Source organism: Streptomyces sp. 1114.5 (assembly GCF_003635085.1).
Lineage (GTDB): Bacteria > Actinomycetota > Actinomycetes > Streptomycetales > Streptomycetaceae > Kitasatospora.
In genome coordinates this window covers 4,048,655-4,104,784 of the sequence record NZ_RBXE01000001.1, presented here as the reverse complement: position 1 = coordinate 4,104,784, position 56,130 = coordinate 4,048,655, and the positions used below count along the sequence as shown (strand labels likewise).

The 56,130-nt window shown below is 74.0% G+C and carries 54 protein-coding genes, 1 pseudogene and 2 riboswitches (2 of these 57 only partly in view); of the genes and pseudogenes, 25 read left to right on the top strand and 30 right to left on the bottom strand.

Features of this window, described 5'->3' with window-relative positions; all coding sequences use genetic code 11:
- Positions 1-367 carry the final stretch of a uracil-DNA glycosylase gene (locus tag BX285_RS18415; protein WP_121175729.1) on the top strand. 422 nt of this gene lie to the left of the window's left edge, so only the last 367 of its 789 coding nucleotides appear in the window; the start codon falls outside the window, past its left edge; the stop codon is at positions 365-367.
- A gap of 64 nt (positions 368-431) precedes the next feature.
- Here BX285_RS18415 and BX285_RS18410 read toward each other — a convergent pair whose 3' ends face one another.
- A complete protein-coding gene (locus BX285_RS18410; RefSeq protein WP_121175727.1) occupies positions 432-1,310 on the bottom strand; it encodes a CHAD domain-containing protein in 879 nt (292 codons plus the stop codon).
- A 149-nt stretch (positions 1,311-1,459) separates the two neighbouring features.
- On the opposite strand from BX285_RS18410, the gene BX285_RS18405 reads away from it, so the two are divergent.
- The 3 genes from BX285_RS18405 (at position 1,460) to BX285_RS18395 (ending at position 3,861) form a co-directional block, all read left to right on the top strand.
- On the top strand, positions 1,460-2,134 hold the full coding sequence (locus BX285_RS18405) for a hypothetical protein (RefSeq protein ID WP_097238975.1): 675 nt from the start codon (positions 1,460-1,462) through the stop codon (positions 2,132-2,134).
- A 176-nt stretch (positions 2,135-2,310) separates the two neighbouring features.
- Complete coding sequence (locus tag BX285_RS18400) at positions 2,311-3,126, top strand: thioredoxin domain-containing protein (protein WP_097238974.1); 816 nt, start codon at positions 2,311-2,313, stop codon at positions 3,124-3,126.
- Between the two features lie 84 nt (positions 3,127-3,210).
- Entirely contained in the window at positions 3,211-3,861 is a 651-nt protein-coding gene (locus BX285_RS18395; protein ID WP_097238973.1) for a vitamin K epoxide reductase family protein, read from the top strand.
- 19 nt (positions 3,862-3,880) lie between these two features.
- On the opposite strand, the gene BX285_RS18390 is transcribed toward BX285_RS18395, so the two are convergent.
- The 4 genes from BX285_RS18390 to BX285_RS18375 form a co-directional block, all read right to left on the bottom strand.
- Positions 3,881-4,381, bottom strand: coding sequence for an NUDIX hydrolase (locus tag BX285_RS18390; protein WP_121175726.1), 501 nt, complete (start codon positions 4,379-4,381; stop codon positions 3,881-3,883).
- 103 nt (positions 4,382-4,484) lie between these two features.
- Positions 4,485-5,558, bottom strand: a complete 1,074-nt coding sequence (locus tag BX285_RS18385) for a serine hydrolase (RefSeq protein ID WP_121175724.1) — start codon at positions 5,556-5,558, stop codon at positions 4,485-4,487.
- A gap of 58 nt (positions 5,559-5,616) precedes the next feature.
- The gene (locus tag BX285_RS18380; RefSeq protein WP_097238970.1) at positions 5,617-6,168 is read right to left on the bottom strand and encodes a GNAT family N-acetyltransferase; all 552 of its coding nucleotides are present in this window, start codon (positions 6,166-6,168) and stop codon (positions 5,617-5,619) included.
- A gap of 24 nt (positions 6,169-6,192) precedes the next feature.
- The gene (locus BX285_RS18375; RefSeq protein ID WP_121175722.1) at positions 6,193-6,609 is read right to left on the bottom strand and encodes an ankyrin repeat domain-containing protein; all 417 of its coding nucleotides are present in this window, start codon (positions 6,607-6,609) and stop codon (positions 6,193-6,195) included.
- A gap of 393 nt (positions 6,610-7,002) precedes the next feature.
- On the opposite strand from BX285_RS18375, the gene BX285_RS18370 reads away from it, so the two are divergent.
- The 3 genes from BX285_RS18370 to BX285_RS18360 all read left to right on the top strand — a co-directional run bounded on the left by BX285_RS18370 (position 7,003) and on the right by BX285_RS18360 (position 9,595).
- Positions 7,003-7,197 (top strand): hypothetical protein, encoded by a 195-nt coding sequence (locus BX285_RS18370; RefSeq protein ID WP_097238968.1) that lies wholly within the window; start codon positions 7,003-7,005, stop codon positions 7,195-7,197.
- 121 nt (positions 7,198-7,318) lie between these two features.
- On the top strand, positions 7,319-8,935 hold the full coding sequence (locus tag BX285_RS18365) for a hypothetical protein (protein ID WP_121175720.1): 1,617 nt from the start codon (positions 7,319-7,321) through the stop codon (positions 8,933-8,935).
- A 285-nt stretch (positions 8,936-9,220) separates the two neighbouring features.
- Positions 9,221-9,595: an RNA polymerase-binding protein RbpA gene (locus BX285_RS18360; RefSeq protein WP_030058371.1), complete on the top strand. Its 375-nt coding sequence runs from the start codon at positions 9,221-9,223 to the stop codon at positions 9,593-9,595.
- A gap of 89 nt (positions 9,596-9,684) precedes the next feature.
- Here BX285_RS18360 and fxsA read toward each other — a convergent pair whose 3' ends face one another.
- From fxsA to BX285_RS18335, 5 genes are all read right to left on the bottom strand, one after another.
- Positions 9,685-10,263: an FxsA family membrane protein gene (fxsA, locus tag BX285_RS18355; RefSeq protein WP_257032891.1), complete on the bottom strand. Its 579-nt coding sequence runs from the start codon at positions 10,261-10,263 to the stop codon at positions 9,685-9,687.
- 55 nt (positions 10,264-10,318) lie between these two features.
- Positions 10,319-11,965: an apolipoprotein N-acyltransferase gene (gene lnt / locus BX285_RS18350; RefSeq protein WP_121175718.1), complete on the bottom strand. Its 1,647-nt coding sequence runs from the start codon at positions 11,963-11,965 to the stop codon at positions 10,319-10,321.
- 106 nt (positions 11,966-12,071) lie between these two features.
- Positions 12,072-12,530, bottom strand: a complete 459-nt coding sequence (locus BX285_RS18345) for an N-acetyltransferase (RefSeq protein WP_121175716.1) — start codon at positions 12,528-12,530, stop codon at positions 12,072-12,074.
- A 94-nt stretch (positions 12,531-12,624) separates the two neighbouring features.
- On the bottom strand, positions 12,625-14,232 hold the full coding sequence (locus tag BX285_RS18340; RefSeq protein WP_097238964.1) for an amidohydrolase: 1,608 nt from the start codon (positions 14,230-14,232) through the stop codon (positions 12,625-12,627).
- Between the two features lie 61 nt (positions 14,233-14,293).
- On the bottom strand, positions 14,294-14,734 hold the full coding sequence (locus BX285_RS18335; RefSeq protein WP_097238963.1) for an Lrp/AsnC family transcriptional regulator: 441 nt from the start codon (positions 14,732-14,734) through the stop codon (positions 14,294-14,296).
- A gap of 241 nt (positions 14,735-14,975) precedes the next feature.
- Here BX285_RS18335 and BX285_RS37380 point away from each other — a divergent pair, with 241 nt between their 5' ends.
- Positions 14,976-15,470: a hypothetical protein gene (locus BX285_RS37380; RefSeq protein ID WP_179852947.1), complete on the top strand. Its 495-nt coding sequence runs from the start codon at positions 14,976-14,978 to the stop codon at positions 15,468-15,470.
- A 187-nt stretch (positions 15,471-15,657) separates the two neighbouring features.
- On the opposite strand, the gene BX285_RS18320 is transcribed toward BX285_RS37380, so the two are convergent.
- A complete protein-coding gene (locus BX285_RS18320; RefSeq protein ID WP_097240396.1) occupies positions 15,658-16,821 on the bottom strand; it encodes an acyl-CoA dehydrogenase family protein in 1,164 nt (387 codons plus the stop codon).
- A 285-nt stretch (positions 16,822-17,106) separates the two neighbouring features.
- Here BX285_RS18320 and BX285_RS18315 point away from each other — a divergent pair, with 285 nt between their 5' ends.
- Entirely contained in the window at positions 17,107-17,709 is a 603-nt protein-coding gene (locus BX285_RS18315; protein ID WP_257033145.1) for a uridine kinase, read from the top strand.
- 467 nt (positions 17,710-18,176) lie between these two features.
- A complete protein-coding gene (locus tag BX285_RS18310) occupies positions 18,177-20,246 on the top strand; it encodes an AAA family ATPase (RefSeq protein WP_097240395.1) in 2,070 nt (689 codons plus the stop codon).
- Between the two features lie 53 nt (positions 20,247-20,299).
- On the opposite strand, the gene BX285_RS18305 is transcribed toward BX285_RS18310, so the two are convergent.
- The 10 genes from BX285_RS18305 to BX285_RS18260 all read right to left on the bottom strand — a co-directional run bounded on the left by BX285_RS18305 (position 20,300) and on the right by BX285_RS18260 (position 29,108).
- Positions 20,300-21,298, bottom strand: coding sequence for an NAD-dependent epimerase/dehydratase family protein (locus tag BX285_RS18305; RefSeq protein ID WP_097238961.1), 999 nt, complete (start codon positions 21,296-21,298; stop codon positions 20,300-20,302).
- 146 nt (positions 21,299-21,444) lie between these two features.
- Positions 21,445-22,491, bottom strand: a complete 1,047-nt coding sequence (locus tag BX285_RS18300) for a hemolysin family protein (RefSeq protein WP_097238960.1) — start codon at positions 22,489-22,491, stop codon at positions 21,445-21,447.
- Positions 22,488-23,831 (bottom strand): hemolysin family protein, encoded by a 1,344-nt coding sequence (locus BX285_RS18295; protein ID WP_121175714.1) that lies wholly within the window; start codon positions 23,829-23,831, stop codon positions 22,488-22,490. The genes BX285_RS18300 and BX285_RS18295 overlap by 4 nt, the downstream gene beginning before the upstream one ends.
- 304 nt (positions 23,832-24,135) lie before the next feature.
- A complete protein-coding gene (locus BX285_RS18290) occupies positions 24,136-24,576 on the bottom strand; it encodes a PH domain-containing protein (protein WP_097238958.1) in 441 nt (146 codons plus the stop codon).
- Between the two features lie 117 nt (positions 24,577-24,693).
- Positions 24,694-25,542, bottom strand: a complete 849-nt coding sequence (hisG, locus tag BX285_RS18285) for an ATP phosphoribosyltransferase (protein WP_097238957.1) — start codon at positions 25,540-25,542, stop codon at positions 24,694-24,696.
- A gap of 52 nt (positions 25,543-25,594) precedes the next feature.
- Complete coding sequence (locus tag BX285_RS18280; protein WP_097238956.1) at positions 25,595-25,867, bottom strand: phosphoribosyl-ATP diphosphatase; 273 nt, start codon at positions 25,865-25,867, stop codon at positions 25,595-25,597.
- Between the two features lie 112 nt (positions 25,868-25,979).
- Positions 25,980-26,453: a 6,7-dimethyl-8-ribityllumazine synthase gene (gene ribH, locus BX285_RS18275; protein WP_097238955.1), complete on the bottom strand. Its 474-nt coding sequence runs from the start codon at positions 26,451-26,453 to the stop codon at positions 25,980-25,982.
- A 32-nt stretch (positions 26,454-26,485) separates the two neighbouring features.
- Positions 26,486-27,757 (bottom strand): bifunctional 3,4-dihydroxy-2-butanone-4-phosphate synthase/GTP cyclohydrolase II, encoded by a 1,272-nt coding sequence (locus BX285_RS18270; RefSeq protein WP_097238954.1) that lies wholly within the window; start codon positions 27,755-27,757, stop codon positions 26,486-26,488.
- Positions 27,754-28,401, bottom strand: coding sequence for a nicotinamide mononucleotide transporter family protein (locus tag BX285_RS18265; RefSeq protein WP_259470571.1), 648 nt, complete (start codon positions 28,399-28,401; stop codon positions 27,754-27,756). The genes BX285_RS18270 and BX285_RS18265 overlap by 4 nt, the downstream gene beginning before the upstream one ends.
- The gene (locus BX285_RS18260; RefSeq protein WP_121175712.1) at positions 28,398-29,108 is read right to left on the bottom strand and encodes a riboflavin synthase; all 711 of its coding nucleotides are present in this window, start codon (positions 29,106-29,108) and stop codon (positions 28,398-28,400) included. The genes BX285_RS18265 and BX285_RS18260 overlap by 4 nt, the downstream gene beginning before the upstream one ends.
- Before the next feature lie 218 nt (positions 29,109-29,326).
- Positions 29,327-29,454, bottom strand: a riboswitch (FMN riboswitch).
- Between the two features lie 277 nt (positions 29,455-29,731).
- On the opposite strand from BX285_RS18260, the gene BX285_RS18255 reads away from it, so the two are divergent.
- Positions 29,732-29,980 carry an SCO4226 family nickel-binding protein gene (locus BX285_RS18255; protein ID WP_097238952.1) on the top strand — a complete coding sequence of 83 codons (249 nt, stop codon included), beginning with the start codon at positions 29,732-29,734 and terminating at the stop codon, positions 29,978-29,980.
- Between the two features lie 146 nt (positions 29,981-30,126).
- Here BX285_RS18255 and BX285_RS18250 read toward each other — a convergent pair whose 3' ends face one another.
- Positions 30,127-30,441 carry an antibiotic biosynthesis monooxygenase gene (locus BX285_RS18250; RefSeq protein ID WP_179852946.1) on the bottom strand — a complete coding sequence of 105 codons (315 nt, stop codon included), beginning with the start codon at positions 30,439-30,441 and terminating at the stop codon, positions 30,127-30,129.
- Between the two features lie 178 nt (positions 30,442-30,619).
- On the opposite strand from BX285_RS18250, the gene BX285_RS18245 reads away from it, so the two are divergent.
- On the top strand, positions 30,620-31,315 hold the full coding sequence (locus BX285_RS18245; RefSeq protein ID WP_097238950.1) for an MSMEG_1061 family FMN-dependent PPOX-type flavoprotein: 696 nt from the start codon (positions 30,620-30,622) through the stop codon (positions 31,313-31,315).
- Positions 31,316-31,412: 97 nt separating this feature from the next.
- Here the strand turns inward: BX285_RS18245 and BX285_RS39500 are convergent.
- A pseudogene (locus BX285_RS39500) lies at positions 31,413-31,562 on the bottom strand (YegP family protein); the annotation flags it as partial.
- A 207-nt stretch (positions 31,563-31,769) separates the two neighbouring features.
- Here BX285_RS39500 and BX285_RS18235 point away from each other — a divergent pair.
- The 5 genes from BX285_RS18235 (at position 31,770) to BX285_RS18220 (ending at position 38,083) form a co-directional block, all read left to right on the top strand.
- On the top strand, positions 31,770-32,183 hold the full coding sequence (locus tag BX285_RS18235) for an HIT family protein (protein WP_097238949.1): 414 nt from the start codon (positions 31,770-31,772) through the stop codon (positions 32,181-32,183).
- Between the two features lie 150 nt (positions 32,184-32,333).
- The gene (locus tag BX285_RS18230) at positions 32,334-33,440 is read left to right on the top strand and encodes a serine hydrolase (protein WP_179852945.1); all 1,107 of its coding nucleotides are present in this window, start codon (positions 32,334-32,336) and stop codon (positions 33,438-33,440) included.
- Positions 33,441-33,463: 23 nt separating this feature from the next.
- Complete coding sequence (locus BX285_RS37375; protein WP_179852944.1) at positions 33,464-33,631, top strand: hypothetical protein; 168 nt, start codon at positions 33,464-33,466, stop codon at positions 33,629-33,631.
- Between the two features lie 208 nt (positions 33,632-33,839).
- Positions 33,840-37,565 (top strand): SpoIIE family protein phosphatase, encoded by a 3,726-nt coding sequence (locus BX285_RS18225; protein WP_183107096.1) that lies wholly within the window; start codon positions 33,840-33,842, stop codon positions 37,563-37,565.
- Between the two features lie 113 nt (positions 37,566-37,678).
- Positions 37,679-38,083 carry a nuclear transport factor 2 family protein gene (locus BX285_RS18220; RefSeq protein ID WP_121175708.1) on the top strand — a complete coding sequence of 135 codons (405 nt, stop codon included), beginning with the start codon at positions 37,679-37,681 and terminating at the stop codon, positions 38,081-38,083.
- A gap of 56 nt (positions 38,084-38,139) precedes the next feature.
- Here BX285_RS18220 and BX285_RS18215 read toward each other — a convergent pair whose 3' ends face one another.
- From BX285_RS18215 to BX285_RS18205, 3 genes are all read right to left on the bottom strand, one after another.
- Positions 38,140-39,219, bottom strand: coding sequence for an S-adenosylmethionine:tRNA ribosyltransferase-isomerase (locus tag BX285_RS18215; protein ID WP_121175706.1), 1,080 nt, complete (start codon positions 39,217-39,219; stop codon positions 38,140-38,142).
- Positions 39,216-40,070 (bottom strand): SDR family oxidoreductase, encoded by an 855-nt coding sequence (locus tag BX285_RS18210; protein WP_121175705.1) that lies wholly within the window; start codon positions 40,068-40,070, stop codon positions 39,216-39,218. The genes BX285_RS18215 and BX285_RS18210 overlap by 4 nt, the downstream gene beginning before the upstream one ends.
- Before the next feature lie 90 nt (positions 40,071-40,160).
- Positions 40,161-41,123, bottom strand: a complete 963-nt coding sequence (locus tag BX285_RS18205; protein WP_097238943.1) for a pseudouridine synthase — start codon at positions 41,121-41,123, stop codon at positions 40,161-40,163.
- Between the two features lie 207 nt (positions 41,124-41,330).
- Here BX285_RS18205 and BX285_RS18200 point away from each other — a divergent pair, with 207 nt between their 5' ends.
- The 3 genes from BX285_RS18200 to BX285_RS18190 all read left to right on the top strand — a co-directional run bounded on the left by BX285_RS18200 (position 41,331) and on the right by BX285_RS18190 (position 44,109).
- On the top strand, positions 41,331-42,419 hold the full coding sequence (locus tag BX285_RS18200; protein ID WP_259470570.1) for a PP2C family protein-serine/threonine phosphatase: 1,089 nt from the start codon (positions 41,331-41,333) through the stop codon (positions 42,417-42,419).
- Positions 42,420-42,570: 151 nt separating this feature from the next.
- Positions 42,571-42,963 carry a DUF3224 domain-containing protein gene (locus BX285_RS18195; RefSeq protein ID WP_097238942.1) on the top strand — a complete coding sequence of 131 codons (393 nt, stop codon included), beginning with the start codon at positions 42,571-42,573 and terminating at the stop codon, positions 42,961-42,963.
- 102 nt (positions 42,964-43,065) lie between these two features.
- Entirely contained in the window at positions 43,066-44,109 is a 1,044-nt protein-coding gene (locus BX285_RS18190; protein ID WP_310794220.1) for a DUF5995 family protein, read from the top strand.
- Here BX285_RS18190 and BX285_RS18185 read toward each other — a convergent pair.
- A complete protein-coding gene (locus tag BX285_RS18185; RefSeq protein WP_097238941.1) occupies positions 44,070-45,509 on the bottom strand; it encodes a GuaB1 family IMP dehydrogenase-related protein in 1,440 nt (479 codons plus the stop codon). The genes BX285_RS18190 and BX285_RS18185 overlap by 40 nt on opposite strands.
- A gap of 324 nt (positions 45,510-45,833) precedes the next feature.
- Between BX285_RS18185 and BX285_RS18180 the strand changes: the two genes are divergently transcribed.
- The 3 genes from BX285_RS18180 to BX285_RS37370 all read left to right on the top strand — a co-directional run bounded on the left by BX285_RS18180 (position 45,834) and on the right by BX285_RS37370 (position 48,998).
- Entirely contained in the window at positions 45,834-47,321 is a 1,488-nt protein-coding gene (locus BX285_RS18180; protein ID WP_257033144.1) for an SDR family NAD(P)-dependent oxidoreductase, read from the top strand.
- Between the two features lie 21 nt (positions 47,322-47,342).
- Complete coding sequence (locus tag BX285_RS18175; RefSeq protein ID WP_121175704.1) at positions 47,343-47,804, top strand: NUDIX hydrolase; 462 nt, start codon at positions 47,343-47,345, stop codon at positions 47,802-47,804.
- Between the two features lie 534 nt (positions 47,805-48,338).
- A complete protein-coding gene (locus BX285_RS37370) occupies positions 48,339-48,998 on the top strand; it encodes a hypothetical protein (RefSeq protein ID WP_121175703.1) in 660 nt (219 codons plus the stop codon).
- Between the two features lie 65 nt (positions 48,999-49,063).
- Here BX285_RS37370 and BX285_RS18165 read toward each other — a convergent pair whose 3' ends face one another.
- The 3 genes from BX285_RS18165 to BX285_RS18155 form a co-directional block, all read right to left on the bottom strand.
- Positions 49,064-49,747 (bottom strand): YoaK family protein, encoded by a 684-nt coding sequence (locus BX285_RS18165; protein WP_097238937.1) that lies wholly within the window; start codon positions 49,745-49,747, stop codon positions 49,064-49,066.
- 105 nt (positions 49,748-49,852) lie between these two features.
- A complete protein-coding gene (locus BX285_RS18160) occupies positions 49,853-50,587 on the bottom strand; it encodes an MgtC/SapB family protein (RefSeq protein ID WP_121175702.1) in 735 nt (244 codons plus the stop codon).
- A gap of 54 nt (positions 50,588-50,641) precedes the next feature.
- Positions 50,642-52,288, bottom strand: a complete 1,647-nt coding sequence (locus tag BX285_RS18155; RefSeq protein WP_121175701.1) for an NRAMP family divalent metal transporter — start codon at positions 52,286-52,288, stop codon at positions 50,642-50,644.
- 440 nt (positions 52,289-52,728) lie between these two features.
- A riboswitch (M-box (ykoK) riboswitch) is annotated at positions 52,729-52,904 on the bottom strand.
- 182 nt (positions 52,905-53,086) lie between these two features.
- On the opposite strand from BX285_RS18155, the gene BX285_RS18150 reads away from it, so the two are divergent.
- Positions 53,087-53,857, top strand: coding sequence for an ABC transporter ATP-binding protein (locus BX285_RS18150; RefSeq protein ID WP_257032889.1), 771 nt, complete (start codon positions 53,087-53,089; stop codon positions 53,855-53,857).
- Positions 53,854-56,130 carry the 5' portion of an FtsX-like permease family protein gene (locus BX285_RS18145; protein WP_121175700.1) on the top strand. Its footprint extends 465 nt past the window's final position, so 2,277 of the gene's 2,742 nt are visible here — the first part of the coding sequence; it begins with the start codon at positions 53,854-53,856; the stop codon falls past the right edge of the window. Before BX285_RS18150 ends, BX285_RS18145 begins: the two co-directional genes overlap by 4 nt.

Sequence of the window (56,130 nt, the reverse complement as noted above, 5' to 3'; positions counted from 1 at the left end):
GGTCCGCTGCGCCCCGCCCGACAACAAGCCCAGCACCGCCGAACGCGACACCTGCCGGCCCTGGATCACCCGCGAACTCCAGCTGCTGCGCCCCACCGTACGGACCGTCGTCGCCCTCGGCGGCTTCGCCTGGCAGGCGCTGCTCCCGGTGCTCGCGGACGCCGGCTGGCAGGTCCCCCGCCCCCGGCCCGCCTTCGGCCACGCCGCCCGGGTCGACCTCCCCGCCCGGGACGGCGGCCCCGCCCTGCGGCTGTACGGCTGCTACCACGTCAGCCCGCGCAACACGAACACCGGCCGGCTGACCACCGACATGCTCCGCGGCCTGCTGCGCGAGGCGGCGCACTCGGCGGGGCTCACCACCCTGTAGTCGGCCCGCGCGGCCTGCCCCCACCCGCCGGCGGCACCCTTGACGGAAGCCCCTTCGACGGCCGCTACCCGAACCGCGTCAGCTTCCGCTTCCCGGCCCGCTTCCACACCCCCGGCAGCCGCTCGCGCGCCGCCTCCGCCGCGGCCAGCTGGCGGCCGTAGAGGACGCCGTAGCCGAAGGCCTCGCCGGAGGCCGACGCGTGGGCGGCCAGGGTGGCGGCGGCGACCACGGCGTCCTGGTGTTCGCCCAGCACCTCCTGGACGGCCTTCATCCGCTCCGCGTAGCGCTCGGCCCGGGCGCCGACCGCCGGGGCGGCGGTCTCGCCGGCGTAGCGGGCCCGCTTCGCCGCCTTGCGGGCCTCGTGCAGGGCACGGTCGCGCTCCTCGGGCCCCGCCGCGAGGGCCGTGCGGACCCGCTCGGCGGTACGGTCCTGCTCCCGGGCGGCGACCCGGGACAGCTCGGCGACGGCGGGGCGGGCGGCCCGGTGGCGCAGCGGCGGATCGGCGAGCAGGGCGGCCAGGGCGTCGCCGAGGGCGCGGCGGCGCGGGCTGTCCAGGGCGGCCACCACCTCCGGCCAGACCTCGCGGTACGCGGCTTCGCCCCACCGCTCCAGCGCCGCGGCGACCCGTTCCGGATCGCACTCGGCGGGCAGCTCGCGGGCCTGGGCGGCCAGCCGGGCGGCCAGCACCTCGCGGTCGCGGGCGCCGCCGAGGGCGCCGGCCAGCCAGCGCAGGTCCGCGACCAGCCCGTCCGTCGCGCCCCGGGTGAACAGCCGCCGGAAGGTCCGCAGCGCGCTGCGCAGCCGCCGGCAGGCGACCCGCATCCGGTGCACCGCGTCCGGCTCGTCCGCCCGGACGGCGTCGTCCAACCCGGCCAGCACCTTCGCCTGCGCCTCGATGCGGGCCAGCAGCACCTGCCCCACCGTGGTCTCGGGTTTCGCCATGTGCGGTCATCCCCTCGTCGGGGTCACTCACCGGGAACGCTTCCAGGCTAAGGCGTGTCCGAGCGCGCAGGGTACTGAGCCGCTGTCAGCCGGAACAGGGACGTACGGGCCCTCGTCCCGGATACGGGCGTCATGACATACTCCGGGGCGTGACGACCTCCACCCATGCGACCAGGGCCCTGCGGGCCGCGGTGTTCACCGCGCTCGCCGTGCCGATGGCCGCGCTGGGCCAGGTGGTCATCACGGGCCGCCCGCTGCCGCTGTCGCTGGTGGCCTCGGCGTGCGTCGTCGTCTTCCTGGTCGCGGCCGCGATGGCCGGCGGGGAGCGGCGGATGCTGCACATCTCCGGCGTGATGGTGCCGGTCGAGCTGCTGCTCAACACCACCTTCAACCTGGGCCAGACCAGCTGTGGGCCGATGCTCACCGGGCAGGTCCCCGCCCGCGGGGTGAACCTGCTGGTCTGCGGCGGCGGTTCGATGGACGGCTCGCTGCTCTCCGGTTCGCTGGGCCACGCCGGGCAGTTGGCGCCGGTGGCGACCCAACTGCTGCTCCTGCTGGTGCACCTGGTGATCGCACTGGCCGCCGCCGGCTGGCTGCGGCTGGGCGACGCGGCGCTGTCGGGCCTGGCCCGGGCGCTGCGGGCGCTGCAGAAGTCCCTGGCCCGCCCGCTGCGCGCCCTGCTCGTCCTGCTGCTCCCGGCTCCGGTGCGCCCGGTGCTGCGGGTGCCGCTGCCGGTCTCGGACCGCGTGCGGCCGCGCCGCGAGGACGTGGTGCTGAGCCCGGCGCCCCGGCGCGGCCCGCCGGCCTTCGCGCCTGCCTGCTGATCGCTTCCGCACCGGTTCGCCCGCGTTCGTCGATCACCCCTCCCGTACCCGGCCGGACTCCTCCGGCCCCCGTACGCCCGCAGGCAGTGCGCACGACTCCCGCGTTCCCCGACCCCGCCGCACCCGGTGCGGTTTCCCGCGCGCACCCGCGCGCCGCGTACAGGAGTTGACTTCCCATGGCTCAGACCCCCAGCAAGCAGCAGGACAAGCGCATCAGTGCCCGTGAGCGGATCCAGGAGGCGCAGCGCATCGAGCAGCAGGCCGCCAAGCGCCGTCAGCGGATCGTCGTGACGGTCTCCGCCGTCGTGGTGCTCGCCCTGGCGGGCGGTGTCGCGGTCGCCGTCAACTCGGCCTCGAACAAGGACGACAAGGCCTCCGCGGCCGCGAGCTCGGCCGCGCTGGTCGTCCCGGCCAACGCCACCGGCCCGAACGGCACGGTGATCACCTACGGCAAGGCGGACGCCCCGCACACCATGGAGGTCTACGAGGACTTCCGCTGCCCGATCTGCAAGCACTTCGAGGCGGCGAACGGCGAGACGGTCAAGAAGCTCACCGAGGACGGCCGGATCAAGGTGGAGTTCCACCTGGCGGCCTTCCTGGACAAGAACCTCGGCGGCAGGGGCTCGCGCACCGCGCTGGCCGCCGCCGGTGCCGCGCTGAACGAGGGCGTGGACAAGTTCAAGCAGTTCCACGACGTGCTGTACGCCAACCAGCCCGACGAGCGCGAGGACGGCTTCGGCGACGTCAACCACCTCCTGGACCTGGCCGGCCAGGTGCCCGGGCTGAAGACGGACGCGTTCGTGAAGGCCGTCACCGACCGGACCTACGCGCCGTGGGCGGCGAAGGTCGCGGACGCGTTCAACGACAGCGGCGTGACGGGCACCCCGACGGTCAAGGTGGACGGCAAGCCGGTCACCCTGTTCGCCGGCAACGCGGTCGTCTCGCCGGAGCAGTTCACCGCCCAGGTCACGCAGGCCGCCGGCCTGCAGTAAGGCCGGTCCACCGCACGGCACCACCGGCCCGGCCGACTCCCGGCCGGGCCGGCCCTCCCCCCGCCACCACCGGAGTGTGCTGCCATGTCCGCCGCTACCACCGTGCACCCCTCCCGTCCCGCCCCCGACGCCTCCGGCAGGGCCCCGATCGGGGCGAGCCGGGCCTTGGCGGTCCTGCTGTTCCTCGGCGGGCTGGTCGGGCTGGCCGCCTCGGCCGTCCTGACCTTCGACAAGCTCCGCATCCTGGAGAACCCCTCCTACGTCCCCGGCTGCAACATCAACCCGGTGATCAGCTGCGGTTCGGTGATGCGCACCGAGCAGGCGGAGGTGTTCGGCTTCCCGAACCCGCTGCTCGGCCTGGCCGCCTTCGGTGCGCTGACGGCGATCGGCGCGGGGCTGCTGGCCGGTGCCGCGTACCGGCGCTGGTTCTGGCTGGGCCTGCACGCGGGCACCGCGCTGGGCGTGCTGTTCGTGCACTGGCTGATCGGCCAGGCGCTGTACGAGATCGGCGCGCTGTGCCCGTACTGCATGGTGGTGTGGGCGACGGTGGTGGCGCTGTTCTGGTACACCACGCTGCACAACCTGCGCTCGGGCGTGATCGCGGTGGGCCCGCGCCTGGGCGTGGTGGTGCGGGAGGCGGCCCGCTACCACTGGGCGCTGCCGGTGCTGTGGGCGGCGGTGATCGCGCTGCTGGTGCTCAACCGGTTCTGGTACTACTGGAGCACGCTCCTCTGATCCTCCTCGGCCGTGGTCGTCAGCCCACGTACCCCGCCGAGTGCAGCAGGGCGGCGGCGCCGGTCCGCCGGGCCTCCAGGGCCCCGGTGAGCCGGCGCGCCGCGCACGGGTGCAGCACGGCGGCGGCCTGCGCCGGGGTGAACCAGCCGTGGTCGGCGATCTCCTCGGCCTGGAGGCGGACCGCCACGCCCGTCTCGGCCGTCCCGCCGTCGAACATGAACTGCACGGCGGGGTGGGCGTGTTCACCCTGGTCGGGGATCGCGTCGCGCCACTCCACCACGAGCAGCCGGAGCGCGCCGACGACCAGCCCGGTCTCCTCGCGCAGCTCCCGCGCCGCGCACTCGGCGGGCCCCTCCCCCGGGTCCATCCCGCCTCCGGGGAACTGCCACTGGTCGCGGTAACTGGCCTTCAGCAGCAGGACCTTGCCCGCCCCGTCGGTGAGCAGCACGCTGCAGCCGACGTAGGCGCGCACCAGCCGGGCCAGCCAGTCCTCCTCGGTGAGTGTCCAGGTGTCCGTCATCGCGCCTCCTCCGCCGGGTGCCGTTCTCGTGCTCACTCTGCCGCGATCGCCGCTCCGCAAACGGTGGTTCGTACTCCATCACCCGAACGAGTGCCGTGGAGGTCTACCCGAAGACCGCCCTCCGGAAGGCGTTGCGCAGATCGGTGAGCGGCTGGGTGAGGCGGTCGTAGTGCACCTTGTTGGTGAGCAGCAGTGCCCAGCGGCCGAGTCGCGGGGAGACCCAGAAGCCGGTGCCGGTGAAGCCGTAGTGGACGAAGGTGCCGTCGGCGGGCTCGGTGCCGGGGGCGTACAGCCAGGACAGGCCGCGGGCGGGCCGCAGTCCGCCGGTCTGCTCGCGCAGCGACTCGCGGATCCACGGCTCCCCCCAGAGCAGGCCGGGCGGCGGGGCGAGCAGCGCGGTGAGGAAGCGGGCGAGGTCGCGGGCGGTGGAGAAGGCCCCGGCGTTGCCGGAGACGCCGCCGAGCAGCCGGGCGGAGGGGTCGTGGACGACTCCGCGCAGGTGGCCGCCGGCCCGCGCCTCGTACTCGGTGGGCGCGGTACGGGCGGTGAGCGCGGCGCCGAGCGGCCCGTACCGGGTGTCGGCCATGCCCAGCGGGTGCCAGGCCCAGCGCTCGGCGAGGACGTCCAGCGGCGCGCCGCCCAGGTCCTCGACCAGGTAGCCGAGCAGCACGGCGGCCCGGTCGGTGTACTCCACGGCCGTGCCGGGCGCGCGGGCCACCGGGGCGGCGATCACCCCGGCCCGGATCGCGGCGGGCTCGGGGCCGTACAGCGACTCGAAGCGGGTGTACGGGAGCATCCCGGCGGTGTGGGCGAGCAGCCCGCGGGCGGTCACCGCGCCGACGGGGTGCCCGGCGGCCGGCGGCCACCACCGCCCGAGCGGTTCGTCCAGCGGCAGCCGTCCGGACTGCCGGAGCACCCCGGCGCAGGGCCAGAGCGCGACGATCTTGGTGAGGCTCGCCAGGTCGTAGAGCGTGTCCGGCCCGGGTTCGAGCTCCGCGTACGGGCCCAGGCCGAGCCGGCCGTGGCTGCCGCCGCCGAGCGTGCCCGCGGCGTCGCCGACCGCCCAGACGGCTCCCGCCCCGACGGCGCGGACGCCCTCGCGGACCAGCCGGTCCAGCTCCCCGCCCGGCGCTGCCAGGGCGGGGAGCCGGTCGGCTCCGGGTGCTCGGTGGCTCATCCGTTCCCCCAAGGACCGGTCGTCAGGGCGACCGGAACCTACCCGGGGCGGCAGCCGCTCAGACCGCCGCGACGGGCTCCTCGGCGGGTTCCTCGGCAGACTCCTCGCCGAGCTCCTTGCCGAGGCAGACGCTCAGCGGGTGGTCCTTGTAGAACCCGAACTTCCGGATCGCGACGTAGCCCTCGGACTTGTACAGCGCGATGGCCTCGGGCTGCTCGGTGCCGGTCTCCAGGACGAACCGGGTGCGACCGGCCTCGACGGCCGTCCGCTCCAGGTGGCGCAGCACGGCCCGGGCCAGACCGCGGCCGCGGGCCCCGGGGACCACGAACATCCGCTTCAGCTCGGCGTCGCCGTCGCGCAGCCCGTCCGGGCCGCCCTGCTTGGCCCGCCAGCCGCCGCAGGCGACCGGACGGCCGTCCAGGTAGGCGATCAGGAAGAGTCCGGCCGGCGCCTCGAAGTCCTCGGGGCTCATCTCGGTGAAGTCGGGGTCGCCGTAGCGCCGGACGTACTCCTGCTGCACCTCCGCCGACAGGGCCTGGGCGTCGGGGTGGGCGTAGCCGGTGATGCGGAACTCGACGGTGCCGGTGTCCTTGGTCGCACTGGTGTCCATGGTCGGAGAGCCTACGGTCCCGGCTCAGCGGGCCTCGAACCGGGCGACCAGCTCCTCCTTGCCGAACATCCGGGCGGTGTCGACGGCGCTCGGGACGCCGGCGTGCGGGTCGGCGCCGCCGGCCAGCAGGGCGGTGAGCACGTCCTCGGCGCCCTTGAAGACGGCGCCGGCCAGCGGGGTCTGGCCGCGGTCGTTGGCGAGGTTCGGGTCGGCACCGTGCCGCAGCAGCACCTCGACGGTGGCGGCGTGGCCGTGGTACGCGGCGAGCATCACGAGGGTGTCGCCGCGGTCGTTGGTGAGGTCGGCCGGGGCCCCGGCCTCCAGGTAGGCGGCCAGGGTGTCGGTCTCCCCGGCCCGGGCGGCGTCGAAGAGCTTCCCGGCCAGGGCGATCACCTCGGCGTCGGGGGCGTCGGCGGGCTGCTGGCTGGCGGCGTCGGTCATGGCGGGCGGCCTTTCCGGTCGGTTCGTCGGGCGGTCACGGGCTGCGCCCAGGGCACGGTAGCGGCCGCCGCCGGAGCGGGCCAGCCGTTGTCCGTGATCCGGATGACGGCCCGGGCCGCCCCGACACGCGGCCGCACGGGTTGCACGGCCATCCGAGCGAACTTCCCGGACCCCCGGGAAACTTCCCGCCCACCCCCCGGGAATGCCTGGCGGCACCGAATCCCCGCAGCGACCGGCTCCACCCCGGCCGGTTCGCATACCGCCATCCGGTGTCCGGAACGGTATCGGACGGCAGAACCACCCATTTGCACCGTTCCATCATCTATTACTTTTTGTCACGATTAATGCACTTTCCGTAACACCCCCGCTTGTCCCCCTCCCGAGGAGCGGATCGTGATCCTCTCGATTTCCGGCATCGTCCTGTTCGGCACCATCGCATTTCTCTTCTTCCGAAGGGACGGACTGAAGGTCTCCCACGCCATCGTCTGCGCCCTCTTCGGCTTCTACGTCGCCGGTTCGTCGATCGCCCCGAGCATCACCGCGGGCGGCGCCAGCCTCGCGAGCCTGCTCGGCGGCATCAGGTTCTAGCCGCCACTCTCCCCCGTTCCGGCCCGGGCGCGGATCCCACACCGCCCCGGGCCCCGTCGTACCCCACCGCCCCACCCGTCCCACACCTCCCACCCGTCCCACTCGCCCGGGGAGTCAAGGAATGCCGCTCCACCGCCACCTCAGCAAGGGCCGCGAGATCGCCCGGACCGCCGGGGACCACGCCTCCGACATGTTCGCCCCGCTCTCCGTCATCGGCCGCGGCCTGCGCCACCACGCCGACTGGGCCAAGGCCCGCTGGCAGGCCACCCCGAAGGAGCGCCGCGGCCCGACCCTCTTCCTGTCCGCCGCGATGCTGGTCGGCATCTACCTGCTGCCGCACGGACTGCTGTTCGCGCTGATCGCCCTGATGGCCAGCGCCGCCTGGGCCGGACGCGCCCCCAAGGCCCCGCCCGCCCCGCCCGCGCCGGACGTCGCCGACCTCAAACTGACCGCCCTCTACTCCGCGCTCACCCCCTACCTGTGCGGCCCCGAGGACGCCAACCCGCTCTACCACTTCGAGGGCAGCTACAAGAACGCCTTCGGCTCCTGGGAGTTCGACGGCGAGGGCCGGCTCTCCCGGCTGGAGCTGAGCTACCCCGCGTACTTCACCGACACCGAGCCCGCCGCCCGGGCCCGGATCGAGCAGGTCGTCCAGGGCAAGGCCGGCCGGGCCCGGGAGTACCGCTTCGACTGGGACGAGGAGTCCAACCGGCTGCGGATCGCCGCGCTCGCCCCGCTGCCCACCGACGTCGTCGCCCAGCGCTTCGTCGCCACCCCCGGGGAGATCGTGCTCGGCTTCACCGACGAGGACGGCACCGCCCGTACCATCCCGGTCACCCAGGGCGGCACGACCGTCCAGCAGCCGCCGGTGGTCTGGCGCACCGGCCCGCGCTCCTCCGAACCGCACCTGCTGGCCCTCGGCGTCACCGGCTACGGCACCTCCAGCCTGCTGCGGTCGATCGCCCTGCAGGTCCTCCCGTACGCCGACCTGGTGGTGGTCGACGGCGCCGGGACCGGGGAGCACGCCTGCCTGGTGAACCGGCCCGGCGTGCACACCGTGGAGACCAGCCTGCACGGCGCGCTGGCCGCACTGGAGTGGGCCGCCCAGGAGACCGACCGGCGGCTCACCGCGCTCAACGCCGCCCGGCACGCCGGTACCGCCCCGCCCGAGGACGTCACCCGGCCGCTGTGGCTGCTGCTGGACCACCCGACCGAGCTGAGCGAACTCGCCCAGGCCGAGGGCCGCCCCGACCCGCAGGACCTGCTGGAACTGCCGCTGCGGCACGGCCGGGCCGCCCGGGTCACCGTGGTGATCGCCGACGACGTCGAGGCCCGGGACCGGATCACCCCCACCGTCCGCGCCACCACCCGGGCCCGCGTGGTGCTCGGCCCGGCCGGCCCCGACGAGGCCCGCGCCGCGCTCGGCGCACCGCTGGACATCGTGCCCGCCGCACACGCCCCGATCGGCCGCGGCTACGCCAGGGTCGGCAACGGCGCCCCGGTCCGGCTCCAGGTGCCCGCCACCGTCGACCCGCTGGACGACGAGGCCCCGGCCCCGCTGAGGGACGCGGTGATCGCCCTGCTGCCGCACCGCGACACCCGCATCGAGGCACCCGCCGGCACCCCGCCCCGCCCGGAGCGCCCGCCGACGGCCGCACCGGTCGATCCCGCCCCGGCCGCCCGCCCGGTCGACCTGGCCAAGGACGAACCGATGATCCGCCCACGTCCGATCTCCTGACCGGCCCGAAGGCTCCGGGTCGGGGCCGCCGAACGCCGTCAGAACCCGTCCCGGTACGCTCGTCACAGAAAGTCCGCACGATCACCAGATGTGAAATAGGTGACACCTGGGGTGATATCACCGGCCAGATGTGACAAATCGGGCGCAGGTGGGTACAAACAGGGGCGGCACGACAGACGACGCATGTCCCGGGACGGGAATCTTCGTCGGAAGCCGAGCGTTGACCGAACGACGAAGAACAGCGACCACTAGTCCTGTGGGCCATAAGCCCGGGAGGCACGATTCATGAGCGAGCGAGCTCTCCGCGGCACGCGACTCGGGGCCACTAGCTACGAGACCGACCGCGGTATCGATCTGGCTCCCCGCCAGACCGTCGAGTACGCATGTCAGAACGGACACCGATTCGAGGTTCCATTCTCGGTCGAGGCGGAGATCCCCGCAGTCTGGGAATGCCGCTTCTGTGGCCAGGAGGCAGCACTCCTCGACGGCGACGAGCCGGAGGAGAAGAAGACCAAGCCGACGCGCACCCATTGGGACATGCTGATGGAGCGCCGGACGCGCGAGGAGCTGGAGGAGGTGCTGGCCGAACGGCTGGCCGTGCTCCGCTCCGGCGGGATGAACCTCGCGGTGCACCCGCGAGACACCCGTAAGAGCGCCTGACCTCGCTCCCGCCGCGGCGGGAGGACGCGAAAAGGGACCCTGGTTTCCAGGGTCCCTTTCGCGTTGTCCGGTCTCTTTCGTGCGCTCCGTCACCCGGTGATCGGCGGGCGGTAGGTGGTGTCCGGGCCCTGCGGGCCGCGCGGTCCTGCCTCCGGCTCGACCACCTCGCCCTGGATGACCTTGCCGTCCGGGCGGTGGATGCGCAGCTGCTCCTGCAGTCGCATCGCGTCGGCGAACGGGTCGGCGCCGACGGTGGAGGTGGCGCGCATCGCCTTGTCGGCGACCCGGCGAGCGGCCGCTCGCCACAGCGCCCGGGTGGGCGGGAACAGCAGGGTCAGGGCCACCAGGTCGGACAGGAAGCCGGGGACGATCAGCAACAGGCCGGCCAGCACGGTCATGCTGGTGCCGGTCTGCGGCTGCGCGGACTGCGGGTTCTTGCTCTGCTCGATCGCCGCCGACAGCGCCTTCAGCCCGGCCCGCCTGATCAGCGACCCGCCGATCAGGGCGCCCGCGATCAGCAGCAGCAGGACGGTCAGGCCGCCCAGCCAGGAGCCGACCTGGACCAGCAGCCAGATCTCCAGCACCAGCCAGGCGGTGAGCAGCAACGGCAGCACCCGGCGGAGCTTTCCGCGCGGGGCCGGACGGGTGGGGGCAGCTTGCTGGGTCACGGTACGAATCCACTCCATGCGGTGCTCTGCGCGCCGCACGGGAGGTCCGGGCCGGCTACGGCACCACCTGGTCCAACGATTCCTGCCCGGCCGGTGTTCCGGCGCCCGACCGCCGACGGCGTCCGACCAGCACGGCAGCGCCGCAGGCCAGCAAGCCGCCGATGGCCAGCGCCCACTCCGGGGCGGCGCCGACCCGGTCGGCCACCGTGGTGCCGTCGCGCAGCGGGACGGTCGCCGACAGCTCGGCCGGCGTCAGCTCCTGGGTGCGCTGCTGGACGGTGCCGTCCGGGGCGATCACGGCGCTGATGCCGCTGGTGGCGGCGATCAGCACCGCCCGGCCGTGTTCGACCGCCCGCAGCCGGCTCATCGCGAGCTGCTGCTCGGGCTGGCCGGTCTTGGCGTAGGTCGCATTGTTGGTCTGGACCACCAGGACGCGGGCGCCGCTGTCCACGGTGTCGCTGACGATCTCGTCGTACGCGACCTCGAAGCAGATCACGTCGCCGATCCGGGCCGGGCCGAGCTGCATCACGCCGTTGTGGTCGCCGGGGTAGAAGTCCCGGGCGACCCGCTGGAGGCGGGTGATCACCTTCATCAGCTGGGCACGGAACGGCACGTACTCGCCGAACGGGACGGGGTGCTGCTTGGTGTAGGAGGCGCCGGGGCCGGTTGCCGGATCCCAGACGATGCCCTCGTTCTGGACGTGCTGGGCGTCCGGGCCGTCCACCAGGGTGCCGACCAGGGTGGGCACGCCGATCGCCTTGACGGCCTCGTCGATGCGCAGGCGGGCCAGCGGATCGCTGAACGGGTCGAGGTCGGAGGAGTTCTCCGGCCAGATCACGATCTCCGGGCGCTCGACCTTGCCGGCCGCGACGTCGGCGGCCAGGCGCTCGGTGGCCGTGGCGTGGTTGTTGAGGACCATCATCGGGCGGCCGAGGAAGTCCATGCCCGGGTTGGGCACGTTGCCCTGGACGATGGCGACCTTCACGGAGTCGGCCGCGGCGGTGGGCACCGGGACGAGGTAGCCGGCGAGCAGCGCCGCCACGGCGCCGAGCGCCGCCAGTGCCGCCGTCTTCGGGGCCTTGCCCGGCCCGCGCAGGCGCAGCGCCGCCCAGGCGAGCAGGCCGCCGGACAGGGCCACCGCGAAGGTCACCAGCGGCGCACCGCCGAGCGCGGCCAGCGGGGTGTACGGGGTGGCGGTGTTGGCGAAGGCCAGCCGGCCCCAGGGGAAGCCGCCGAGCGGCAGCCGGTCGCGGGCCCACTCCTGGGTGATCCACAGGCAGGCCGTCCAGAGCGGCCAGCCGGGCAGCCGGGAGACGAGGGCCAGTGCGCCGCCGAGCAGTGCCAGGAACAGCGCCTCGACGATCGACAGGCCGACCGTGGCATCCCAGCCGACCACCCGCAGCCAGCTGAGCAGCATCAGGAAGAACGGCAGGCCGAAGGCGAAGCCCGTCCACACGCCCTGACGGAAGGTGCGGCCCCGGGTGAGCAGGGAGAGCGCGGCGACGCCGAGCAGTGACAGCGGCCAGAGGTCGTACGGCGGGAAGGCGAGGGCGAGCAGCAGGCCGGCCAGGGCCGCGAGGCCGGTCCGGGGCAGGCCGGCACGGACCTTGGCGAGCGCCCGGGCGCCGCGGCCCGGGCGGGGCGCCGGCTCCTGCGGCTCGGGGGCGGTCCCGGACCGCTCCTGGGTGACGGGACTGGCCACCGGCGCACCATCTTCCTGGGGCTTGCTGTTTCGGACGCTGTGCGAAGAAGGTACCCCGGAACGCCGGTGGGACGTGAGGTGAGGGTGCCGGGCCCGAACCGGCTGGTCAGCGGGCGGTGTAGCGGATCTCGCCGAGTGGCCACTGCTCGGCGAGCCAGGTGGAGACGGCGTGGTGGAGCGGGGCGTCCAGGTGGGCGCGGTCGGCCCGGACCCAGGAGCTGACGCCGACCGCGGACGGGTCCTCGCGGTCCGGGTAGATGTAGACGCAGCCGATCACCTCGCTCCCCTCGGGTTCCAGGACGGTGTAGGTGAAGCCGGTGCGCGCGGCGAAGTCGGCGGCGTGGCGGCGCAGGTCTTCGAGGTTGCGCTCCGGCGACATCCCCTCGACGGGAGGCCAGCTGCCGCCGACGAAGCCGGGGGTGGCGCGGATGTGCTCGATGCTGCCGGTCCAGGCCGCGTGGTCGGAGGCGTTGTGCTGCTCGCCCAGGGGCTCCAGGCGGAACTCCGGGGCGAGCAGTTCGCGCGGGACGGTGAAGTCGGCGGGGACCAGCGGATGGGTCGTCATGGCGATCAACCTACGACCGGTGCCGCGCCGCTTCACCCGGTTTTGCCGTCGGTAGGCGGCGACCCGTCGCCGGGCGGCCACCGCTGGTCGGCGGCTACCGCCGGTGGACGGTGCGGCCGCGGACCACGGTGCGCAGGCAGGTCGGCAGCGGGTGGCCCGGGGTGAGGTCGGGCAGGCCGGGGGTGCCGGAGCGCGGGTCGGTGGACCAGCCGGCGACCCGGGAGTCGGGGGCCTGGACGACCAGCTCGCCGGCGGCCCAGATCGCGTAGCTGGCGACGGCTCCGGGCACCAGCACGCCGTCCTGGTCTCGGCCGATCGCTCGCCAGCCGCCGCGGGTGTGGGCGGTGAAGGCGGCGCGGACCGAGATCCGGTGGTCGAGGGTCCGGTGGAAGGCCGCGGCGCGGACGGTGCCCCAGGGGTCGAGCGGGGTGACCGGGGCGTCCGAGCCGAAGGCCAGCGGGACGCCGGCCCGCAGCAGGGCGGCGAAGGGGTTGAGGGCCGCGGCCCGCTCGGCGCCCAGGCGCTGGACGTACATGCCCTCCGGGCCGCCCCAGGCGGCGTCGAAGGCGGGCTGGACGGAGGCGGTGAGGCCCAGCTCGGCGAAGGCGGCGATCGACGTGTCGTCCAGGGCCTCGGCGTGCTCGACGCGGTGGCGCAGGGCCTTCACCCGGCCGGCGCCGACCCGCTCGCCGGCCGCCCGGACGCCCTCGATGACGGCCGCCACGGCCGCGTCGCCGATGGCGTGGAAGCCGGCCTGCAGCCCGGCCTCGGTGCAGGCGGCGACGTGGTCGGCGACCTGCTCGGCCGTCAGGTAGGCGGTGCCGGTGTGCTCGGCGTCGTCGTACGGGCTGTGCAGGCAGGCGGTGCGGGAGCCGATCGCGCCGTCCACGAAGAGGTCGCCGCCGGCGCCGACCGCGCCGAGCCGGCGGGCCGTCTCCACGCCGCCCAGCTCTCCCCAGTAGCCGAAGACCTCGGGGCCCTCGCCCTCGGCGGCCAGCGCCAGCAGGGCTGCCAGGTCCTGCTCGGAGGAGATCTCCGGCCCGGCGCACTCGTGCAGGGCACCGATGCCGAGTTCGGCGGCGCGGGCCAGGGTGGCGCGCTGGGCGCGGCGGCGCTGCTCGGGGGTGAGGCGGGCCAGCGCGGTCTGCCGGACGACGTGGTGGGCGTCCTTGGTGAGCGGACCGTCGGCGGCGTACCCGGGCCGTTCGGCGAGGCCGTCGGTGAGGGTGCGCAGGGCGGTGGTGGCGAGCGCGGAGTGCACGTCGGTGCGGGAGAGGTAGAGCGCGGCGCCGCGGGCGGCCTCGTCCAGTTCGGCGAGGGTCGGCGGGCGGCCCTCGGGCCAGGCGCTCTCGTCCCAGCCGTGGCCGATCAGCACCCCGCCGGGCTCGGCCTGGGCGTCCACGAAGGCGGTGACGGCCGCCAGGGCGGCGGCCAGCGAGGGGCTGCCGGTGAGGTCGAGGCCGGTGAGCGCCAGGCCGGTGGCGGTGGCGTGCACGTGGGCGTCCACGAAGGCCGGGGTGACCAGGGCGCCGTCCAGTTCGACCACCTCGTCGGCGCTCGCGGCGTACGCCTCGGCGGCGCCGTCGCTGCCGACCCAGGCGATGTGCTCGCCTTCCACGAGCATCGCGGTGGCGAAGGGGTCGGCGGGGCTGTAGACGGCGCCGCCGCGCAGCAGGACGGTCCGGGAGGTGCGTTCGGTCATGGCGCCAAGTCTGCACCCCGCCCGTTCGGGGTCAGAGCTTCGGGGGTCGGGGATTCGGCAGTCAGAGCTTCGGGGGCCGGGCCTCGTACGGGGTGGACAGCACGACGGTCGTACGGGTGGAGACGCCGGCGGCGCTGCGGATGCGCGCGAGCAGGTCCTCCAGGTCGCCGGGGGCGCCGACGCGGACCTTGAGGATGTAGTTCTCGTCGCCCGCGACGCTGTGGCACGCCTCGATCTCGGGCAGGCCGGCCAGGCGCTCCGGGGTGTCGTCCGGGGCGCTGGGGTCGAAGGGTTTGACCGAGATGAAAGCGGTCAGCGCCAGGTCGACCGAGTCGGGGTCGACGATCGCGGTGTAGCCGCGGATCACCCCGCGCTGTTCGAGGCGGCGCACGCGCTGGTGCACCGCCGAGGTGGACAGGCCGGTGGCCTTGCCCAGGTCCGTGTAGCTCATCCGGCCGTCCTCAAGCAGCAGCTGGACGATGCGTTGGTCGAGATCCTCCACAGTCCGTCAACCTACCCGGTCGGGTGCACGGGGGGCGCACGAGGTGGCACGAGAGCGGCAGGAGCAAGCACCGCAGGTGCGGGGCGGGGCACATGCCGCGTGAATGTGGCAGCGGATGTGGTCAAGGACACACCCGGTGCATCACGGTGCACAACACCGCAGGGTTATGAGTCCGAATCGCAGGGAAGTGCTGGTTGTGGCCCTGGACGACCAAGTCGGGCCCGATCCTAGGGGGATCCTCATGCCTGCTACTGACCAGCGCGAGCTGGCCGCCGACGAGACCGACGATATGACCGGCCGCGACGACCTCGCGGTCGACCACGCGCCGGGCGCCGAGCTCGGCGAGGCCGAGACCTGGGAGATCTTCCGGGTCCACTGCCCCGAATGCCGCCGCCCGATCGCCCTGGTGGCGGACGAGGAGCGGCTGCCGGAGCACGCCCTGCTGCCGACCGCCTGGAACCCCTTCGCCCCCGCGGTCTGCCCTGGTTCGGGCACGCCGACCGACGACCTCGCGGAGGTGGAGGCCCCGGCGGACGCCCAACCGACCGGATTCGGGGCCCTGTTCAAGCTCCCGAGCGAACTGGACTGGCGCACCCAGCCGTTCTCGCACGCGGTGGCGCACTGCCCGGTGCGGGTCGCGGCGATCGGCCAGGCCGTGCCCGCCCTCGCCTCCGTCCCGACGGTCTCCGCGCTCCGTGCCATCCCGGAGCAGCGCCGCCGGCTCGTCCGGCACTGACGGTCGGAGCAACGCGGGCCGGTCGGAGCAACGCCGGCAGGTCGGCGCACCGCACCGCCCGCGGCGCACCACCAGAACGCCTCCGGCCGTCACTCCGCACCCTGGAGTGACGGCCGGAGGCCGTGCACGGGGAAGGCGCCGGGTCGCCGCGGGGCGCCCGGCCCTCCCGGGGGCGTCAGCCCGTGGTTCAGCCCTTGGTGAGGTGGCGGCCGATCACCAGGCGCTGGATCTGGTTGGTGCCCTCGACGATCTGCAGCACCTTGGCCTCGCGCATGAAGCGCTCGGCTGGGAAGTCCTGGGTGTAGCCGTAGCCGCCGAGCACCTGGACGGCGTCGGTGGTCACCCGCATCACCGTGTCGGTGCAGAACAGCTTGGCCATCGCCGCCTCCTTGGAGAACGGCCGGCCCGCGTCCTTCAGGCGCGCGGCGGACAGGTAGAGCGCACGGCCCGCCTCGATCTGGGTGGCCATGTCGGCGAGCATGAAGGACAGGCCCTGGAACTCGGCGATCGGACGGCCGAACTGGCGCCGGGTGCGCGCGTAGTCGACCGCGAGGTCGAGCGCGGCCTGGGCGACGCCGATCGCACACGCGGCGATGCCGAGGCGGCCGGAGTCCAGCGCGGCGAGCGCGATCTGGAAGCCCTGGCCCTCCTCGCCGATCAGCCGCTCGCGGGGCACCCGGGCACCGTCGAAGTGCAGTTGCGCGGTCGGCGAGGAGCGCATGCCCATCTTCTGCTCCGGCGGGGCCGAGGACAGGCCCTGCTGGGTGCCGGGGACGAGCAGGCAGCTGATGCCCTTGGGCCCCTCCTCGCCGGTGCGCACCAGGGCGCTGTAGAAGTCGGCCTGGCCGCCGTGGGTGATCCACGCCTTGGTCCCGTTCACCACGTACGCCTCGCCGTCGAGGTCCGCACGGGTGCGCAGCGCGGCCGCGTCGGAGCCGGACTGCGGCTCGGAGAGGCAGTAGGCGCCGAGCTGTTCGCCGGAGAGCATGCCGGGCAGCCACGTGTCGCGTTGCTCGTCGCTGCCGAAGGTGGCCAGCGCGTGGCAGGACAGGGTGTGCACGCTCACGCCGAGGCCGATCGCCAGCCAGCCGGCCGACAGCTCCTCCAGGACCGGCAGGTACACCTCGTAGGGCTGCTCGCCGCCGCCGTGCTTCTCGTCGTACGGGAGGGAGAGCAGGCCCGCCTCGCCGAGGGTGCGGAAGACCTCCCGCGGGAAGCGGCCGGCGGCCTCGTCCTCCGCCGCGCGCGGCTGGAGCTCGCGCCGGACCAGGTCCCGGGTGAGGCTCAGCAGCTCGCGCGCCTCCTCACTGGGCAGCTGGCGCTCCACGGCTATCACAGGGGAGGGGGTCATGGCGGTGGTCGCCTCCTCGATCGGGCGACGGACCGGCCTGTCGGCTGGTCCGGCGCGGGTGTGGCAGGTCGGACCGACCTTCACCGGGTTGCGGTGAACGGTCGTTCACAGGCGTGGCGAAGCGAGTATGCCCGAAACCCGCGCTGCCGTCACGACCTGCACGGATGAACTGTCCGCAGTGGTGGGGTACGGCACCGTAGGGTTGACGTTGTGGCTGCTTTCGGACCCTCCTCCTCCCCCTCCCGGCACTCCCCGGTCGACGGGCCGAGCGCGCTCGCGGTCGAGCTGAGCGCGCTCGCCGCGGAGCTGCGGGCGCTGCCGCCCTCCTGCGGGCCGGTGCGGCTGGTCGCGGTGGACGGGCACGCGGGCTCCGGGAAGACGACCTTCGCCGGGCGCCTGTCGGCGGCACTGGGCGGGGCGCCGGTGGTGCACCTGGACGACCTGGCCACCCACGGCGAGCTCTTCGAGTGGACCGGGCGGCTGCGCGAGCAGGTGCTGGAGCCGCTGGCGGCCGGCCGGGACGCCGCGTACCGGGTGTACGACTGGACGCTGCGCCGCTTCGCGGGCACGGCCGCGGTGCCGGCCGCCCCGGTCGTGCTGGTCGAGGGGGTCGGCTCGGGCCGGCGGGCGGTGCGGCCGTGGCTGGCCCGGGTGATCTGGATGGAGCTGGACGCCGGTGCGGCCCGCCGCCGGGGCGAGGAGCGGGACGGCCCGGAACTGGCCGAGTTCTGGGCGGGCTGGGCCCGGGCCGAATCGGCGCATTTCGCCGACGACCCGAGCCGCCCGTACGCCGCGACGCGGGTCGACGGGGTGACCGGCCGGATCGCGCCGGGCACCGTCGGTGAAACTTCAACAAGCGCCTTGACCTGCGACATCGCCAGGACTTAGGTTCTCCTCAGTCGCCGGAACGAAAGCGTCCGGTGCCTCGGACCCGGCGTCCCCGGCTTGTTCCCCCGTGAGCCGGGGGCGCCGTCCGGTCCTCTTTCCGAAACCCGCTCCCCCGCCTTTCTGCGCCGCTCCTCCGGCGCCCGGTTCGGCAGCTGTTTCGACACCCGTCCTGGCGTCCGTTTCGACGCCCCTTCGACACCGTTCCCGGTGCCCGGCCGCTCAACGGCCGCTCGCCCGATCACATTTGACCCCGTTAGGCACCCTTCCGGATCAGCCCCGCGCCGGTACGATTTCCTGGCGGGCGCATATGCGCCGCAGGGGCTCGACGACCACCGGTCAGGCAGCGCGCACGCGAGTCACCGGCCGGGCCCCGGGCCACACCGCGGGGGGCGTGAGTGACGGTGGACAGTTCGGACAGCACGGCGGGCGGCCCGGACCGGCTCGCCGACCGGGCCTGGCTTCGCGCCATGGACGCCTACACGGCCGGCGCGTACGCCCGGGCCGAGGAGGAGTTCCGGGCGGCCGTCCGGCTGGACCCGGGCATGGCCGACGCCTGGCTCGGCCTGCACGCGCTGCGCAGCGACACCTCGGCGGCGCTGCTGGCGATGTACCGGCACCAGAAGCGGTTCGGCGAACAGCGGCGGCTGCACCGACGGCCGCTCAGTTCCTGGTACTGGCTGGGCTGGTGGGTGCAGCCCGTGCTGGAGGACGCCCGCGACCTCGCGCTGGCGCACGCCTCGCACTGGCTGGACGGCCGCCACCTCGCCGAGCTGGACCGGGCGTTGGAGCAGTGCCCGGCCCCCAGCGAGGACCCGTCCGCCCGCTTCCTGTACGCCTGCCGGTCCTACCTGCTCAAGGACTGGGAGCAGCTGATCCGGGACACCGACCGGCTGCTGGACGACCCGATGCTCGGCATCGAGGCCGGGCTGTTCGCCGGCATGGCCCGGGTAAGGCTGGACATGTGCGCGCAGGCGCAGGCGCCGCTGGCCGCCTCGCTGGCCCGCTGCCGCTCCGAGCAGCCGCAGCGCAAGGAGCTGCGGTACTGGCTGGCCCGGGCGTACGAGGGGGCCGGGCGCAGTGCGGCGGCGCTGCCGCTGTACCGGGCGGTGCACCGGGCCGACCCGGCGTTCATGGACACCGCGGCCCGGCTGGCCGCCATCTCGGCCGAGGACGAGCTCTCGGACGGGCTCGCGGGTGGGCTCGCGGAGGCGCTGGCGGGTGGGCTCGCGGACGGGCTGCCGGCGGGCGGGCGTTCGGGCGGGGCCGAGGACGCCGGGCTGGACGTCGGGCCGGAGGTCGGGCCGGACGCCGAGGTCGGGCTCCCGGACGACGCCGGGTACGCCGCCGGGCCGGGGTACGGCGAGGAGTTCGAGGACGGGGTCGGGCAGGGCGGTGCGACCGTGTCCGGCGACGGGGTGCTGGACGACGTGATGCCGAACGGGGGCGTACCGTCCGGGGCGCCGACCGGCGGACCGGCGGTGGACTCCGGCCTCGCGGACTCCGATCTCGCGGACGGCCGCCCGGCAGGCAGGACGCCCGTCGACGGCGCACCGCAGGCCGCCGGGGAGCGGTCCGGGTCGGGCGGCGCCCAGGGCGGCCCCTCCGCGCCTCCGCCGCTGCCGGTCCGCGGCCAGCCGCAGCCCCGGTCGGCGGCCGAGCCCGCACCTCGACCGGACAGTGACGAACGGGAGCTGGACGCCGCCCTGGCCGAACTCTCGCTGATGGTCGGCATGGAGCCGGTGAAGCGCCAAGTCCGGGCGCTGTCAGCCCAGTTGAGAATGTCGCGACTGCGGGCCGCCCAGGGCCTGCCGGTCCAGCCACCCAAGCGCCACTTCGTCTTCTCCGGCCCCTCCGGCACCGGCAAGACCACCGTGGCCCGCATCCTCGGCCGGGTCTTCCACGCCCTCGGCCTGCTCTCCGGCGACCACCTGGTGGAGGCCCAACGAGCCGACCTGGTGGGCGAGTTCCTCGGCCAGACCGCGGTCAAGGCGAACGAGCTGATCGACTCCGCGCTGGACGGCGTGCTGTTCATCGACGAGGCGTACAGCCTCTCCAACTCCGGCTACACCAAGGGCGACGCCTACGGCGACGAAGCGCTCCAGGTACTGCTCAAACGCGCCGAGGACAACCGGGACCGGCTGGTGGTGATCCTGGCCGGCTACCCCGAGGGCATGAACCGGCTGCTCGCCACCAACCCCGGCCTCAACTCCCGCTTCACCACCCGGGTCGACTTCCCGAGCTACCGCCCCGGCGAGCTGACCGCGATCGGCGCCGCGCTGGCCGGCCGGGACGGCGACGGCTGGGACGAGGATGCCGCCGAGGAGCTGGCCAGCATCTGCACCCACGTGGTCCGCGAGGGCTGGATCGACGAGCTGGGCAACGGGAGGTTCATCCGGACCCTGTACGAGAAGTCCTGCGCCTACCGGGACCTGCGGCTGTCGCTGCTGCGCGAGCCGCCCGGGCGGGAGGACCTGGCCACTCTGCGCCTGCCGGACCTCGTCCAGGCGTACGGGGAACTGATCGACGGCCGGGGCTGAGCCCCGGACCGGCGGACAGGCCCAAGGGCGTGTCCTGCCGCCCGACGCGGGAGTCACAGCCCGGCTGATCCCTTGAGCAGCGCGGCCTCCCGGTCGGGGTCGAGGCCGACGGTGGCCCGGTCGGAGCGTTGCGGGGCGGTGCCGCCGATCTCCTGCAGCCAGGCCCAGGTGGACTCGACCGTCTCCGCGACCGGGCGGCAGCGCAGCCCGGCGCCGACGGCACGCTCGACCGAGCCGGTGTGCAGGAAGTCGTACAGCTCGCCGGGGGCCAGCCAGATCGGCAGCTCGGTCCACGGCTCGATGCCCGCCGCCAGGATCCGCTCGGGCTCGGTCCAGCGCAGCTCGGCGTCCGAGCCGGTGGCCCGCACGCAGGCCTCCAGCAGCTCGCCCATCGTGGCGTGGCCGGACGGGCTGACCACGTTGTACGGGCCGGCGAGGCGGGCCACCGCGGCGTCCAGGGCCCAGGCCGCGAGGTCGCGGGCGTCGACGTACTGCAGCGCCAGCTCGCGCGGCCCGGGGGCGAGCACCGGGCCGCCCCGGGCGATCCGGTTCAGCCACCAGGGCAGGCGGCCGATGTTCTCGTGCGGGCCGAGGATCAGTCCGGCGCGGGCCAGCAGGGCCTGCCCGCCGAACTCCGCCTCCAGCGCCAGCTCGGCGCCGCGCTTGGCCTCGGCGTAGGGCACCTCGCCGGTGAGGTCCGGCGAGGAGGCCACCACCGGCGCCGACTCGCCCGCGTCGGCGGCCAGCGGGTACGCGTACACCGACCGGCTGGAGACGTACCCGTAGTGGCCGACCCGGCCCTTCAGGGCCCGGGCGCTGTCGCGCACCGCCGCCGGGGCCCAGGACCAGGTGTCCACCACCGCGTCCCACTCCTGCGTCCCGAGCGCGGCGAGCCCGTCCTCGGCCGTGCGGTCGCCCTCCAGCACCCGGACGCCGTCGGGCGCGGGCTGTGTGCCGCGGTTGAGGGCCGTCACCTCCCAGCCCCTGGCCAGCGCCTCCTCGGCGACGACCCGTCCGACGAACTTCGTTCCACCCAGCAGGAGAAGTCTCATGCCGGCCACTCTCCTCCGAGGGCGGCCGGCATGGAACGGCTGCATGCTCTGGGCAGAATCGCCGGGAGCGGACACGCCCTCGGCGAACGCGGGAACCCCGTGGTGCGAACGCGGGAACCGGAGGCGCCGGGACGGGGACGGGAGACCTACGCGGTCGCGCGGTGGTCGGGGTCGTGCATCTCCCCGATCAGCTCCTCCAGGACGTCCTCCAGCATGACCACGCCGAGCGTGCGCCCGTCCTGGTCCAGCACGGCAGCCAGGTGGCAGGCGGCGCGGCGCATCGCGCCGAGCGCGTCGTCCAGCGGGAGGCCGCCGCGCAGCACCGTGATCGGCCGCCAGAGGCGGGCCGGGACCGGGGCCGAGGGCTCCTCCACGTCGAGGAGGTCCTTGAGGTGGACGTAGCCGAGGTAGCCGTGGCCGGCCGGGTCGCCGTCGGTGACCGGGAAGCGCGAGAAGCCGGTGCGCAGGGCGAGCTCCTCGATCTCGGCGGCGGTCGCCTTGGTGTCCACGGTGACCAGCTGTTCGGGCTTGAGCAGCACCTCGGTGACCGGGCGGTGGCCCAGCTCCAGGGCGTCCTCCAGGCGCTCCTGGCGGTCCTCGTCGAGCAGGCCGGCGTCCCGGGAGTCGACCAGCAGGTACATCAGCTGCTCGGTGGTGAAGACCGACTCGACCTCGTCCTTGGCGTCGACCCGGAACAGCCTGAGTACGCCGTTGGCGAAGGCGTTCAGCACCCGGATGACCGGGGCCAGCCAGCGGGCCAGCCGGTCCAGCGGCGGGCCGAGCCAGAGCGCGGCCTTCTCCGGGCCGGCCATGGCCATGTTCTTCGGCACCATCTCGCCCATCACCATGTGCAGGAAGACCACGAGGGCGAGCGAGATCCCGTACGAGAGCGGGTGCATCAGGCCGGACGGGATCCCGATCGCGTGGAACGGGTCCTCCAGCAGGGAGGCGATGGTCGGCTCGGCGAGGGCACCGAGGCCCAGCGAGCAGACGGTGATGCCGAGCTGGGCGGCGGCCAGCATCGCGGAGACGTTGGACAGCGCGTGCAGGACCGTGCGGGCGCGCTTGTGCCCGGCCTCGGCGAGCGGTTCGATCTGGCTGCGGCGCACCGACACGACGGCGAACTCGGCGCCGACGAAGAAGGCGTTGCCCAGCAGGAGCAGGAGGGCGACGGCGAGTTGGAGGGCGATCATCGGACGGCCTCCTCGTCCTCGCCGAACACGGCGGGTGCGACGGTGCGCTCCACCCGGACCTGGCTGGTGCGGTGGCGGTCGACACCGGTCACGGTGAGCCGCCAGCCGGGCAGCTCGGCGTGCTCGCCGACCTCGGGGAGCTTGCCGAGCAGGTCGGCGAGCAGGCCGGCCAGCGTCTCGTACGGGCCGTCCGGGGCGTTCAGGCCGATCTGCTCCAGCTGGTCGATCCGGGTGCGGCCGTCGGCCTCCCAGACCGGCAGGCCGTCGACGGCCGGCAGCCGGAACAGTTCGGGGTGGTCGTCCGGGTCGTGCTCGTCCTGCACCTCGCCGACGATCTCCTCGACGATGTCCTCGACGGTGACGACGCCGGCGGTGCCGCCGTACTCGTCGACCACGATGGCCATCGGCTGGAGGCGGCGCAGCCGTTCGAGCAGCCGCTCGGCGGGCAGGGTCTCGGGCACCAGCAGCGGCGGCGAGGAGAGCTCGCCGACGCGGACCAGGCCGCGCCGGGCGGCCGGAACGGCGAGGGCGTCCTTGAGCGTGACGATGCCGGTGACCTCGTCCAGGCTGTCGGCGTACACCGGGAAGCGGGACAGGCCGGTGGCCCGGGTCAGGTTGAGCACGTCGGAGGCGGTGGCGTCGCGCTGGAGCGCGGCCACGTCGACCCGCGGGGTCATCACGGACTCGGCGGTCAGCTCGCTCAGGCCCAGGGTGCGGACGAACAGGGTCGCCGACTCCTCGTCGATCGCGCCGGCCTTGGCCGAGTGCCGGGCCAGCGAGACCAGCTCGGCCGGGGTGCGGGCGTGGCCCAGCTCCTCCTGCGGCTCGATGCCGAAGGCCCGTACGGTGCGGTCGGCGGCGCCGTTGAGGAAGCTGATCAGCGGGCGGCAGGCGAAGGAGAACGCCATGTGCGGGGCCGCGACCGCGCGGGCCACCTGGAGCGGGCGGGAGATCGCCCAGTTCTTGGGCACGAGCTCGCCGATCACCATCTGGACGACGGTGGCCAGCACCATGCCGACGACCACGGCGACGCCGCGGGCGGCCGAGTCGGGCACGCCGAGGCCGGACATCACGGGTGCGAGCAGGGTCGACAGGGCCGGCTCGGCGAGCATGCCGACCACCAGCGAGGTGACGGTGATGCCGAGCTGGGCGCCGGAGAGCTCGAACGAGAGGTGCCGCACGGCCCGGGCGACGCGGGCGGACTTGGCGTCGCCCGCCTCGGCGGAACGTTCCACCGCCCCGCGCTCGACGGTCACGAAGGCGAACTCGGCGGCCACGAACAGGCCGTTGGCGAGGATCAGGAGAACGGCTGCGAACAACAGCAGCCAGGCGGTGATCACAGTGCCGCCTGCCTTCCGTGGATCGGAAGTGAGGCGGCGCAGGTACTACCGGACGGATCGTCCATCGAGGGGGAGAGTCACTCCTCAGGTCGGTGCGGGGACGCATCCGCGGTCGCTGCCGGAGGCCGCGTCGCGGTCGCGTCGGGGTCGCGCGTCGGAGCAGGGCGAACTTTGCCCTGCTTTTACCAGCGTAGACCATACCCAGGCGGAGGCAGGAAGCGTGTTCGGACTCAGGGCGGGAAGGGTGCCAGGACCCACCGGGGCCCGGAACCGCAGGTCGGGGCTCCGGAGCCGCGGCCCGTCCTCAGACCTTCGCGTGGTGCTCGACCAGGTCGCGCAGGGCGCGGGCGTCCGCGATCGCCTGCGCCTTGCCGACACCGGACTGGATGCCGACCGCGGCGAGCGAGGTGCCGTCGGCGAGGTCGAGGGTGGCCCACGGGTCGCCCTGGCGGAAGTTGACCCGGACGATCTCGGCCCAGGCGAGCCGGCGCTTGCGGACGAAGTTGACCACCGTCACGCCGTCCCGGTCGGCGCTGACCCGGGGGCGGGCCAGCATCAGGCCGACGGCGGCGAACAGCACGCCGCTGCCCGTCATCATGATCCGGTCGTTGAGCTGCCAGTTCTCCGGGAGCAGCACGGCCAGCACGGCGAACAGCGCCACCAGCACGACGCAGACCGGCAGCAGCACGGCGCGGGTGCGGCGCGGCGCCCAGGTGACGGGGAACTCGACGGGCGGCGTGGACACGTGGGGTCTCCGATGGGGTGGTTCCAGGCGAAGGGCGGGGACGCCGTCCGGCGTCCCCGCCCCATTCAACCCTTGCTTAACTGCGCGACGACGACCGGCCGGGCCGGAGTGCGCAGGTCAGAGGCGGCAGGCGTGGATGTTGGTGACCAGGATGGCCCGGGCGCCGATGCCCCACAGGTCGTCCATGATCCGCTGGGCCTCCTTGCGGAGCACCATCGCGCGGACCGCGACCCAGCCCTCGGTGTGCAGCGGCGAGACGGTCGGCGACTCCAGGCCGGGGGTGAGCGCCACGGCGGCGCCGACGCTCTCGGCGCGGATGTCGTAGTCCATCAGCACGTAGCGGCGGGCCACCAGCACGCCCTGGAGGCGGCGCAGGAACTGCTCCACCCGTGCGTCCTCGCCCGCGCCCTTGGGGCGGATCACCACGGCGTCCGAGATCAGGATCGGGTCGCCGAAGACCTCCAGGCCCGCGTTGCGCAGGCTGGTGCCGGTCTCCACGACGTCGGCGATCACGTCGGCCACACCCAGCTGCACCGCGGTCTCGACCGCGCCGTCCAGCTTGGTGACCGTCGCCTTCACGCCGTGGTCGGCCAGGTGCTGCTCGACCAGGCCGGTGTAGGAGGTCGCGATCCGCAGGCCCTCCAGGCCCTTGACGTCCTCCACGGCGACGCCCTCGGGGCGGGCGAAGCGGAAGGTCGACCCGGCGAAGCCGAGGGCGAGCACCTCCTCGGCGTTGGAGTGCGAGTCCAGCAGGAGGTCGCGGCCGGTGATGCCGACGTCCAGCCGGCCGGAGCCGACGTAGACGGCGATGTCGCGCGGGCGCAGGAAGAAGAACTCGACCTCGTTGTTCGGGTCGACGAGGACGAGCTCCTTCGGGTCCTTCCGCTGGCGGTAGCCGGCCTCATGGAGCATCTCCGCCGCGGGACCCGAGAGAGAACCCTTGTTGGGGACGGCGATGCGCAGCATGTGAGGTTGCTTCCTTACCTGTTGGGAGGGGTGTGCTCGGGGAGCTTGTCGGTCAGAGGTACTTGTAGACGTCGTCGAGCGTCAGTCCACGGGCGATCATCATCACCTGAAGGTGGTAGAGGAGCTGCGAGATCTCCTCCGCCGTCTGCTCGTCCGACTGGAACTCGGCGGCCATCCAGACCTCGGCGGCCTCCTCGACGACCTTCTTGCCGATCGCATGGACGCCCTGCTGGACGAGCTGCGCGGTACGGGAGGACGAGGGGTCGCCGGTGGCGGCCTTCTGCTGGAGCTCGGCGAAGAGCTCCTCGAATGTCTTCGAAGCCATGATGGGGCCACCTTACGGCGTGCGGGCGGACGGACGGTAAACGGTCCCGGACCGTGGACAGTCCGGTGGACGTCCACGGTCCGGGACCGCTCCGGCGCCGTACGGGCTGTGGTCAGAGCGCGGCGCGCAGCACCGCGGCGGTGGCGACGGCGGCGGTGACCGCCTCGTGGCCCTTGTCCTCGGCGGAGCCGGGCAGGCCGGCGCGGTCGAGCGCCTGCTCCTCGTTGTCGCAGGTCAGCACGCCGAAGCCGACCGGGACGCCGGTGTCGACGCTGACCTGGGTGAGGCCCGCGGTGGCCGCCTGGCAGACGTAGTCGAAGTGCGGGGTGCCGCCGCGGATCACCACGCCGAGCGCCACCACGGCGTCGTAGCCGCCCTCGGCGAGGCGCTTGGCGGCGACCGGCAGCTCGAAGGTGCCGGGGACGCGCAGCACCGTCGGCTCGGCGATGCCCAGCTCCTTGAGCGCGCGGTGGGCGCCGTCCAGCAGGCCGTTCATCACCGTGTCGTGCCACTGGGCGGCGACGACGGCGACCTTCAGGTCGGCGGCGCCGTCGATGGTCAGCTCGGGGGCTCCGTGGCCGCTCATGTCTTCCTGCTTCCTGTGGTTGGTGGGGTACTTCAGGAGCCGAGGCCGGGCAGGTCGTGGCCCATCCGGTCGCGCTTGGTGCGCAGGTAGCGCAGGTTGTGCTCGCCCGGCGCGATCTCGACGGCCTCTCGCCCCTTGACCTTGAGGCCGTGCTCGGTGAGCGCGGTCAGCTTCTGCGGGTTGTTGGTGAGCAGGGTGAGCGAGCGGATGCCGAGGTCCACCAGCATCTGCGCCGCGATGCTGTAGTCGCGGGCGTCGGCGGGCAGGCCCAGGTCCAGATTGGCCTCGACGGTGTCGCGGCCCTGCTCCTGCAGCTCGTACGCGCGCAGCTTGTGGGCCAGGCCGATCCCCCGGCCCTCGTGGCCGCGCAGGTAGAGCACCACGCCGCGGCCGGCCTCGGCGACCCGCCGCAGCGAGGCCTCCAGCTGCGGGCCGCAGTCGCAGCGCAGCGAGCCGAAGACGTCACCGGTCAGGCACTCGGAGTGGACCCGCACCAGGACGTCCTCGCCGTCCGGCAGCCGCCCGTCGGCCGCCAGGCCGCCGGCCACCAGCGCGATGTGCTCGACGCCGTCGATGGTGCCCTTGTAGCCGACGGCGGTGAACTCGCCGTACGCGGTGGGCAGGGCGGTGACGGCGGCGCGGTCGACGTGCAGCTCGGTGCGGCGGCGGTAGGCGATCAGTTCCTCGATGGAGATGATCGCGAGGCCGTGCTCGCGGGCGAAGACGACCAGCTCGGGCAGCCGGGCCATGGAACCGTCGTCGTTGACCACCTCGGCGATCGCGCCGGCCGGTGCCAGCCCGGCGAGCCGGGCCAGGTCGACGGCGGCCTCGGTGTGGCCGGGGCGCACCAGCACGCCGCCCTCGACGGCACGCAGCGGGAAGACGTGCCCGGGGCGGGTGAGGTCGCCGGGCTCGGTGCCGGGCGAGGAGAGCAGCCGCACGGTGCGGGCGCGGTCGGCGGCCGAGATGCCGGTGTCCACCCCCTCGCGGGCGTCCACCGAGACGGTGTACGCGGTGCCCTTGCGGTCCTCGTTGACCTGCGTCATCGGCGGGAGCTTGAGCCGGTCCAGCTCCTCGCCGGTCATCGGGGCGCAGATCACGCCGGAGCTGTAGCGGATGGTGAAGGCCATCAGCTCCGGGGTGGCGGCGGAGGCGGCGAAGACGATGTCGCCCTCGTTCTCGCGGTCCTCGTCGTCGACCACGATCACCGCGCGGCCGAGGGCGATGTCGGCGATCGCCCGCTCGACCGGGTCGAGGACGAGCTCGACCTCGGTGGTGCCCTTGCCGGACTGGTTCTCGGTCATGCCGTGACTCCCTGCGGGACGGTGGCGGACTTGACGCGCGGCTCGCGGGTGCTCAGCCACCAGGAACGCAGGCCGAGCAGCACCAGGACGAAGTAGACGGAGTAGGTGAGGCCGGAGAAGGTGTAGCCGCTGTTGAAGGCGAGCGGGACGCCGACGACGTCGACCGCGATCCAGGCGAACCAGAACTCCAGCCAACCGCGGGCCTGGGCGACCATCGCGGCCAGCGTGCCGACGAAGATGTACGCGTCCGACCAGGGGCTCCACGACAGGTTGGGGAAGGACGTGAAGAGCAGGGCGAGCGCGACCGTTCCGACCGCGGTGCCAACCACCAGCGCGATCCGCTCCGGCCAGTTGGCGAACCGTACGGCGATGGTGCCGCTGTCCCGGCGACCCCGCCGCCACTGCGCCCAGCCCCAGGAGGCCGTGGCGATGACGATCAGCTGCTTGCCGATCAGGCCGGGGACGTGGCCCCCGAGGTAGGCGGCGATCAGCACCGCGCCGGACAGCAGCTGGACCGGCCAGCTCCAGACCGAGCGGCGCCAGCCGAGCGCCAGGCCGGCGAAGCCGAGCAGGTTGCCGAACATGTCGGCCCACTTCACGTGTTCGCCGAGGACGGTGAACGCCTCTCCGCTGAGCCAGCTCACTTGGACTCCCCCGGGGTCTCGTCGGTCGACAGGGTGCTGCTGTCGGGCAGGTTCGGCAGGGCCTGCAGGTTGGGCAGGGTGCGGGATTCGAGCAGGCGCTCCACGTACTTGGCGAGCACGTCCACCTCCAGGTTGACGCTCTCGCCGACGGCCTTGGCGCCGAGCGTGGTCAGCGCGAGGGTGGCCGGGATGAGGCTGACGGTGAAGCTGTCCCGGGCGGCCTCCACCACGGTGAGGCTGACGCCGTCGACGGTGATCGAGCCCTTCTCCACCAGGTAGCGGGAGATGGTCTCGGGCAGCGAGAACCGCAGTACCTCCCAGCGCAGTTCGCCGTCGGCGTCGCGCTCGCCGGGCTCGCGGCTCAACAGCCGCCCGGTGGCGTCGACATGGCCCTGGACGAGGTGGCCGCCGAGCCGGGCACCGAGCGCCATGGCGCGCTCCAGGTTGACCCGGGAGCCGGGCTTCAGCTCGCCGAGGCTGGAGCGGTGCAGCGTCTCGGCCATCACGTCGGCACTGAACTCGCCGGTGCGCTCGGCCAGTTCGGCCGGGGAGTCGACGACGGTCAGGCAGACGCCGTTCACCGCGATGGAGTCGCCGTGGCCCGCGTCCGCACAGACCACCGGGCCGCGCAGTCGAATACGCGAGGAGTCGCCGATCTCCTCGATCGACACGACCTCGCCGAGCTCTTCGATGATGCCGGTGAACACCCGGGTTCTCCTCGCGCTTGGGGCGCGGACTCCGGGGCGGCAGAAGGGAGATGACACGGACGGGCAACGGTGCACGAGCCGCCGGCACCACCCGTCGCCGGGGTTGCCGAGGCCGCCGGGAGATCGCTCGCCCGGCCCGGGAGACACCGCTCCCGCCGTCCACCTGACCGTGGTCCGGTCCGGTAACGATGGACCACGGGTACTGCTCTTCGTCCGCCCGCGCACGCCTCCCATCCGGACTTTAACCGTCGGTCCAGGAATTTCACCTGGTCAACCGGCCGCTGGCTGCGGACGGGTCGCGGACTGTAACCGCCGGTTCGGATTTTCACCGACCCCGGAGTGCGCTGAACGTCACTGCTGTTGCGGTCATTCTGCCACGGCCCGCGCGAGGGCAGGGAGGGGGTTGCGCTGTGGTCTGTTTCACGGACGGGCGGGGAATGCGCGGCGGGGGTGCTCCGGGCCGTCGCCGGATCCGGCGCTTCGGGGCGGTCCGCGGTGGTCCGCGACGGTTCACGGTGGTTCGCAGTGGTTCGCAGTGGTTCGGTGGCGGAGGCGGCCGGAGGGGGCGAGGCTGGGTGATGGGGTCCTGCCGGTGACGCACCGAAGCTACGGAGGCGAGGGCGATGGCGAAGTTCATGGACGTCCACCACGGGATGGCCGGAATCACGGCGGACCAGCTCAGGCAGGCCCACGCTGCCGACCTGGCGATCCAAGGCGAGGAGGGCGTCCACTTCGAGCAGGCGTGGGCGGACCCGGAGTCGGGCACGGTGTACTGCCTCTCCGACGCGCCCTCCAAGGAGGCCGTGCAGCGGGTGCACAGCCGTACCGGGCACCCGGCGGACGAGATCCATCCGGTGCCGCTGACGGCCTGAGGCCCGCGAGGACGGCGCCCGGCACAGCACGGCGCGAGACGGGTGCGCGGCGCTCGACACAGCACGGCGCGAGAAGGGTCGCGGCGCGCGGACGTTGCGCGGCGCGGACGATGCGCGGCGCGGACGATGCGCGGCGCGGACGATGCTCAGAGCGTCGCGGGGGTGGCGATCTGCAGGAAGTGGGTGACCTCCGGAGGGTGGGCGAGGTAGCTCAGCTCGCCCTCCGACCAGACCGGCCGGATCCGCCACATCGGCCCGGCGTAGCCGCGCAGGGCCGCCTCGTCGCGCCAGCGGCTCACCACCAGTACGCGGCGTCCGTCCTCCGTCACCGAGCGCAACAGCTCGCCGCCGAGGCAGCCGTCCGTCTGCCCCAGCTGCGGGATCACCTGGGTGGTCAGGTGCGCGCAGAACTCCTCGATGCGGCCCGCCAGGACCTGCCCGGCCCAGATTCTCACGATCACGACCACCACCTCCGCGCGGCTGGAGTCCCTGGCCCCATTATCAGCGGAAAACCGCTGGTGGCGAGGGGTGGAGCCAGGATTCGGCGAGGGGTCCCGGCGGTGGCTTCGACGCCACCCTCGGCCTCCGGGAGGCCTCACCGGCCGGGGTGCGCCGAGGGGGCTCGGTTAGATTCCCGGTATGACCACCACACCGGAAGCTGTCGTCCCGTCAAGCCTGGGTCCGGACCGGCCGGGCAGCCTGTTCGCCGCTCTCAGCGCAGGGGCCCTCACCGACCCCGCCCAACTGCGCGAGGTCTACGAGCAGCCCGGCGACCACGCGCGCCGCAAGCAGGTCGACCACCTGCACGAGGTCGCGAAGCGCCTGATCGCCTGCGCCTCCCTGGTGTTCGTCGCCAGCACCGACGCCGCCGGCCGCTGCGACGTCTCGCCGCGCGGCGGGCCGGCCGGGCTGGTCTCGGTGCTCGACGACCACACCCTGGCCCTTCCGGACGCCACCGGCAACAAGCGCCTGGACACCCTGCACAACATCCTGGAGAACGGCCGGATCGGGCTGCTCTTCGTCGTCCCGGGCCGGGACACCACGCTGCGGGTCAACGGGCGGGCCTGCGTCTCCACCGACCCGGAGCTGCTGCGGCAGCTGACCGCCGTCGGCAAGCCGCCGCGCAGCGCGATCGTGGTCGGGGTCGAGGAGGTGTACGCGCACTGCCCGAAGTCGCTCATGCGCGGGTCGGCCTGGAAGCCGGAGAACTGGCTCGCCAAGGACGCGCAGCCGAGTTCGGCGGAGGTCACGCTCTCGCACCTGCGGGACGAGTCGCTGACCATCGAGATGATCGAGCAGAACGAGCGGGAGGCACTGCTGTACCGGTACGAGTGAGCCGGCGGCGCGGCAGCGTGCCGGTGCGGGGTCGGCTGGTGGGCCCGTGCGGGGCCGGGTCGGCGGGCCGGGTCGCCCGCCGGCCGGCCCTGTGCGCTCAGGCGGCCTTGGGGAGGTCCACCACGGATGCGCCGTCGGCGGCCCGCTGGACGGCGTCGACGCCCTTGTGGGCGGCCTCCTTGCTGACGTAGCCCTGGCCGGTGGCGACGATCTCGCCGTTGCCCGCCTTGAGCCGGAACCGGTACTTGCCACCGGCGTCCTCCTAGACCTCGAACTTGCCCGACATCCGGGCCACCTCCTCGTGCGGCGCGTGACGCGCCGCTGGTCGGCCCCCTGCAGCACCGTGCGCCCGCCGGCCGGTCGGCCGCACCCGGTCGGCGGCCGGACGGGTGAAGCCGGGCCCACGGGGGTTTGCCGGGGTGCCGGGGCGGCCGCCGGTGGCTTGAATGGACGGATGGACTGCGTCTTCTGTGCGGTGGTGGCGGGCGAGGAGCCCGCGCACCTGGTGCTGGAGGACGAGGCCGCGGTCGCCTTCCTGGACCGCCGGCCGCTGTTCCCCGGGCACGTCCTGGTCGTCCCCCGCGTCCACCACCGGACGCTCGCGGACCTGCCCGCCGAGCTGGTGGGACCGTTCTTCCTGCGGGTGCAGCAGGTGGCGGCGGCCGTCGAGCGCGGGATGGGTGCGGCGGGCAGCTTCGTGGCGGCGAACAACCGGATCAGCCAGTCGGTGCCGCACCTGCACGTCCACGTGGTGCCGCGCAATCCCAAGGACGGGCTTCGCGGGTTCTTCTGGCCGCGGGGGAAGTACCCGGACGAGGCGGGCGCCGCGGAGGTCGCGGCCCGACTGCGGGCGGCGCTGGAACGGTGAACGCGTTCCGGCGGCCGTGCGTAGCAGGTGACATTCCGGGCCTACCGCGCCGGGCGCAGCGGGGCGTACTCCTGGAGGAGCATCGGAGGCAGCCGAGATTCATTGTCCCGGCTGACGATTCGGCAGGTGGGGCCGCCTAGTCTCATGGTCATGAACGAACTCGCGTGCGTCGTGCAGGAGACGGCTGACCGGCTCGCGGGCCGGCACGTCGGCGCGGTGGTCGCCGGGCTGGCCGGCGGTGCCACGGAGATCCGCGGCGTCGGACGGACCGGGCCGGGCGGCGGCCTGCCCGGGCCGGACACGCTGTTCGAAATCGGCTCCGTCACCAAGGTGTTCACCTCGCTGGTGCTGGCGCGGCTGGCGCTCGACGGCACGGTGCGGCTCGACGAGCCGCTGGCCGAGGTGCTCGCCGGGGTGCGCGACGGAGTCCGCGAGGGGGTGCGTGGCGGAGTCCGCGAGGGCCGGGCCGCCGTTCCGGGCCGGGGCCGGGAGCCGATCACGCTGCGGCACCTGGCCACGCACACCTCCGGGCTCCCCCGGCTGCCCCGGGGCATGCTGGTGAAGGCGCTGCTCAGGCCCAACGACCGGGATCCGTACGCTCGTTGCACGGCCGAGTACGTGCTGGACGGGCTCACCCGGACGAGGCTGCGGACCGCGCCCGGGCGCGGCTTCCGCTACTCCAACCTCGGCGCCGGGCTGCTCGGCCTGGCCCTCGCGCACCGCAGCGGCACCGGGTACGAGGAACTGGTGGCCCGGGAGGTCTGCGAGCCGCTGGGGCTGACGGACACCCACGTGCGGTCGGACGCGGAGCAGTCCGGGCGGCTGGCGCACGGGCACACGACGGGCGGGCGGCCGGTGCCGTACTGGGAGATGGCGGCCATACCCGGCATGGGCGCGCTCCGCTCGACCGCCGCCGACCTCGCGATACTCCTGCGGGCCCAGCTGGCCGCCGGGCGCGAGCCGGACGCGCCGCTGGCGCCCGCGATCACGCTCACCCGGGAGACCAGGCACCGGGTCAATCCCTTCGCCTGGGTCCACCTGGGCTGGCTCGGCCATCGGCTGCACACCCAGCAGGGCGGCCACCTGCAGATCTGGCACAACGGCGGCACGGGCGGCTTCCGCTCGTTCGTGGCCTTCGACCCGGAGACGCAGGTGGGGGTGGTGGTGCTGGCCAACACCCGCCGGTCGGTCGATCCGGACGGGACGGCGCTGCTGCGCCGGCTGCAGAAGGACTTCGCGGCGACGACGGCGGGCTGAGGCAGGGCGGCCTGTGCCCCGAGGTGGCCGTCGAGGGGTGGGAGGGGTGCCGGGAGGATCTGCTGGAGGCCGCCGCCGACTACGCGGCCGCCCTCCCGGAGCCCGGGCACGGCGACCTCCTGGTGCTGGGCGGGGAGCCGCTGCCGGTCGGCTGGCTGGCCGAGGAGCGGGTGTTCGTCAGGCCGCTCTGACCGTCGAGGTACCGCCCGGGTGGTACCGGGTGCAGTCGCTGAAGGTCGAACCCGGCAGCCGGGCCCCCTTCTGCCTGGAGCGCCTGCTGCCATGGTGACCTGCTGCTTTGGCGGTGCGCGACCTACCCCGGTGAGCGCCTGCTGCCCCGGTGCGCGGACTGCCAGGGTGAGCGGCCGCCCGGGGCCGCGTGCGAAGATGGCAGGGCTGGTGGGAACGATCTCCGGACGCCTCTGGGACGGTTCTCTGGCCATGGTGGACGACAACGCGCAGCGCGCGGAGGAGCCGCGGCAGGACGCCCTGCAGATGGTGCCGATCGCCACGGCGCTGATCGCGGCCGACGGGCGCATCCTGCACTGGAGCGGCGACGCGGAGGCACTGCTCGGTCACCGTGTGGAAGAGGCGGTGGGGGCGACGGCCGCCCAGCTGCTGACCTCCGACGACGAGCGGCCCGAGGTGCTGGAGCTGTTCCGGCAGATCCTGGAGGGCCGGCCCTGGAGCGGCGTCTTCCCGGTGCGCCACCGCGACGGGCACCTGGTCAACCTGGAGTTCCGCACCCACCCGATCCGCGGGCCCGGCGGTGAGCCGCTGGTGCTGGCCGTCGCCTCCGAGGTGACGACGCTGCGCCGGATCCAGGCGGACCTGGCCGTCCTGGACGGCTTCTTCACCCAGTCCCCGGTCGGCATGGCGGTGTACGACACCGAGTTGCGCTTCGTCCGGCTGAACGAGGCGCTGGCCCGGGCGAACGGCCTGACCGCCGAGCAGCACCTGGGCCACCGGCTCACCGAGGTGCTGCCCGGGCTCAACGGCGCCGAGTCCGAGGCGGTGATGCGCGAGGTGCTGGAGAGCGGCGAGCCCGTGCTGGACACCCGCTCGCACGGCCGCACCCCGGGCGATCCGCAGCACGACCACGCCTGGTCGGCCTCGTACTTCCGGCTGGAGGACCGCAGCGGGCGGGTGCTCGGGGTGAGCGCGACGGTCATCGACATCACCGAGCGCTTCCGCGCCGACGCCCGTGCGGCCCGCGCCCAGGAACGGCTGGCCCTGCTCGTCGACGCGACCGCCTCCATCGGCACCACCCTCGACCTGCGGCAGACCGCGCGCGAGCTGGCCGACGCCATGGTGCCCAAGCTGGCCGACATCAGCGGGGTGTTCGCACTGGAGGCGCTGGTGGCGGGCCGCAACGTCGAGCCGCCCGCGCCGGACGCCCCGCAGCTGGTGCGCCGCCTGGCGCTGGCCACCGCCGATCCGCTCTACCCGTCCGAGGCGCTGCCGGTGGACACCGTCTACGAGCTGCCGCCCGACTCCTCGTACGCCCGCGCGCTGATCACCGGGCGGACGGTGGTGGTGCCGTCCTGGGAACTGCCGGCGCTGAGCGAGGGCATCAACGAGAGCCGCCGGCAGGCCTTCCTCGGTGACCGCCCGCGCTCGGTGCGGATCACCCCGCTGGTGGCGCGCGGCACCACGCTCGGCATGGTGGTGTACTCGCGGCGCGGCGAGCGCGAGTCCTTCGCCGAGGCCGACATCACCCTCGGCGACGAGCTGGCCTCACGGGCCGCCGTCGCGATCGACAACGCCCGGCTGTACCTGCGTCAACACCAGACCGTGCTGGCCCGCCAGCAGGCGCTGCGCGAGGCGAAGGCCGCGCAGGAGCGCCTGGCGCTGGTCAACGTGGCCTCCACCCGGATCGGCACCACGCTCGATCTCGCCCAGACCGCCCAGGAGTTGGCCGAGGTGGCGACGCCCCGGCTGGCCGACACGGTGGTGGTGGAGGTGCTGGAGGAGCTGGTCCGCGGCGAACGCGAGGCCCGGGCGCCGGCGGACGGCTCGGCGCTGCTGCGGCGGATGGCCTTCCACTCGGTGCACGGCTCGACCATGCAGCCGATCGCCCGCACCGGCAACGTGCACCGCTTCCAGCCCGGTTCGCCGTACGCGTGGAGCCTGGCACACCGCAAGCCGGTGCTGGTGCCGCGGATGGACGAGCACGGGATGGCCTGGTTCGCCGACGATCCGGTGCGCACCGCCGCCGTACGGGAGCAGAACGTGCGCTCGTTCATGGTCGTCCCGCTGATCGCGCGCGGTACGCCGGTCGGTGTCGCGGGCTTCTACCGCACCCTCGTGGAGCGCCCGTACGAGGACGACGACCTCGCACTGGCCGGGGAGTTGGCGGTGCGGGCCGCCGTCTCGATCGACAATGCGCTGCTGTTCGGCCGCGAGCGCGACGCGGCCGCCGCCCGGCAGCGGGCGCTGGACGAGGCCTGGGCCGCCCAGCAGCGGCTGTCGCTGCTCAACGAGGCCAGCAACCGGATCGGCACCACGCTCGATCTGCACCGCACCGCCCAGGAGTTGGTGGAGGTGGTGCTCCCGCGCTTCGCCGACTTCGTCACCGTGGACCTGCGTGACGCGGTGCTCAGCGGCGAGGAGCCCGGGCCAGTCCCCGCGGAGGGCAGGGTGCTGATGCGGGCGGTGGCGGTCGGCGAGGCGGGCCCGGACGGCAGCCTGACCGGGGCCGCCGACCAGGTGGGCGAGACCGCGCAGTCCGCCCAGCTGTACGCGCAGAGCCTGCGCACCCGGCGCTCGATCCTGGTGTCCGAGGTGACCGAGGAGGAGCTGCGCCGGATCGTCGCCTCCCCCGACCGGGTCCAGCCGGGCCTGGATGCCGGGGTGCACTCGTACCTGATGGTGCCGCTGGTGGCGCGCGGACACGTGCTGGGCGGCGCCGAGTTCGTCCGTACCCACAACCCGGTGCCGTTCGGCCCGGCGGACCGCTCGCTGGCCGAGGAGCTGGCCGCCCGCACCGCGCTCGCGATCGACAACGGCCGTCTCTACCGGCGCGAGCGGGACACCGCGCTCACCCTCCAGCGCAGCCTGCTGCCGCAGGAGGTGCACCGCACCCTCGGCCTGGAGATCGCCTACCGCTACCTGCCGAGCAGCGTGGTCAGCGAGGTCGGCGGCGACTGGTTCGACGTCGTCCCGCTCTCCGCCGGGCGGGTCGCCCTGATCGTCGGGGACGTGATGGGCCACGGCATCCGCGCCGCCGCAACCATGGGCCAACTCCGTACCGCGGCACGGACGTTGATCACCCTCGACCTCGACCCGGCCCGGGTCCTGTACCGGCTCGACGAGGCCACCACGACCGTCGGCGAGGGCCAGTTCGCCACCTGCGTCTGCGTGGTGTACGACCCGGTGGACCGTCGCTGCACCGCGGCCTCCGCCGGGCACCTGCCGCCCGTGGTCGCCGACACCGAGGGGCGGGCGCACCTGGTCGAACTGCCCACCGGCGCACCCCTCGGCGTCGGCGGAGTCCCCTTCGAGAGCGCGGAGTTCACCCTCCCCGAGGAGGGCATCCTGGTGCTCTACACCGACGGGCTGGTCGAGCGCCGGAGCCGCGACCTGGACGAGGGCCTGCGGCTGCTCTGCCGTACCGTCGCCGACCGGCGCGCCTCGCTGGAACAGACTTGCGACGCCGTGCTGACCAGGCTCACCGGCCGCACCAGCGAGGACGACATCGCCGTCATCATGGCGCAGGTGCGCCCGCACGGCGCGGACCGGATCGCCACCCTGCCGCTCACCGGCGACCACGCGATGGTCGCGCACTCGCGCCGCTTCACCCGCGAGACGCTGAACGCCTGGGGGCTCGACACGCTCGCCGACTGGGCCGAACTGCTCACCAGCGAGCTGATCACCAACGCCCTGGTGCACGCCGGATCCCCCACCCAGCTACGGCTGTTCTGCAACCGGGTGCTCACCGTCGAGGTCGCCGACCAGGAGGCCGCGGCGCCCCGGATCCGCCGCGCCCGCACTGAGGACGAGGGCGGTCGCGGCATCCACCTGGTCAACGAGCTCGCGCACCGCTGGGGCAGCCGCCGGACCGCGGACGGCAAGGTGGTCTGGTTCGAGCTGGAGCTGCCCCCGGGCGGTTCGTCGGCGGCCTGAACAACCGACGGTTGTCGGACCGGCGCCACGGTTGTTGGCCCGGCGGCCCGCCCCTGCGGTTGTCTGGTGCCACGGCGGGACAGCCCCGACCGGACGGACCAGAGGAGCCCAGCGTGCAGCACCCCGACGCCCGCACCGTCGTCACCGACTACGTCACCCTGCTCGCGGCGGGCGAACTCGACGCCGCGATCGCCCTGTTCGCCGAGAACGCCACCTGGACCTACCCCGGCAGGCTCGCCCTCTCCCGCACCTGGCGCGGCAAGCAGGAGATCTTCGGCGACTTCCTGGGCCAGGTCGGCGCCCTGTTCGCCGCCGACGGCCTGCCCGCCATCACCCTCACCCACGTCCTCGCCGACGGCCCGCAGGCGGTCGCCGAGTGGACCGTCGTCGGCACGGCTGCCAACGGCGAACCGTACGAGAACCATTGCCTGGGCGTCTTCACCGTCGAGGACGGCCGGATCACCGCCGTCCGCGAGTACCTCGACACCGACCACGTCGCCCGCACCCTGCTGGCCTGACCCGCCTCCCCGGTCGGCACCCGGTCCGAGAGGTGGAGTCCGCCCGAGCGGAGAAGTCAGTCCGGCAGGAGGAGGTTGACGTCGCCGAACTCGTGCCAGAGGTAGCGCTGTCGGACGGCGGCGCGGTAGCAGGAGGTGAGCAGCGGGCGGCCGGCGACGGCGGCGAGCATCAGCAGGTGGGACGCGCGGGGCTCGTGCCAGCCGGTGAGCAGGCCGTCGACGGCGCGCACGCCACGCTCGGGGGTGATGACCAACTCCGTCCAGCCGTCGGCCTCCTGGAGTGTGCCGTCCGGTCCGACCGCCGATTCCAGGGCGCGGACCACGGTGGTGCCGACGGCGATCACCCGGCCGCCCCCGGCCCGGACATGGCCGGCCAACCGGGCGGTGGCGGCCGGGACATGGAAGCGTTCCGCGTACGGGGCCTCGTGCGCTTCCGGCGAGGCCACCCCGGTGTGCAGGGTGACCGGCGCGACGAGCACCCCCCGGCCGGCCAGCCGGGCCACCACCTCTGCACTGAAGGGGCGTGCGGCGCTGGGCATTTCGCTGCTGCCGGGGACGGTCGCGAAGACCGTCTGGTAGGCCTCGATCGGCCACTCCCGGTCCACGTAGCCGTACCGGATCGCCCGGCCGTGCAGCGTCAGGTACGGCAACAGCGGTGTCGGCAGGGCTAGTTCGGCGTGCCAGAGGCGGGAGGTGAAGGCCCCGGTCAGCTCCGCCGCGCCGCCCGCGGGCAGGGTGACCCGCAGGCCCGCCCGGGCCGGGGACTCCTCCGGCGGGTAGTACGCCGCCGCCTGCCCGGGCACGACGCGGCGCAACTCGACCAGATGGGCGCCGTGCCGGTCCGGTTGGGCGGAGGAGAGGTGCACCGCGACGGGCGTGCCGTCGGGCAGCCAGCCGGGCAGCGCAGCGGGCAGGGTGGCCGAGTTGTTGACCACCAGGAGGTCCCCCGGGCGCAGCACTTCGGGCAGTTCGGCGAAGCGGCGGTGCTCGACCCCGCCGGTGGCGCGGCGGCCGACCAGCATCCGGACGCCGTCCCGGGCTTCGCCGCGCGCTTCCGCCGGTGCGCGGGCGGAGAGTTCGGGCGGGACGTCGAGGTCGAGACCGAGGTCGAGGCCGAGGTCGGTGCGTGCGGTCACCGGCCACCCCGGTCCGCGGCCGCGACGGCCGGCTGCTGCTCGGCCGGGGCGGTGGGGTTCTCGGCCGGGGCTGCCAGGTCCTCGGCCCGGTAGCGGCCGGACGGGGTGCGGTCGCGGAGCAGGCCGAGCAGGAGCGGCGCCACCTGCTCGGGCAGCGGCTCGCCGGAGATGTCCTCGCCCGGGCTGGCCTCCTGGAGCATCCGGGTGCGCATCGAGCCCGGGTCGACCGCCCAGACCCGCAACTCCGGCTCCTCCCGGGCCAGGACGGCGGTGGCGAGGTCGAGCGCGGCCTTGCTGGCGCCGTAGCCTCCCCAGCCGAGGTAGGGCACCACGGCAGCGTCGGAGCTGACGTTGAGCACGGCGCCGGCGTGGGCCCGCAGTTGGGGCAGGACGAGCTGGGTGAGGGCGATCGGGGCGAGCGCGTTGACCTCGAAGGTCTCCAGCAGGTCCGGCAGCGGGTAGTCGGCCAGTCGGGGCAGCGGCTCGGAACCGGGGGCGGCGGCGCCGTTGAGCGTGCCGGCGTTGTTCACCAGCAGACTCGCCCCGCCCAGGCCCTCGGCGGCCTCGGCGAGTCGGGCGCGATGGTCGTCGTCGACGATGCTGCCGGGCAAGGCGACGACCTTGGTCACGGCGGCCAAGTCGGCCTCGGCGGCCGCGAGTTCGGCCGCGCCCCGGGCAGTGATCACCAGGTGCCAGCCCTCGGCGGCGAGAGCGTGCGCGAGGGCCAGCCCGAGGCCCCGGGAGGCGCCGGTGACCAGGGCGACTCGGGCGGTGTGCGGCGCAGCGGCGTGCGCTGCGACGGGGTGCGGCGTGGTGGGGTGCGATGCGACGGTGTGCTGTGCTGCGTTCATGCCGCAACGATGGCGCCGCCGGGGCGGGCGGCGGATCGGCCACCGGGACCGGGCCCCGGTCGGACCTTGGGCCTAGGGCGACGGACGGTCCTAGGACCCGGTGCCGGTCCCTTCCTCCCAGCCGGCCGGGTCGGTCCAGGCGGCCAGGGTGCGGCGGGTCTCGAACCGGCGCTCGCGGCCGGTCAGCGGGTCGGTGAACTCGACCACCGAGGCGAGCAGTTGCAGCGGGCGGCGGAAGTCGTCCGGGGCCGGTTCGGGCAGGACCACCGGGTACACCGGGTCGCCGAGGATGGGCAGTCCGAGGCCGCTCATGTGCAGCCGCAGCTGGTGGGTGCGTCCGCTCAGCGGGCGCAGCCGGTAACGGGCGAGGCCGTCGCGGCGCTCCAGCAGGTCGATCCGGCTCTCGCTGTTCGGCGGTGCGTCCTCGACCTCCTGCGCGGCGATCACCCCGCGCTCCTTGACGATGTGGCTGCGCACGGTGCGCGGCAGGCTCAGCTCCGGGTCGTAACCCGCGATCGCCTGGTACTCCTTGCGCACCAGGCGGTCGCGGAACAGCGTCTGGTAGGCACCGCGGTCCTCGGGGCGGACGATGAACATGGCCAGGCCGGCGGTGAGCCGGTCAAGGCGGTGCGCGGGGCTGAGCGCGGGCAGGTCGAGACTGTGCCGCAGCCGGGAGAGCGCCGTCTCGGTGACGTGCTTGCCGCGCGGGGTGGTGGCCAGGAAGTGCGGCTTGTCGACGACCACCAGGTGCTCGTCGCGGTGCAGCACGACCAGCTCGAACGGGACGTGCACCTCGTCCGGGAGGTCGCGGTGGAACCACAGGTGGGCGCCGGGGCGAAACGGTTCGTCCGGGGCGATCGGGCCCTGCTCCCCGACGATCTCGCGGTCGCGCAGCGCCGCGTCGATCCGCTCGGCCGGGACGGCGGGCAGCCGGTCCACCAGGTGGTCCCGCACGGTCGGCCAGGGGCCTTCGAGCGGCAGCCGCAGGTGCACCGGGTCCACACCGTGGCGCTGCGGGAGGGGGGAGGCGGGGCGGCGGCTCTTACGTCTCATGTCCCGGCCCAGCGTAGTGCGCGCCCCGAGCGGGCCCGTGGCCGAGGTACCAGGCCGGGGGCGGGCCGACGCGCCGGGGGCGGGGGCGGGCCGAGGTGCTGACCCGGGGCCGGGCGAGGAGAGTGGACCGAGGCCCTCGCTCCGCCGGGGGCCTCCGACCATCTGCCGGACACCTGTCGGATCAGCCGACGGACCACTGGAGGACGCGTGACCGCCGACGGCCCGGACGGGGTGCCGCCGCTGCACCTGCCCCGACGGACCCGGATGCTGCTGTACGGCTCACTCCTGCTGCTGGTCGCGGCCGTGGTGGCCGCGCTGGCCATCGGCCCGGGGACCACCCTGTCGCCACTGCTCGCGGTGGCCCCCGTCCTCGCCGGGGCGACCACCCGGCGGGCCCGGGTGCCGCTACTGGTCGGCGCCGCGGCGCTGCTCGCGGTCGGGCTGCTGGAGTCGGCCAACACCCAGCTGCCGGCCTCCGTGCGGATCAGCGTGCCGGTCACCGTGCTGGCCTCCACCCTGGCCAGCGCCGCCAGCGTGGTCCTGGTGGCGGCCCGCGAGCGGGAACTGTTCCAGGTCCGGACGGTGTCCGAGGCCGCGCAGCGGGCCCTGCTGCGGCCGCCTCCCGAGCGGGTCGGCCCGCTGCGGGTGGCGGTGCGCTACGTCGCGGCGGCGGCCGAGGCGCGGATCGGCGGGGACCTGTACGCGGTGGTCGACACCCGGTTCGGGGTGCGGATCCTGCTCGGCGACGTCCAGGGGCACGGGCTGCCGGCGGTGGAGACGGCGGCGGACGTGCTCGGGGTGTTCCGGGAGGCGGCGCGGACCGAGCCCGATCCCGGGCGGCTCGCGGAGCGCCTGGACGCGGCGCTCACCGCTCGCCCGGACGGGGACCGCTTCGCCACCGCGCTGCTGCTCGACGTGGCGCCGGACCGGGGGCCGGTGCGGGTGGTGAACTGCGGCCACCCGCCCCCGCTGCTGCGCCGGGCGGGCCGGGTGAGCGAGCTGGAGCCTCCGTTCTCCGCGCCGCCGCTGGGGCTGCTCGGGCTGACCGGCGACGAGTACCAGGCGCGGGCGTTCGTGCCGGAGCCGGGCGACGTGCTGCTCCTGCACACCGACGGCGTCTCGGAGGCCCGGGACGCCGGCGGGCGGTTCTACCCGCTGGCGGAGCGGCTGCCGGGACTGCACGGTGGGAGCCCGGCGGACCTGCTGGACGCGGTGCTGGCGGACGTCGGCGGCTGGGTCGGGGACTCCGGGTTGGCGGACGACGCGGCGGTGCTGGCGGTGCGCTGGGAGCCGTGACCGGGCGGCGCTGCTCCCCCGGTCGGCTCGGGCTCGATTGTCAGTGCCGTGTGCAAGGCTTCATCCGCGGTCGGCGAGGTGCCGGCCGTACGGGCGGCTGACGGCAGACGGCAGACGGCAGACGGCAGACGGCAGACAAGGGGACAGTGCCATGGGGAGCAGGGCGAGCGGGTCGTTCGAGGTCACGGCGTTCGAGCCGGTGGAGGCGGAGGAGCGGGAGGGCGGTGCGGCCTTCGGGCGGGTCCGGATCACCAAGGCGTTCACGGGCGGGCTGAGCGGCACGAGCGAGGTACGGATGCTGTCCGTCGCCGGCCCGAGCGGCGGCCCGGCGTCGTACGTCGCGGTGGAGCACGTGACGGGTGAACTGGACGGGCGGGAGGGCTCGTTCGTGCTCCAGCACGCGGCCTGGGACACCAGCGGCACGACGGTACGCGTGGTGCCGGGCACGGGGGCGGGCGAGCTGGCCGGGATCACCGGGGAGTTCCACCTGACCGTTGACGAGTCCGGCGCCCACACCTACGTCCTGGAGTACGAGCTGGGCTGAGGCCCGCCGCCCACTCGGGCCCGGCGTGCCGCGCCCGCCCGGCTCCGGGCCGCGCTGTCACGATGATGCGATCAGTGCACGATCGACATCGGAGGGTGGCGCATGCCCGGAACGGCGATGGGTGGTCGGACGGTCACGGCCGGGACGGCCGGGACGGCCGGGACGGCCCGACCGGCGAGCACGGTCGAGGAGGTGGTCGGCAGGCTGCGGGAGATCGGGGCGGGGCTGCCCCCGGCCGACGGGGTGGCGGTCTTCAACCGGCTCTACCTCGATGTGACGGAGGCCGTGCGCGACGGGCTCGGCGCCGGGTACTTCACGGATCCGCCGACGATGGCCGAGCTGGACGTGGTGTTCGCCGGGCGGTACCTGCGGGCCGTGGCCGCCGACACGGCCGGGCAGGAACCGCCCGCCTGCTGGCAGCCGCTGTTCGCGCTGCGCACCCACCCGGGTGTGCACCCGCTGCAGTTCGCCTTGGCCGGGATGAACGCCCACATCCAGCACGACCTGCCGCTCGCCGTCATCGACACCTGCCGCCGCCGGGGCTGTGCGCCGGCCGACATGGAGGAGGACTACCACCGGATCAACGAGGTGCTGGCCGCCGTGGAGACGGCCGTCCGGGAGCAGCTGATGCCCGGGCTCGACCTGCTGGAGTGCGCGGAGCCGCTCACCCACCTGCTCAGCGCCTGGTCGGTGGAGGCCGCGCGCGAGGGAGCCTGGTCTGCTGTCCGGGCGCTATGGGAGCTGCGCCACCTGCCGGGCGCGGCGCAGGCCTTCGCCACCGCACTGGACTGCTCGGTCGGGCTGCTCGGCCGCGCGCTGCTGGTCCCCCTGGGGACCTCAGGGCCGCGCCACCCGTCGGGCCACCGGCCGGGCCGTCGGTCGGACCACCCGACGGACCACTGGTCGGGTGACCCGACGGGCCTCGCCCCCGGCGGCCCCGGCACGGCGCCGGCCGGCCGGCTCCCCGAGGCGAGGAACCGGCCGGCCGGTGGATCCGCCGGAGCGGACGCGAGAGCTGCGGAAGCAGGCGCCGCGTCCGCGGCCCCCGCTCACGCGGGTGCTGCGGACACGGGTACTGCGGACGCGAGCGCCGCCGACGCGGGTGATCAGGCCCAGCTGGAGTGCAGCGGCTTGCCCTCGGCGTAGCCGGCCGCGCTCTGGATGCCCACGATCGCCTTCTCCTGGAACTCCTCCAGGCTGCTGGCGCCCGCGTAGGTGCAGGAGCTGCGCACGCCCGCGATGATCGAGTCGATCAGGTCCTCGACGCCCGGGCGGGCCGGGTCGAGGAACATCCGGGAGTGCGAGATGCCCTCCTCGAACAGCGCCTTGCGGGCCCGGTCGTACGAGGAGTCCTGGGCGGTGCGGTTGCTCACGGCGCGGGCCGAGGCCATGCCGAAGCTCTCCTTGTACTGGCGGCCGTCGGCGGCGGTCTGCAGGTCGCCCGGGGACTCGTAGGTCCCGGCGAACCAGGAGCCGATCATCACGTTGGAGGCGCCGGCGGCCAGCGCCATGGCGACGTCGCGCGGGTGCCGCACGCCGCCGTCGGCCCACACGTGCTTGCCGAGCCGGCGCGCCTCGGCGGCGCACTCCAGGACGGCGGAGAACTGCGGGCGGCCGACGCCGGTCATCATCCGGGTGGTGCACATGGCGCCGGGGCCGACGCCGACCTTGAGGATGTCGGCGCCCGCCTCGACCAGGTCGCGGACACCGGCGGCGGAGACCACGTTGCCGGCCACGATCGGGATCTGCGGGTCCAGGCCGCGCACGGCGCGCAGCGCGCTGATCATGGACTCCTGGTGGCCGTGCGCGGTGTCCACCACGAGCACGTCGGCGCCGGCCTCGATCAGGGCCTTGGCCTTGCCCGCGACGTCGCCGTTGATGCCGACGGTGGCGGCGATGCGCAGCTTGCCGTTCGCGTCCACGGCCGGGGTGTACAGGGTGGCGCGCAGCGCGCTCTTGCGGGTGAGGATGCCGACCAGGCGGCCGTCGGCGTCGACCACCGGGGCGAGCTTGCGGTGCGCCTCGGTGAGCTTGTCGAAGGCGGCCCGCGGCTCGATGCCCTCGTCCAGCAGCAGGAGGTCGCGGGACATGATGTCGGCGAGGCTGGTGAAGCGGTCCACGCCCTGGCAGTCGGAGTCGGTGACGACGCCGACCGGCTTGTCGTCCTCCACCACGACGAGGGCGCCGTGCGCGCGCTTGGGCAGCAGCGAGAGCGCCTCGGCGACGGTGGCGCCCGGGGCGAGGGTGATCGGGGTGTCGTACACCAGGTGGCGCCGCTTGACCCAGGTGATGACCTCGGCGATGACCTCGGTGGGGATGTCCTGCGGGATGGCGACCAGGCCGCCGCGGCGGGCGACGGTCTCGGCCATCCGGCGGCCGGCGATGGCGGTCATGTTGGCCACGACCAGCGGGATGGTGGTGCCGGTGCCGTCGTTCGAGGAGAGGTCCACTCCCTGCCGGGAGCCCACGGCGGAACGGCTGGGGACCATGAAGACGTCGTCGTACGTCAAGTCGTACGAGGGCTTGAGGTCGTTCAGGAAGCGCATGAAGGGGGCTCTCTGGCTGGGAGAAATTACACCTCGGGTGCGGTTGCGGCGATGCCGTCGGGGCGCACTCGGGCGCCCTGCACCCAGCGTTCGATTCTCCGTGAGGGTGGGGACAAAAGCCAGTTCGAGGAACATTGCTGGGGCAGTCCACAAACCGTGATCAATGCTTCGCGCGTAGACATGGAGGATCATCCAAATGACCTCCCCCCACCCTCTCTGACGTCCGCTTTTCGCCCCGGCCGGGACCACTCCCGTAGCATTCACGCGGTAATGGGCAGGGCGAGCAGGAGAGCGGCAGCAGGCGTGGGCATCGGGCAGACGGACATCCGGCAGGGCCAGGACGAGGACACCGAGGAGGAGATCGACTACGGTCCCGGCCTCGACCCCGAGCGGCTGAAGCTCTGCCTGGAGGTGCTCGCGGACCTCGACCGGCTGCACGTGGACCACCCGGACGCGATCACCGTCCGCAAGGCCGTCGGCGGTATATTCCGCACGCTCAAGCAGCGCCGCCGCCAGGAGACCCGGGCCCGCAAGACCGCCAACGACCGCGCGGTCACCGCCCGCACCGCCACCGGCGCCCCCACCCGGATCGACGACGAGACGGCCGGCGCCTTCGGCCTGACCACCGTCACCACCACCGAGATCGCCGGCATCCTGGAGCGCCCCCGCTCCTGCTACACCTGCAAGCAGCGGTACGTCGAGGTCGACGCGTTCTACCACAACCTCTGCCAGGACTGCGCCGTCAAGAACCGCTCCCGCCGGGACGCCCGGGCCGACCTCACCGGCAAGCGCGCGCTGCTCACCGGCGGCCGGGCCAAGATCGGGATGTACATCGCGCTGATGCTGCTGCGCGACGGCGCCCACACCACCATCACCACGCGCTTCCCCAACGACGCGATCCGCCGCTTCAAGGCGATGCCGGACAGCGCCGACTGGATCCACCGCCTCAAGGTCATCGGCATCGACCTGCGCGACCCGGCCCAGGTCATGGCCCTCGCCGACGAGGTCGCCGCCGACGGCCCGCTGGACATCCTGATCAACAACGCCGCGCAGACCGTGCGCCGCCCGCCGGAGTCCTACCGCGAGCTGGTCAACGCCGAGTCCGCGCCGCTGCCCGCCGGCGAGCTGCCGCAGGCCATCACCATCGGCCGCTTCGGCAGCGGCAGCGTCGACCTGCCTGCGCTCCCCCACCAGGCGAGCGGCGAGAGCGAGCGGATGGCCGCGGAGGACGTCACCTCGCTCGCCCTGGTCACCGGCTCCGCCACCCCCGCCCGGATCGCGGCGGGCACCGCGATCGACGCCGGCGGCCTGGTGCCCGACCTCGCGCCCACCAACAGCTGGGTGCAGTCCGTCAGCGAGGTCGGCCCGGTCGAGCTGCTGGAAGTCCAGCTCTGCAACTCCACTGCGCCGTTCATCCTGATCAGCCGACTGCGCCCGGCGATGGCCGCCTCGGCCTCCCGCCGCAAGTACGTGGTCAACGTCTCCGCCATGGAGGGCGTCTTCCAGCGCGGCTACAAGGGCGCCGGCCACCCGCACACCAACATGGCCAAGGCCGCGCTCAACATGCTCACCCGCACCAGCGCCCAGGAGATGTTCGAGTCCGACGGCATCCTGATGACCGCCGTCGACACCGGCTGGATCACCGACGAGCGGCCGCACCCGGACAAGATGCGCCTCGCCGACGAGGGCTTCCACGCCCCGCTCGACCTGGTCGACGGCGCGGCCCGGGTGTACGACCCGATCGTGCGCGGCGAGCAGGGCGAGGACCTGTACGGCTGCTTCCTCAAGGACTACGAGCGCTCCAACTGGTAACCAGCTGAAGGAGACCGCGAGTTGAGCACCACACCGACCGCACCGCTGCTCGGCGCCGGGATCATCGTCCCCACCGGGGACGGCCGGGTGCTGCTCGGCCGGCGCACCACCGCCGGCGAGCCGCCCACCTGGAGCCTGCCGGGCGGCAAGGTCGACCCGGGCGAGTCCTTCGAGCAGACGGCGGCCCGCGAACTCGCGGAGGAGACCGGCATCCTGCTGCCGGCCGAGGCGATGCGGGTCCTCGGGGTGCACCTCGACCACGAGCTCGGCCGGCCCCGGCTGACCGCCGCCGTGCTGGCGCCGCCGAGCCTGGCCGAGGCGGTGGTCACCGAGCCGCACGCCTGCGGCGGCTGGGAGCGCTTCCCGCTGGACGCGCTGCCGGAGCCGATGTTCTACCCGTCCGCGCTGGTGCTGGGCAGCTGGCTGCCGCACCTCGCCCCGGCGCTTCGGGCCGGGACGCACGGCTACCCCGTCGCCCGCTGACCGGCGGGCGACGGGGCGGACGGGCAGACGGGCAGACGGGGCGGACGGGCAAACGGGCGAGGTCAGCCGTTGCGGGCCGCCGCCGGTCCCGGTGATCCGCCTCAGCAGCGTCAGCGTCAGCGTCAGCGTCAGCGTCAAGGCGATGATCCCGACCGCGGCGTAGCCGGCGAGTTACAGCCATGACCTGGGGAGACGTCAGAACGCTGACGCAGCAGCGGGAGTGCAGGGGGCGGCCCCCACGGCCGCCCCCTGCCCCGCACCTCGGCCCGACGACCCCCACGATCACCGGGCCGTGGCGGCGCCCGGGCACGGGGAGGGCGCCGCCGGTACCCAGCCTGCCCCGGCGGGGGTGCGGCTGCCGAGGGTCGAACGTCCCGGCTGCGGGGACGAGCGGCACTGGCGGAACGCCGCGGCCGACCGTGGCGGCCACGGCCGGTACTACGGGCGCGCACCACTCTTGTGCGCGGGAGGCCGCCGGGTGGAGATTGGGTGGCGCGCCACCTTGATCCCCGACGTCCCCGAGGAGCCGTCACCGTGTCCAGCCCATCCCGCCGCCCGGCCCGGCCCGCGTCGCTGCCGCGACGAACCGGCCGTCAGCTCCGGCGGGCCCTCGCTGCCCGGCACGAACCGCTCGCCCGCCCCCTCGACCGCTCCCGCGCCCGCGCCTGGCTGCTCGCCGCGCTCGGCGCGGTGCTCGCCGTCGCCCTCGCCGCGGGCGGCGCCCTGCTCCTCTACCGCGACACCGCCTCCCGAGCCGCCGCGGAACGCGCACGGCTGCACCGGGTCGACGCGGTGATCCACAGCGCCCCGGACCACGCCGCTCCCGCCGGCAGCCGCTACGCCGGGGGCTACAGCAACCGGGCCGACGTCGAAGCCGCCTGGACCGGCCCCGACGGCAGCCTGCACGTCGGCACCCTCCAGGCCACGCGCACCGCCCTCACCGGCACCCGGATCCCGATCTGGATCGACCAGGCCGGCAACGCCTCCGCACCCCCGGTCGAGCGCATCACCATCGCCCTCTCCGCCGCCTGCACCGGCAGCGGCGCCCTCGTCGTCCTGCTCGCCGCCCTCACCATCGCCCTGCGGCTGCGCCTGCGCGCCCTCGACCGCCGCGCCGAAGGCGCCTGGGGTGACGGCTGGGCGCGGCTGGAACCGCTCTGGAGCGGCCGCGCGGGCCACCGGCACGAGGACTGAGCCGGCGAAGGCGGGTTCGGACGGCGTGGCGGCGGTGCCGCAAGCGCCTGGTGCGGCCGGCGGGCTCAGCGCGGTCGGGTCCAGGCGGGCGCTGGGGTGGGCTTGGCGGCGTGGTGGGTGAGGGCGACGACGGTGAGGAGGAGGGCGAGGGCCAGGGCGAGGGCGGCGGGGACGGTGGTGTGGAGGACCAGGAGGGCGCCGAGGAGGGCGCCGGCGAACATCCAGACGGCGGAGGCGAGGCGGCGGGGGCCGGCGCGGTCGGCGGCAAGGGCGGTGATGGTCATGGTGAGCACGGTGGTGGTGAGGTCGGGGACCTTCAGGGCGCGGACCACCGCGTTCTGCCCGCCCATGGCGAAGCCGAGCAGCCCGATCAGGCTGTAGCGGGCCGGGTCGGAGCTGTGTCCGACGGCCGCCGCCAGGACGGTGGCCCCGGCGAGGAGCACCGCCTGGACGGCGACGGCGGCGGTCAGCAGGTGCCCGCGGTGGCCGGGCAGCCGGCGGGTGAGGTGGCCGCCGGCCATGGCGCCTAGCAGGAAGGCGACGAGGGCGGCCAGCGAGGCGGTGGCGGAGAAATTGGCGGCGCCGGCCAGGGCGAAGCCGAGGAACACCACGTTGCCGGTCATGTTGGCGACGAAGACGTGGCCGAGTTCGAGGTAGCTGACCGCGTCCACCACCCCGGTGACCACGGTCAGCACCAGCAGCATCGGCACCAGTGGCCCGTGCTCGGGGTCGGGTCGGCGGATCGGCATCGGGCCTCCCAGGCGGTTCGCGCGTTGGTCCTGACGTCGGTGTGACGGACTTTCCGTTCTACTCCCCCGGCCTCCCCGGGTCTCCCCGGGTCTCCTCAGGCCTCCTCAGGCGAGCGCCGGGTTGCCCGGGTCCTCCGGTTCCTCGTCCAGGTGCCAGTGCAGGTCGCGGACCCCGGGTTCCAGGGACAGCCGGGTGACGACCTGTTCGAGGGCGGGGGCGACCTGCCCGGTGGTCGCGACGGTGGCCCGCAGGTTGGTGGCGTCGCCCTGTTCGGTGCGGCGGGCGCGCAGGCCGGTCGGGGCGAGGCCGGAGGCGGCGAGGGCCTGGAGCAGCAGGGCCCGGATGTGGGTCTCGGACTTGCGGTCGCACTCCAGGTGGACGGTGGCGCGGATGGTGGAGTCCGGGTCGCTGCCGGACTGCGGGGCCCGGTCGAGCAGCCGGCCGGCCGGGCGCAGGACGAGGTGGACGGCGAGCACGGCGAGCGTGCCGAGGACGGCCAGCTCCAGTTTCCCGGCCGCGGCCAGCACCCCGACGGCGGCCGAACACCACAGTGTGGCGGCGGTGTTGAGGCCGCGGATGCCGGCGCCGTCGCGCAGGATGACGCCACCGCCGAGGAAGCCGATGCCGGAGACGACGTAGGAGGCGACCCGGGTGGGGCTGCCGGTGTCGGCGACGGCCTCGCTGTACAGGACGAACAGGGTGGCGCCGGCGGCGACCAGGGCGTTGGTGCGCAGGCCGGCCATCCGGGCCCGCCACTGGCGTTCGACGCCGATCAGGGCGCCGCAGGCGACGCCGGTGGCGAGCCGGACCAGGAACTCGACGGTGGTCAGGGTGTGCACGACGGCACCTCCTTCACGAGGGGGCCTTCACGGGGAGGGGCGGAGGGACGGGGCTCAGTGACTCAGCGCGGTCTGGACGACCTTGATGATGACCATGATCATTGCGATCAGCAGGTAGGCGCGCAGGGCGCCCATGCCGGCCTTGCGGGCGGTGGACATGACGGGCTTGGCGAGGGTTTCCAGCGGGGGCATCCGCCAGTTCTCCCGGTCGGTGCGGTCGACGGGGTCCTCCTTGGTGGCCGTACGGCCGGAGGTGAAGAAGTACCCGGCGACCAGGACGCCCGCCACGCCGCAGCCCGTCATGATCCACAGAATGGCCTGGGAGCTGATGTCGGGCCAGACCACGGCGGCGGTCAGGATCATCGAGAGCGTGACCAGCACGCCGACCACGGCCGAGGTGAAGGCGTTGGTCCGCGGTCCGTTGACCCAGGGGCCGAGGACGGCCTTGTCGTTGCAGAGCAGGAGCAGGAAGACGGTGGCGGAGGGCAGCAGCACCCCGGCGAGGACCTGGACGAACTGGGTCATCAGGCCCTGGGTGTACCCGGTGGACAGCAGGGTGATCGCGGCGGCCACGGTCACCAGGCCGGCGTAGATCCCGTAGAAGCCCTTGGCGCCCTTGACGCCCCGGTGCAGCGAGTGCCTGATGCCGAAGACGTCGCCGATGGCGTAGGCGGTGGACAGCGACACGGCGAAGGCGCCGATGATGGAGGCGTCGAGCAGGGCGATGGCGAAGAGCACGCCCGCCAGGTGACCGGCCTTGGCCTCGATGCCCCGGGCGACGGCGGCCGCGTCGGAGAACTGGCCGAAGCCGTCGGTGCCCGAGAAGGCCGCGGCGGTCAGGCCCGTCATCGCGGCCGCGCCGACGATCACGACCACGATGCCGATCCACAGGTCGATCTTCTCGTAGCGCATGAAACGCGGGGTGATCCGCTTGTCGATGACGTACGACTGCTGGAAGAACAGCTGCCAGGGAGCGACGGTGGTGCCGACGATGGAGATGATCACCAGCATCACGGCCGCGAGCTGACCGGAGCCGCCCGGCATGGCGGGCACCACGAAGTCGTGGGCCATCTGCGAGGTGCCGGGGTGGACCAGGAAGTACACCGGCACCAGCAGCAGCGAGCCGACGCAGAGCGTGATGGCGACGCGTTCGAAGCGCTGGAAGGAGCCGGTGAACGCCGAGGCGATGATGATCGCGGCGGCCAGGACGACCGCGGCGGCCTTGGGCAGGCCGAGGTAGCCGGCGGCGAGGGTGACGCCGATGAACTCGGTGACCAGGGTGAGGGCGTTGAGCAGGAACAGGTCGATCACGCTGAACGCGCCCCAGAACCGGCCGAAGCGCTCCAGGATCAGGCGGGCGTGGCCGACGCCGGTGACGGCGCCCAGGCGCAGCACCATCTCCTGGTTGACGTACAGCACCGGGACCAGCATCAGCAGCGTCCACAGCAGCTGGGTGCCGTAGTTCTGTCCGGCCTGGCCGTAGGTGGAGAAGGCGCCGGCATCGTTGTCGCCGACCATGACGATCAGGCCGGGGCCGATGATCGCGAGGAGTGTCTTGAGCCGGGCGGAGAGCCCGTGGCGCGGGGTGGTGTCGTCGAGCCGGATGGTGCCGAGGGCACCCTTGATGTCGCCGACGTGGGCGTCGTCCAGCACCGCGGTGCGCGGCGTCGGGACCTTCGGGTCCAGCATCACATTGGTCATGACAGGGCCTCCCTGAACCCTCTTGTGCGAGGGGGAAGTTGGGGGCACGCAGCAGCAACCCCCCTGCGGGCGCGCGACAGGAACGCATGGCACCGGACCGCATCGACACCGGACCTCATGGGCGCCGGAACGCACGGCACCGGACCGCACGGCGGCGCTGAGCGGCGGCGGCCGTACGGGCGAACGGATGGTGCGCGGCTGTGGTGACGATGCGTCAGGCCGCTTGAATCAGCGCATGGTTGGGCGCAGGAGCGAGCAACTGGTGTACGCGCAGGGGTGGTTGTTACCGCGTGCCGGAGGTGTGCGAGGGCATGCGGGGGCAGGGGCAACTGTGGCCCGGACTACTGCAGTCCATGTCTCTCGCCTCCTCCCGGCCGGGGGCGCACCGTCTGTGCGCCGCATCACGACACGGCAAGGAGCACACCGGCCCGTACGGGACCGGCACACCCCAACTCGTCAGAGCTTTGGCACTCCACGGCGTGTCCGGCCGACCGGCCGGAAGCCACTTGGGGTCAACCCTTAACTCGGGAAGACCTGTCCTGAACCTGGGCGTCTCTCGACGTCGTCGGGTCAGTGGCCTGTGTCCGTGAAGACGCCTCACCGAACGAGGTGCCTCTTCAAACCTCGAAGAGCATAGCCCCGCCGCGGGCGCCGTGGGACCGCTTTCCGGCCGATCTTCGACAGCTTTGTAGAACTTTGACCAATCCAGCCCGACTTGATCGCCAGCCTCCGGCATATATAGTTCACCGACATATAGTTCATCGACATATGCAGCTGAACAGCCCACAAGGGGGAAGTGTGTCCCACACCGATCCGAGCCGATCCGCGCCCGTCCTGCGCCTGGCCGACGTCACCCGGGTGCACGGGCGCGGCGCCGCCGAGGTGCACGCCCTGCGCGGGATCGACCTGGCCGTCCACCCCGGCGAGTTCGTCGCCGTCATGGGGCCGTCCGGCTCCGGGAAGTCCACCCTGCTGACCCTCGCCGGCGGGCTCGACCAGCCCAGCGACGGCGAGGTGCTCGTGGAGGGCGTCGCGCTCGGCGGCCTCGGCCGCGGCAAACTCGCCGACCTGCGGCGGCGCTCCATCGGCTACGTCTTCCAGGACTACAACCTGATCCCGGCGCTCACCGCCGCCGAGAACATCGCCCTGCCGCGCGAACTCGACGGCGTCTCCGGGCGCCGCGCCCGCCGGGAGGCGCTGGCCGCGCTGGAGGAGCTGGGCATCGGCGAGCTCGCCGACCGCTTCCCCGACGACATGTCCGGCGGCCAGCAGCAGCGCGTCGCCATCGCCCGGGCCCTGATCGGCGAGCGCCGGCTGGTGCTCGCCGACGAGCCGACCGGGGCGCTGGACTCCGCCACCGGTGAGGCCGTCCTCGCCGTCCTGCGCGCCCGCTGCGACGCCGGAGCGGCCGCCATGATGGTCACCCACGAGGCCGCGCACGCCGGTTGGGCGGACCGGGTGGTCCACCTGAAGGACGGCACGATCGCCTCCGAGAGCCGCGGCTACCGCTCCGCGACCTGCCCGGCGAGCGTCCACCGTCCCGCCGAGACGGGCGGGGTGACGCAGTGAGGCTGGGAGCCTGGCGGGTCGCCCTGCGCATCGCCCGCCGCGACGCCCTGCGGGCCAAGGGCCGCAGCGCCCTGATCGTCGCCATGGTCGCGCTGCCCGTGCTCGGCGTCACCGGCGCCGACGTCGTCCACCGCAGCGGTCAACTCACCCCTGCCGAGCGGGTCGAGCGGGTGGTGGGCCAGGCGGACGCCCTGGTCACCGCGCTCTCCCCGGGCCGCGCCGTCGAGCAGGCGCCGGTCGCCGAGGACGGCGCCTTCAGCGTCGACACTCGCGCCGGGCAGCAGCCGACGGCCGAGCAGGTGAAGGGCGCGAGCACCGACCCGGTGACCCTGGTCACCGCCCTGTTGCCGCCCGGCAGCGCACTCACCCCGGCCCGGCCCGGGTCGGAGACCGGCGCGAACACGCCGGAAGGCCTGGTCCGCACCCTCACCACCGAGGCCGACCTCGGCGACCCGATCTGGCACGGCCGGATCGACCTGGTCGAGGGCCGCGCCCCGAAGGCACCGCACGAACTCGCCGCCACCCGGGCCTTCCTGGACCACTCCGGGCTCAAGGTCGGCGCCACCACCACCGTTCTCGGCCTGGAGAGCACCCCCTTCACGGTGACCGGCATCGTGGAACACCCCGATGACCTCGGACGGGTCGAACTCGTCGCCAGGCCGGGCGAGTTGCTCGACCCGATGGCCGCCGCGGCCGCGCCCGGCCAGTCCGCCGCCGAACGCACCTCGGGCGAGCGCACCCGCTGGCTGGTCCGGCTCCCGGCGGGGGCCGCGCTCGACTGGGCCAAGGTTCAGGAGTTCAACGCCTACGGCTACACGCTCACCGCGCGCTCCGTCGCGCTCGCCCCGCCGCCGAACGCGGCCGTCCCGTACTTCCGGGACGGCTACCGCTACCGCGACCCGGCGGCCGACAACAGCACCAAGGTGGTCGTCGGCACCGTCACGGGCATGGCGCTGCTGGAGGTCGCCCTGCTCGCCGGGCCCGCCTTCGCCGTCGGCGCCCGCCGCTCCCGCCGCCAGCTCGCCCTGCTCGGCGCGGCCGGCGGCCGGCGCACCCACGTCGGCGCGGTGGTGCTCGGCGGCGGCCTGGTCCTCGGCGCGGCCGGGGCGCTGGCGGGCGTGGTGCTCGGCACCGGACTGGTCGCCGTCCTGCGGTCGCGGATCGAACAGGTCGGCGGCGCCCGCTTCGGGCACTTCGCCCTGCCCCCGCTGGACCTGCTCGCGATCGCCGGGATCGGCCTGGTCACCGCCCTGCTCGCGGCCGCGCTGCCGGCCCTGCAGGCCGCCCGCCGAAGCGTCACCGCCGGGCTCACCGGCCGGGACACCATCCGCAGGCCCAACCGCCTGATCACCGTGACCGGCCTGCTGCTGGTCCTCCTCGGCGCCGGCGTCGCGATGTACGGCGCGGGCGCGGTGCAGCGCGGACTGCCGGTGGTCAGTACCTTCGACACCCGCACCCTCACCGTGCTCGGCGGCTCGATGACCGCCGAACTCGGGCTGCTGCTCTGCACCCCGATGCTCGTCGCGGCGATCGGCCGGGCCGCCGGGAAGCTGCCGCTCGGGCCCCGGCTCGCCCTGCGCGACTCCGCCCGGCACCGCTCGCGCACCGCCCCGGCCGTCGCCGCGGTGATGGCCGCGGTGGCCGGTGCCGTGGCCATCGGGGTGTACAGCACCAGCACCGACGCCGAGAACCGGCGCGACTACCGGCCGCAGGCCCCGTACGGCGCCGTCCGGCTCACCAGCTTCACCGAGGGCGCCGGGACCGACCAGGTGCGCACCGAGGTGGAGAAGCAGCTCACCGGGCTCGGCCCGCGCGGCGACCTCGCCCAGGCGGTCTACCGGTTCTGCCCCAACTGCTCCAGCACCGTCCAGCTCAAGGGCACGGCGAACTGGCGCACCCTCACCGAGCAGCCGCACCTGGCTGTCGGGGACGCCACCGTGCTGCACAACCTGTTCGGCATCCACGACCCGGCCGCCGAGCAGGCGCTGGCCGCCGGGAGGCTCCTGGTCTTCGACCGCACCCTGGTCGGTGCCGACGGCAAGGCCGTCATGGTGCTGCGCGGCGGCGGCGGTGAACCGCTGCAGCCGGGCGAGGTCCCCAAGCCCGACCTCCAGGAGGTCCCGGTCGAGGCGGTCCTGGTCGACAACCCGAACGCCGCCCGCTTCGCCCAGGGCATGGTCCTGCCCTCCGCGCTCCCGGCCCTCGGGCTCTCCGCGCAGCCCACCGGCTCCGTCTGGCTGCCCGCCACCCCGCCCGACCGCAAGCAGCAGCAG

Bases quoted from the DNA above. Each gene is read 5' to 3' on its own strand.
- BX285_RS18410 (WP_121175727.1), bottom strand. From the start codon at position 1,310: ATGGCGAAACCCGAGACCACGGTGGGGCAGGTGCTGCTGGCCCGCATC.
- BX285_RS18400 (WP_097238974.1), top strand. From the start codon at position 2,311: ATGGCTCAGACCCCCAGCAAGCAGCAGGACAAGCGCATCAGTGCCCGT.
- BX285_RS18395 (WP_097238973.1), top strand. From the start codon at position 3,211: ATGTCCGCCGCTACCACCGTGCACCCCTCCCGTCCCGCCCCCGACGCC.
- BX285_RS18390 (WP_121175726.1), bottom strand. From the start codon at position 4,381: ATGACGGACACCTGGACACTCACCGAGGAGGACTGGCTGGCCCGGCTG.
- BX285_RS18385 (WP_121175724.1), bottom strand. From the start codon at position 5,558: ATGAGCCACCGAGCACCCGGAGCCGACCGGCTCCCCGCCCTGGCAGCG.
- BX285_RS18380 (WP_097238970.1), bottom strand. From the start codon at position 6,168: ATGGACACCAGTGCGACCAAGGACACCGGCACCGTCGAGTTCCGCATC.
- BX285_RS18375 (WP_121175722.1), bottom strand. From the start codon at position 6,609: ATGACCGACGCCGCCAGCCAGCAGCCCGCCGACGCCCCCGACGCCGAG.
- BX285_RS18365 (WP_121175720.1), top strand. From the start codon at position 7,319: ATGCCGCTCCACCGCCACCTCAGCAAGGGCCGCGAGATCGCCCGGACC.
- BX285_RS18360 (WP_030058371.1), top strand. From the start codon at position 9,221: ATGAGCGAGCGAGCTCTCCGCGGCACGCGACTCGGGGCCACTAGCTAC.
- BX285_RS18345 (WP_121175716.1), bottom strand. From the start codon at position 12,530: ATGACGACCCATCCGCTGGTCCCCGCCGACTTCACCGTCCCGCGCGAA.
- BX285_RS18340 (WP_097238964.1), bottom strand. From the start codon at position 14,232: ATGACCGAACGCACCTCCCGGACCGTCCTGCTGCGCGGCGGCGCCGTC.
- BX285_RS37380 (WP_179852947.1), top strand. From the start codon at position 14,976: ATGCCTGCTACTGACCAGCGCGAGCTGGCCGCCGACGAGACCGACGAT.
- BX285_RS18320 (WP_097240396.1), bottom strand. From the start codon at position 16,821: ATGACCCCCTCCCCTGTGATAGCCGTGGAGCGCCAGCTGCCCAGTGAG.
- BX285_RS18310 (WP_097240395.1), top strand. From the start codon at position 18,177: ATGGACGCCTACACGGCCGGCGCGTACGCCCGGGCCGAGGAGGAGTTC.
- BX285_RS18305 (WP_097238961.1), bottom strand. From the start codon at position 21,298: ATGAGACTTCTCCTGCTGGGTGGAACGAAGTTCGTCGGACGGGTCGTC.
- BX285_RS18300 (WP_097238960.1), bottom strand. From the start codon at position 22,491: ATGATCGCCCTCCAACTCGCCGTCGCCCTCCTGCTCCTGCTGGGCAAC.
- hisG (WP_097238957.1), bottom strand. From the start codon at position 25,542: ATGCTGCGCATCGCCGTCCCCAACAAGGGTTCTCTCTCGGGTCCCGCG.
- BX285_RS18280 (WP_097238956.1), bottom strand. From the start codon at position 25,867: ATGGCTTCGAAGACATTCGAGGAGCTCTTCGCCGAGCTCCAGCAGAAG.
- ribH (WP_097238955.1), bottom strand. From the start codon at position 26,453: ATGAGCGGCCACGGAGCCCCCGAGCTGACCATCGACGGCGCCGCCGAC.
- BX285_RS18270 (WP_097238954.1), bottom strand. From the start codon at position 27,757: ATGACCGAGAACCAGTCCGGCAAGGGCACCACCGAGGTCGAGCTCGTC.
- BX285_RS18255 (WP_097238952.1), top strand. From the start codon at position 29,732: ATGGCGAAGTTCATGGACGTCCACCACGGGATGGCCGGAATCACGGCG.
- BX285_RS18245 (WP_097238950.1), top strand. From the start codon at position 30,620: ATGACCACCACACCGGAAGCTGTCGTCCCGTCAAGCCTGGGTCCGGAC.
- BX285_RS18235 (WP_097238949.1), top strand. From the start codon at position 31,770: ATGGACTGCGTCTTCTGTGCGGTGGTGGCGGGCGAGGAGCCCGCGCAC.
- BX285_RS18230 (WP_179852945.1), top strand. From the start codon at position 32,334: ATGAACGAACTCGCGTGCGTCGTGCAGGAGACGGCTGACCGGCTCGCG.
- BX285_RS18210 (WP_121175705.1), bottom strand. From the start codon at position 40,070: ATGAACGCAGCACAGCACACCGTCGCATCGCACCCCACCACGCCGCAC.
- BX285_RS18205 (WP_097238943.1), bottom strand. From the start codon at position 41,123: ATGAGACGTAAGAGCCGCCGCCCCGCCTCCCCCCTCCCGCAGCGCCAC.
- BX285_RS18195 (WP_097238942.1), top strand. From the start codon at position 42,571: ATGGGGAGCAGGGCGAGCGGGTCGTTCGAGGTCACGGCGTTCGAGCCG.
- BX285_RS18190 (WP_310794220.1), top strand. From the start codon at position 43,066: ATGCCCGGAACGGCGATGGGTGGTCGGACGGTCACGGCCGGGACGGCC.
- BX285_RS18185 (WP_097238941.1), bottom strand. From the start codon at position 45,509: ATGCGCTTCCTGAACGACCTCAAGCCCTCGTACGACTTGACGTACGAC.
- BX285_RS18165 (WP_097238937.1), bottom strand. From the start codon at position 49,747: ATGCCGATCCGCCGACCCGACCCCGAGCACGGGCCACTGGTGCCGATG.
- BX285_RS18155 (WP_121175701.1), bottom strand. From the start codon at position 52,288: ATGACCAATGTGATGCTGGACCCGAAGGTCCCGACGCCGCGCACCGCG.